A 57,671-nucleotide genomic window follows, 5' to 3' on the forward strand; every position below is an offset into this window, starting at 1 on the left:
GGGTCCGGCCGGGCCGAGCACGACATCGAAGAGCTGGCCGAGGTCGTGCCGGGCGCCGCCCTGGCAAAAACGCGGGGCGCTCTTCGGCACGTGCTGGCCGAGCTCGCCGAGCAGGAAAGGCAAACCGAGGCTCCGCGCGATCGTGAGATCTTTCTCGAGCTTCCACGTCGCGCGGGCGAACGCGGGGTCGTTCCCCGAAGGCGCGACGGTCGTGTACACGTGCGTCGTCCAGACGAGCCGTGCCCGGAGGGAAGCGGGCAGCGCCTCGATCCACGCGCGCTGGAAGGACACGTAGGCTGCCTCGTGCCCGCGCAGGTCCCCGAGCAGGATCGGGTGCGGCAAACGCTCGCCGAGCAGGCGCAGCGCGGGCTGCACGAATTCGCTCACCCACACGCCCGCCTCGGGGCCGTCCCACGTGCCGCGGGCGACGTTCCGGAAGGTGTCGAGCTCGTTGACGAGCTCGAAGGCCAGGATCGCGCGATCTTCCGCGATGGCGGGCCTCGCCGCGAACGCCTCGATACGATCGGCGAGGGACCCGGCGCCTGCTTGTTTCCAGCCGCCTTCGAGATAAAAACGCTTCGCGAAGAAGGGGCTCTTGGGGTCCTGGTCGTCGAGCGAGCGCGTGCTGTCCGGAGCGCCGTAGCCGGCCTGGTGGTTCTGCAGCGTGACGATGAAACGCAACGGCTGCTCGCGGCGCGCGTTTTCGTCGAGCAGGAGCGCGAGCATATCGGCGGCGTGCTTGATCTCGGTCGACGAGCCGGTTTGCTTCAGCGAACCCCACAGGCGCACGACGGGCGCGCCGCTCCGGGCGACCGCGTCGAGCGCGATGCAGGCGACGCGGCGGCGATCGAGCTCGGTCGGCCCTCCCTCGTAGAGGAGTTTGTCGAGAAGATCGAAGAGGTGTGCCCCGACGAACCGCAGCCGAACGGGCCGGCCGGCAAAGTCCTGTTCGAGGTGGCCGAGCGCTCCGGGTTTGGCAGGGACGACCCGCGCGAACCCGTCCGGGCGCGGCCAGATCCCTGGCGTGTCACGCGTATCGGAGCAAGCCGGATGCGGACGCGAAACCGGAGGTGAAGGCAGGTTCGCGTGCAGATTCGAAGGCGAAGGTCGCGTCGGCGTCGGATTCGTGAGCGGCGCGGGGAGAACCGCGTCGGGGCGGGACGGCGCGTCACATGCGGCGACAATGAAAAAGAATGCCAGGAAAAGACGCATGCGGGACCGAGGAGGCCTCGTACGCTCGACGAGGCTCCCATCCCCCGAAATCACGAAAACAAAGTGGGGAGAAACTGCTGCATTTGCTTGGCCTGCGCCTCGGCGCGGGCACGGCAGGCTTCGAGGCGGGCGCGCAGCGGGCCGTCGGCGTCCCGCGCGCCCCGACGAAAGACCTCGGCCGCGCGCTCGTGCGTGAGCTTCAGCAAAGGCGCGAGGCTCTTCTGATCGACGCGCATCGGGGTGTCGAGGAGCACGATGCACGCCTCGGCCGCATCCCGCAGATCCGATGCGTCGAGGGCATCCGCGACCGGGAGCAACTCGACGAGCGACTGCCTGAGTGTGTCTCGCCCACCTATGGGAATCGCGCTGGACATGAGGATGCGGTCCAGGATAGCGGAGGAATTCGTTTCGGCCATCCGGGGCGTTATTTGTCGCGTCGCAGCATGCACGTCGGCCATCCGCCACCCTTCGAAGCGCCAAGATCGTGCCGCAGCAGATGCAACCGGGACGTGCGATTTCGACGAGACCGGCACTCCGAGGGTCCCTGGACCCGGGTGTCCCGACAAACGTAAAACGAGCGAGAGGCGCGATCGGCGCGCCCCTCGCTCGCGAGAGCAGCAGCGTCCCCCCCGAGCCGCTGCCTGCTCTCCTGCCCGATCCTACCCCGCGCCCGCCAAAAATCCCCACGTCCGGAAAGCAATCCCCTGTGGGGATGTCGGTTTTTGGGCAGACGCAAATCGCTAGCTGGAATGGGCCGAGGCGCCCTGGGGCAGATCGAGCTCCGGCACGGTCGGGCGTTCGCTGATGGGCGTGACGCGATCCCCCGGCAACGGCTCAGGGCGAGGCGCAGCGAGCCGGGTCGGCCGCCGCGCCGCAGGGACGAGCACGGCGGCGAGGAGCACGGAGGCCCCGCCGCAGAGCACGGCGGCGCTGTAGCCGAGGCGGAGCGCGAGCAAGGCGCCGCCAAAGAGCGCGCATGCGGCGAAGGATCCGGCGACGGCCATCGAGAGGGGCAGCGCGCGATCGGCGAGCGAAGACGCGATCCGCGCGCCGAGCGCGAGGAGCGCGCCGAGGCCCAAGCCGATCACGCCGAGGATCACGGCCGCGACGCCGAGCCGCGCCGGCAGCGTGAGCCCGAGGGCCAACCCGAGCGCCGCATCGAGCCCCATCGCGAGGGGCGCGAGGACAAACACGAGGGCGAGCGACCAGCGCTGCGCGGCGCCACGCGCGGCCACGTCCCAAGGCCGATGCCCGCGCCCGAAGCCCAGGCCGAGCGCGAGCAAAAAGACGAGCGGCAGCACGAGCGCCACGAGATCGGCCCGCCCCACGACCACGCCGAGCCGCGGAAGGAGCGCCCCGCCGATGAGCGAGACGCCCGCCGCGGAGAAACCGAGCGCGAGCGCCGCGCGCAGGATCGATCCACGCGAAGCGCCGTCGAGCGTCCGCCGCGCCGCGACGAGCGGCCCGAGCAGCGCGACGAGCGCCGCGAGCGCGGTCACCCCGAGGCCGGCGGCGATCGTCAAGAACCCGCGCTGGGTCTCCTTCAGACCGCGCACATCGAGCAGCGTCTTCTTCAGCTCGCCCGGCGCGACCGTGGAGAACCAGAAGGGACGATCGTCCGTCGGCGGCCGGAGATCCGTGCCTTGCCGCGCCGAGAGTTCGGCCGGATCGGCGCCCTCGACGAGCAAACGACGGAGGTTTCCTCTGGGCGCCTCCGCCATGAGCAGCTCGGCGAACTTGTGCCGCCGGCAGTGCGACCGGAGGTTCGTGAGCTCCTCGGCGCCGAGCGGCGTGCGCTTGAGGAGCAGCGTGGTGATCCTGTCCTTCGTGCAGCCGAAGAGGTGCGTCGCGGGCGCCTGGGCCCCCGCTTCACGCAGCGCGCGTGTCGCGAGCGCGACGAGCCGATCCGCCTCCACCTCGGGCCGCGAGAGCGTCACGGTGCCCTCGGGAACGACCGCGAGCAGCAGATCCCGCACGGCCTGCGTCGTGAAGAGCGGGCTCGGCGTGGCCGCGACGGCGCCGACCGGCGAAGGCGCGAAGGCGTCGAAATACCCGACGACGATGCTGCGATAAGGCACGGGCGGGCGCCGGACGTACCCGCGCGGCCCCTCGACCATGAGCCGGATCTCGGGTTTGTCGTAGAGCTCCCCGCTCCACGCGCGCGACTCGCCGCGCATGATCTCGTGCACGAGGGTAGGGTCCGGCTCGACCGCGTAAATTTCCTTCTGGTTCTGCCGGAGCGCGGACCGCAGCTCACGCCCGCCGGCCGATCCCACGACGAGCACGGGCCCCTTGTCCTTGTGCAGGACGTAGCCGAGCTCGTCCGGCGAGGCCGGGGGCATCTGCTTCCCGTCGTAGATCTGCGTGCCCATCGTCCCGTCCGCGCGCAACCACACGGCGCCCGCCGCGGGTTTGTCCACGGTGAGCAGGGCGCGGTTCGTCCAGCGCTGGAAGGAGACCCGCTCGATCTGGATCCACCGGATGGCCGCGAGCTTGAGGTACGGCGCGCCGATCTCGCCCGCGAGCAGCACCGAGCAGCCGAGCACGAACGTCGTGACGATCCCGAGGTGGACCCGCGGCCGTTCCGCTTCGCCGGACGCATCCTCGCCCTCGGGGACCTCACGCCGCGCAGCGACCGCAAAAAGCGCCGCCGCGAGGCTCGCCGCGATGGCCGAGCCGAGCCCCACCCGCGCAGGCCCGAAGCGCAGGACGAACGCCGCCGCGACGACGCCACACGCCGCGCCGAGGAGCCCGCTCTTGCCGACGTCGGCCACGCGCCGCCGCGCCACGCCGAGGGCGCCCGCGAGCGTCACGCCCGCGAGCACGAAGGGCAGGAGCGAGGTGCCGAGGAAGATCGCGAGCTGGCCGAGCGCCGCGCGATCAAACGTGTCGACCGAACGAGCGCGCACCCCAACCACGACCGAGACGGCCATCGCGCCCGCGGAGAGCGCGGCGAAATGCGCGACCGGCGCCACGCTGCGGGGCGGCTTGCCGATGCCCCGCACGACCCCGCCGAACCACGCGCCGACGCCGAGCCCGAGCGGCAGGAGCGCGGTCCACACGAGCTCGAAGTGAGGCCCGAGCAAGGCGGAGAACATCCGCACGAGCGCGATCGAGAGCACCACGAACGCGGCGAGGTAAAGCGCGATTCCCCCGGCGAGGGCCCTCGACTGGCTGACCGACATTGCGAGGGACATCGTCTAGCACGGGTCGAAGCACGTTGACCCGCCGAATCTCTCGCGGCCGGTTGCTCGCTAGGCTCAGCGTTCCTTGCCGAGCGGAGCGAGCGGCCACGGGCGCAAGAGGGGAACGGCCGCCATCGGACCGCTCTGCCGCAGCGCGCGCGCGCACTCGTCGACGAGCAGGCGTCGCGGCCCGAACGCCGTCCCGTTCGCGGCATCGGCGTCCATGAGCCGCGTCGGTGTGTCGCGACCGAAGTCGTCGGGATGGCCGGGATCGTCGAGCAGCACGTGCCCGAGCTCGTGCGCGAGGGCGAAGCTCGCGCGGTCGGCCCGGAGCGCGGCGCGATCCGTGATGAGCACGTTGCGCACCGCGCCGCCGTCGGCGCCGATGAAGCTCTCGCCGATGCGGCCGCTGCCCGCGAAGCTCGGCACCACGATCACCTCGATGGTCGAGGGATCCCCGTCGTCGAGGGCCTTGATGAGCGCGCGCTCCTCGACCGTGCCCGCGATCGCGTCGATGTCGTTGAAATGTTGCAGCCCGTCTTCGAGCTCGACGCGCCCGATGCACGCCGTGAGCAGCGCGTCCGTGCTGACCGGCCCCGATGCAGGCGGCTCGACGAGCGCCGGCTCGCCGCTCTTGCGCCGCACGAGCACGTCGGAGCTGCCGCGCGCGCCTGCCGCGATCGTCGCGTTGTCCGAGACGCGCGCCACGAAGCCCGCCGAGGCGATCGCCGTCGCGAGCACGCGCGCCGCGCCCGCGGGCGTCGTGCCCTTCTCCATCGTCACCGCGATCTCGCGCCCGTCCACGCGCACGCGCACCTTGCCTCCGCCCGCCGCCGGCAAGCCGTGATCACAGCCGAGCGCCACGAGGTGCGGGCGTGGCGGATCCACGATCGTGATCTCCGTCTCCGCGGGCGGCCCGAAGCTCACGCCACACGCGCCCCAGAGCGTGCTCGCCTGCGCCACGTCCGCGCGCGCCAGCACCATCGCGCCCGCGTCGTCCCCGCCCACGGGCGGCGGACCGCCCGGCCGCGGGCGCACCAGAAAGACGCGCAGCGCGCCGCGATATCGCACGAGCGGCCCGAGCGGCGACGCGCGCGGCCCCGCGACGCGCAGGCCTCCAAGCTTGCGCACATCGCTGATCAGCGCGAGCTCCACCGCGCCGCCGAGCTCCGCGCGCACGGATCGATCCCGCACCGTCGGGTGGTTCCGATCGATCTCGTCCGGCACCACGCGGATCGGCGCGGTCGAGGCGCACGCGAGCGACGCGTCCACGCCGTCGGGACATGCCACCGCGCCGAGCATCAAGGGCTCCAGCCGATCGACGATCGCGCCCGACGGCGCGCGGCCCGTCACGCGCACGACCGGCGGCAGATCCTCCCGCGTGGCCACGACGACGAACCGCACCGCGTCGGGGTTCGTGCTCTTCGCATACGGATCCGCGGGCAGCCGCTCGGGCGGCGTGCGCTCGAGCGAGGCGTGCGAGCGCGCCGGATCCACGCGTTGCCCCTGCCCGTCGATCGGAAGCACGTCGATCGCCGCGATCGTACGCGTTCGTCCGAACGCCTTCACCTCCCCACGCCCCGCGCGTACGGCCTGCAACGCGACACGCTTCGCGCCTGCGGGGATCACGCTCCCCGCGAACGGCCGCCCGTCCACGAGCAGGCGCGCCACGTCGCCGCGGACCTCGATCGTTCGATCCTTGCCCTTCGGCAACGTAAGTTCGAAGAGATCCGTGGACGGCGCGACGACGTCCTGCTCCGCGTCGGGACGACCATCGACGTCGTCGTCGTCGCGATCGACGCCGAGCACGATCCGATCGTCGGCCTGCGCGGCAGGCAGGCTCGCCGGGCTCCCCTGCCCCGCGGCGGCGAGGACGACCCCGAGGGCGAGCGCGCGCCCGAAGGGCCGTCCGCGCTCGCCTCGGGCGAGGATCACCGCCCCTCGATCGCCTGCGTGACGATGTGGAACTCGACGCGACGGTTGCGTGCCTGCCCCTCGGGCGTCGCGTTGCTCCCGACCGGCTTGCGCGCGCCAAAACCCTTCGATTCGAGCCGGCTCGCCGCGATGCCGCCCTTGTCGATCAGGTACATGCGTACGGCCGCCGCGCGGTTCGCCGAGAGCTTGTCGTTGTACTCGGGCTTGCCGATGTCGTCGGTGTGCCCTTCGACGCTGACGAGCTTGATCTCGGGGTTTGCCTTGAGCAGACGCACGACCTCGTCGAGGATCGGGTAGCTCTTCGGCAGGATCACGTTGCTGTCGAACTCGAACTCGACCTGCTTCGTGATCTGAATCTCGCTCGATCCGCTGATGCGGCGGACGAACTGCGGGCAACCTTCCTTCTCGGGATCGTCGCCGCGCATGCCCGGCTCCTTCGGGCACTTGTCCTCGGCGTCGGGCACCGTGTCCTGATCGGCATCGTCCTCGGGGCAGCCATCGCGATCGTCGATGCCGTCCTTGTCCTCGGGGTTGGCCGGACACTTGTCGACGTTGTCGGGGATGCCGTCCTTGTCGAGATCGGACATCGTCGGACAGCCGTCGTCGGGGTTCGGCGGCGCCTTGTCTTCCTTGTCGACGGGGCACATGTCGACGAGGTCCGGGAAGCCGTCCTTGTCCGTATCGACGTCGTCGCGGAACTGGTAACGCGCCGCGCCTGCGCCGACCTCGGTGTCCTTGAGCTGGAAGGCGCCGCCGACGACCGCGACGATGCGCAGATCGGGCGCGTAGCCGCCCGTGAGGCGCGAGCCGACCGAGAGGCCCGCCCACGAGAGCTTCCTCGCGTCGAGCGCCATGCGACCCGAGAGCGACCACTCGAGCGGCGCGGAGTCGAGCTCGCCGAGCGTCTCGGGCAGCATGCCCACGGAGCCGAAAATCTCGGCCCCGATGCGCAGGCGATCCTGCATGAGCGGCACGTAGCCGCCGACGCCGTAGGTCAACTCGCGGCCGACCGTGAGCTCGTGCAGCTTCGCGGTGGGCCGGATGGAGAAACCCGCGTTCAGCGTCAAGAAAAATTTCTTCGCGTCGTACTCGGTGGCAAGGCCAACGCTGCCCCACGTTTCCTTGTCACCGCCGAAGGAGAACTCATCGCCGGTCGGCAGAAACACCGCCGCGCGCAGGCCGAGCTTGAAGGACTTGTCCTCCGTCCGGAACACGATGAAGCGGCCGTCGAGCCGCATGTCCATCGGCGCGAAGGCTTGCATGTTGACGTTCTGGTTGAGCCCGGCCGCCGCGTTCCCCGTGGGGTTGCCGCTCTGGTAGAGCGCGAGCGGGAGCGTCACCTGCACGGCGCCGCGCTCGAGGATCTCGGCGCCGGCCGTGATGTACGCCGCGAGCTGGTTCGCGACGGGCGGACCTTTCAGCGTCCCGGCCTTCTCGAGGTTGTCGACGTGGTTGTCGACGCGCAGCGGGTTCAGCGAGAAGCCGAGCCCGAACTGGCCGTAGAGGCGCGTCTGCCCGATGTCGGGGCGCCAGACCGCGAGGCCGTCCCCGGGCGCACCGCCGATCTGCAGCCGGTCGAGGTAAAACGTCTTGTCCTGCGCGTTCGCCGCAAGCGGCACGAGCAAGGTCGCAAGGAGGGTGGCGCCGGGCAGAAGGGTCTTTTGCGCCCGCTTTGCCCATGCGGGTCCCATAGGTCGTCGAACCATCACGCGATGTCCTCTGTATCATTGTCCCGGCCAGACCGGGTGGCCGTCGCGCGCCCCTCCTTCACTTCGCGCGCGGCCACCCGAGTGTCGTGGACGGTCACTTCGGCGTCGGCGGAACGACGATCTCGTTGATGGGCAGGAATCCGGCGCCCGCCGGATAGGCGTACGAAACGCGGAGGGTCTGCTGCGTCGTGCCCCAGCCCCACACGGTGGCGCCGAAGGGCTGCGTGCTCGACATCTCCTGCGGCCCGTTCGTGCAGCCGTCGACGCCCTGGAAGTCGCCCTTCACGAGGTCCACGCGCGTGAACTCGTAGTCGCCGACGGGCTGCCAGCCGTCGAGCTCGCCCTTGCACTTGAGCGTGACGGGGGCAAAGTCGCCGGTCGTCTTCGACTTGACGCGCACCACGACGAGGCTCGTCTCCGGGTACGTCGGGTCCGTGAAGAGGACATAACGCTTCAAGAACTGCTGCGGCGGCACCACGTTGACCCAGTCCGGATCGCCGACATTCGCGAACGGCGCGCCGCCCGTCATGTAGGCGCCGAAATAGAACGGGTGCTGCGCGTCCTGGCTGCGCACGACGAAGGGCCCCGGATCCTCGAACTCGAGCACCTGCCCCTGGCCGATCATCGCGGGCGCGCCCGCGGGCTTCGTGGGCGTCCAGGTGAGGACCGTCCCGTCGACCGCGCCGACGAGCCGCCACCGCGACGACTCCTCCACCGCCGAACGGCTCTTGTACCGCACGGCCACGTATTCGCTGCCGAGCGCGCGCACCGGCGCGAGCTGCTGCTGGCCCGAATCACAGTCGTCCTGCATCGACGGCACGTTCATGCACTTCGACGCGCCGAACACGGCGACCGGCTTGTCCGAGCCGATGGGGCTGCCCGTGAGCTCCTCGGGCTGCGTGATCTGCAGGAACTGGCCCGCGCTCAGCATGTACTCGACGGGCTTGTTCACCTCGGACGCGGGGATGCCACCGCCGCCGACGACCGCCACGTTCGGCAGGAGCGTGACCTTCGTGTTGTCCTGGTGCGCGAGGATCGCGAGGGAAGGCCAAGCGTCGGGGAAGACCTCGCTCGCCTTGTACGCGTTGATGGCGAGATAGTTGGTGTCCCAAGCGCTCGTCGGGAGCAGCAGCGTGGCCGAACTGACGTACGCCTGACCGCCGCCGTACGGCGAGATCTGGTAGGCCACGACGGGGTAGTCCGTGGTGATGTGGAAGGCGTCGCCCTTGCCCGTATCGATCACGCCGGTGTCGAGGTTCAGCGCCGCGGGCTTCGGGCAGTCGACGACGCTCGCGCCCGCCGACTTGCGCGACAGGAACAGGATCGCCACCTGCCCCACGTCGATGCCCGTCGCCTCGTTGTAGGCGGCGTACTGGATCGTGCCGTTCGCGCCGATGCTCGGGATGTACGCGAACGTCGCCGGATCGAGCGACGAACCCTTCCGCGAGACCTGGAGGTGCACCGGCTTCGACCAGGTATTCGCCACGAATGCGGCGAAACACGCGCCGTCGGCCTGCGGCCGGAGCGCCGTCTTGAGCGCCCAGTAATCGCAGCCGTACGAGCTCTTCGACTCCTCCGCGGCCTGGCAGGGGTCGTTGATGCACTTCGCATTGGCGCAGCCCTGGTCCGGCGTGCATTGCACCTTGACCTCGCCATAACAATCGACGACCGCCGTGAGGTCGTTCGAGCACGTGTCATCGCAGCCGACACCGCTGTCGGTATCGATGATGACGCCGCCGGAGCCGCCGTCGCCCCCCGTGCCACCCGGCCCTCCCGGCCCCGTGCCGGCGCCCGACGCCTCCGGGTCCTGGTACGAGTCGGTGCACGCGGCATACGCCGTGGCAGCGAGGAGCGCCGAGATCGCGAGCGAGAAGCTCGAAGCCCAGCTGGACTTTTTCACGCAAACCTCCCTTTCCGGCAATCGGTCACGAGGGTACCACGATCAGCAGGCTTCGGTACGGGGACAAACCCCGACTTCTTCCGCGTCTTCCCGGACGAATGCCCTCGCGGAGCGAGAGCCACGCGGAACACGCGCAGCGAGGCCGGATCGATTACGTCCATTCGAATGCGCCCGTTCCTTTCCGTATCACAACCCACGCTTTGGGTTGCTCGCCCGCTCGACGAACGGACGGTCTCGACCAGCCTTCGTCGGCGGCACCGACGATCCGCGTCGGTGGTGTGTCCTCAATAACCTTTGGATGGTAAGAAACAGGCCGATCCTAGCCGACGCCGAAAAGGCACGTCAAGGTCCGCCTCGCTGCGATCTTGCCACCCACGCACGAAGGCGTGGACCTGGCGCCCAGGGCGCGCGGACCGACCGGCGACGTTATGACGGTTCAATCGGCCATCGGCTCGAAATCGGCCTTCGTCGCTCCGCATTCGGGGCAATACCAGTCGTCTTGGATGTCCTCGAACGCCGTGCCCGGCGCGACGCCGTTGTCCGGATCGCCGAGCGCCGGATCGTAGACGTGGGCGCACACGAGGCAGCGGTATTTTTTATTCTTCATCGGCATCGTCCCTCGGGAACGGGGGGCCCTTATATCCTCGACCCGTCGCGAAGGGTAGCCTCGTGAAAGCCGAGGCTTTGCCACGAGCAGAGCGAGAGGCGCGCGCCTCGGCCTGCACCTCGCCGACAGGCTGCTCGGCGTGTTCCGACGCCGAACGACCTTCAGCCCGGAAACACCTCGCGCAGCGACGCGTCGAGCGCCGCGCACACCTCGTCGACCTGCGCGTCGGTCATGCGCGGGTAGAGCGGCAGCGTGAGCTCGCGCGGGGCGAGCACGTCCGTGCGGTCGAGGTTGTCCCGACGCACGCGCTCGCTGGTGCCGTGGAACGAGAAGGCGTGGATCGGCAGGTAATGCACGCTCGTCTGGATCCCGCGCGCCTTCATCGCGGCCATCACGGCCTCGCGCGGCGCGCCCTCGGGCAGGAGCACGGGCATGATGTGGTAGGCGCTTTCCCCCACCCCGCGCACCTCGAAGTCGCGGAACGGGACGTGCACGCGGTCGAGCGCGCCGAGGCGCTCGCGGTACCGCGTGACGACGGCGCGGCGCATGCGGTTGCCCTCCGCGAGGCGGCCGAGCTGCACGAGCCCGATCGCGCTGCGGATCTCGTCGATGCGGTAGTTCTGCCCCGCGAGGACCACGTCGTAGGAAAACGCGTGCCCCTTGTGGCGCTCGAGCGTGAGCGTGGTCATCCCGTGCGATCGCAGGAGCTTGCAGCGCTGGCGAAGCTCCTCGGTCCGCGCGGCGACCGCGCCTCCCTCCCCGGTCGAGAGGTTCTTGTTCGAGAAGAAGCTGTAGCAGCCGACGTCGCCGATCGTCCCGAGGGCGCGGCCCTTCCAGGTCGCGAGCGGCGCGTGCGCCGCGTCCTCGATCACCGCGATGCCGTGCCGCTCGGCGATCGCGAGGATCGCGTCCATGTCGCACGGGTAGCCGGCGTAATGCACGACCGTGATCGCCTTCGTGCGCTTCGTGATCTTCCGCTCGACGTCCGCGGGATCGATCGTGAGATCGTCCGGCCCGACGATGTCGGCGAGCACGACGTCCGCGCCCGTCGTCAGCGCGGCGTTCGCCGTCGCCACGAACGTGAGGCTCGGGCAGATCACCTCGTCGCCGGGCCCGACGCCCACGGCGAGGTAGGCGAGGTGCAGCGCCGCCGTGCAGTTCGTCATGGCGAGCACGCCCGTCGTGCCGAACGCCTCGCCGAGCGCGCGCTCGAAGGCCTGCGTGCGCTCGCCCATCGTGAGCCAGCCGGAGGCCACGACGTCGGCCGCGGCTTGGGCCTCTTCAGGGCCGAAATGAAGGTCGCAGAGGGGAATCTTCCACATGCTCGGATCCGATCAGATCGCGTACTCGTCCGGCCGATAGTCGGCGATGCGCTCGAGGACGTAGACCCACGTCTTCTGGAGCCCTTCTTCGAGGGTCACGCGTGGCTCGTATCCGACGAGCTCCTTGGCCTTGCGTCCATCGGCGAGCAGGAGCTCGACCTCGCTCGCGTCGGGCCGCACGCGCGCGTCGTCCGTCTCGAGGCGCGCCGGTTTGCCCGAGATCACGAAGATGAGCTCGGCGAGCTCGCCCATGGAGATCGTGCGGCCGCTGCCCACGTTGATCACCTGCCCGAGGGCCCGATCACTCGCGCCGACCGCGAGGAACCCCGCCACGGTGTCCTCGACGAAGTTGAGGTCGCGCTTCGGCCGCGTGCTGCCCACGCGCACGACGTCGCGGCCGGCCGCGAGCTGCTTCATCACGCTCGGGATGAACGCGCGCGACGACTGGCGCGGGCCGTACGTGTTGAAGGGGCGGATCGTGGCGACGGGCGTGCCGAACGAGAGGAAATAACTCTCGGCGAGCTTGTCCGCGGCGATCTTCGTCGCCGAGTAGGGCGACTGCCCCGTGAGCGGGTGGGCCTCGTCGATCGGCGCATACCGCGCCGATCCGTACGTCTCGCTCGTCGACGTGTGCACCATGCGGGCGCCGTGCTCGCGCACCGCTTCGAGCACGTTCAACGTGCCCGACACGTTCGTCGCGACGTACTGATGCGGAGCCACGTACGAGTAGGGGATCCCGATCAGCGCGGCGAGGTGGAAGACCACGTCCGCGCCCCGCACGAGCTTGCGCACGCAGGCGGCGTCCTCGACGTTGCCGAGGACGACCTCCACCTGCCCGAGCACGCTCGCGGGGACGCGATCCAGGTGGCCGCGCTGCGAGCTCGACGTGTAGCGGACGAGCGCGCGCACGTTCGCGCCCTCGCGCACGAGGGCCTCGACGAGGTGGCTGCCGATGAAGCCCCCCGCGCCGGTCACGACCACGCGCTTGCCTGCGTAAAACGAGCCCGCTTCCATCACGAGATCCTCGTCGTCACTTGACGATGATGTCGCCGGCCGGCGCGCCCGCGCCCTCGGTCATGCCCTTTTCGCGGTGCACGCAGAGGCCCTGCTTGCAGTAGCTCTCGGGCGTCGGCGAGGCGCACTTGAGCTCGGGCTCCTCGCACTGGCCCTTCTTGTAGTTCTCGGCCATCGGCTTGATCGTGTCGAGCGTCTGCCCGTTCACGGGCTTCGCACAGCCGGGCCACGCGCTCTGCTTGCAGTCGGCGTCGACGTTGCAGTGCTGCGCCTTGTTGAGGAGGTCGAACGCCTCCCCCCGGATCTTATCGCACTCCTTCGGCTCCATCTTGCTGGAACACCCGAGCGACGAGAAAAGGGCCAAGCAAACCAGGGCTCCCAGGGTCACGACGCGCTTCATCGCCTCCGTCCTTTCCGTTTCGAGCCTTGCTACCACGGCTCGACGCGCACGTCTCGGTCGGCCACGGAGGCCGCGCCCGCGCGCGCGTTCGGGAGACCGAAAAAATTACGCCGCGCGACGCCCCCTCGGCCGCTCGCCTGAGCCTCCATCGTGACGTAGCCCGGAAGGAGCATGGAACGGCTGCGCGTCCTCACCCTCAACATCTGGAACAAAAAGGGCCCCTGGGAGCGACGGCTCGAGCTCATCCGCGAAGGGATCCGCCGCCTTTCGCCGGACGTCATCGGGCTGCAAGAGGTCATCCTCTACAACGACCGCACGCAGGCCGACGAGATCCGCGAGGGCCTCGGCTACGACGCCGCCTTCGGCATGGCCCACGATCTCGGCGACGGCATGCACTTCGGCAACGCCGTGCTCTCGCGCTTCCCGATCGAGAAGCGCGCGGTGCTGCCCCTGCCCACGGCCGGCGACGAGGAGCGACGGGCGCTCCTCCACGCGCGCATCCGCACGCCCGCGGGGTCCCTCCCGTTTTTTGTGACGCACCTCAACTGGAAGTTCCACGACGGCGTGGCGCGCGAGGCCCAGGTCGTCTCCATCGCCGAGCACGTGATGCACGAAGCCCCGGTCGGCGCGGATCTTCCCGCGGTGCTCGTCGGCGACTTCAACGCCGTGTCGCACTCCGCGGAGATGCGATTTCTGCTCGGGCTCCAGTCGCTCGGGGGCAAGAGCGTGCACTTCACCGATTGCTTCGAGCACCTCGGCGCGCCCCCGGGCTACACGTTCGATTCGGAGAACAACCCGTACGCCGCGCTGACGCACGAGTTCCCGCGCCGCATCGATTACATCCTCGTGCGCGGGCCCGAGCTCGGCACGGGCCGCGGCAAGCCGCTCTCGGCACAGGTCGTGATGACCGAGAACCAGGACGACGTCGCGCCCTCCGATCACTACGGCGTGTTCGCGGAGATCAACGTCCGCGAGCTCGGCCCGCGCCTGCACTAGCGCATGAAGGGGACGCCCCGCCACGCGGGGCTCCGATCACTTGCCCTGGAACGAAGGCTCGCGCTTCTCCATCCAGGCGAGCACGCCCTCCATGCAGTCGGCCGACTGCAGGAGCTTCACCTGCCCGGCCTTCTCGCGATCGAGCGCCTCGTCGATCGTGCTGCCGAGGCTCTTGCGGACGGCGCTCTTGATCTCGGCGTACGCGAGCGGCGGGCCCTTCGCGAGGCGCGCGGCGAGCTTCATCGTCTCGCCGCGGAGCTCGGCCGACGGAAGGACGTGGTTCGCGAGGCCGAGCGAGACGGCGTGATCGGCCGTGATGCGATCGCCCGTCATCATGATCTCCATCGCGCGCCCGAGGCCGACGAGGCGCGGGAGCCAGAACGAACCGCCGCCGTCCGGCATGAGCCCGATCTTCACGAAGCGCTCCTCCAGGTAGGCATCTTGGCCGAGCATCCGGAGATCACACGCGAGCGCGAGATCACAGCCGAAGCCGACGGCCGGGCCCTCGACCATCGCGACGAACGGCTTCGGCGCGTTCACGATCGCGCGAATGATCCCGTGGTAGCGATCCATGATCGCGTCGAGACCCCCCGCGGCCTGCAGGCTGCCCATCGCGTTCTTGAGATCGGCGCCCGCGCAGAACGCGCCGCCCGCGCCCGTCAGCACCACCGCGCGCACCGACGCGTCTGCGCCGAGCCGCGGCAACGTCTCGAGGAGCGCGCCGAGGAGCTCCGTGTCGAGCGCGTTTTTCGCCCGGGGCCTGTTCATTGTGACGACGGCGACGGGGCCTTCGTGCTCGACCAAGAGGACCTGTTCGGACATGCGCTTTACCTACCCGATTTCTTGGACTCCTCCCAGTAGACGTCGAGCTCCTGCAACGTGAGGTGATCCTCCCCGCCCGGCTCGGGCCATCCGCCGTGGCGCTCGCGGACGCGGGCTTCGACGTGATCGAAGCGGCGCGTGAACTTGTCGATCGTGCGGCGCAGCGCGCTCTCGGCGTCCACGTTCACGTGCCGCGCGAGGTTCACCAGCGCGAAGAGCGCGTCGCCGAGCTCCGCCTCGATCTCCCCGGCGTCGCCGGTCGCGATCGCCTCGTCGAGCTCGCGGATCTCCTCGGCCACCTTGGCCCGTGATCCCGCGACGTCCGGCCAATCGAAGCCCACGCGCGCGACCTTCTCCCCGATGCGCTGCGCCCGCACGAGCGCCGGCAAGCTGCGCGGCACACCCGAGAGGATCCCCTGCTTGGGCTTATCCGCGCGCTCCTTCGCCTTGATGAGCTCCCAGTTGCGCAAGACCTCGTCCGCGTCCTCGACCGTCGTGTCCGCGAAGACGTGCGGATGCCGCCGCACGAGCTTCTCGCAGATCGCAGCGACCACGTCGTCCGGACCAAACGCCCCCTCCGCGCGCCCGAGCTCCGCCTGGAAGACGACCTGCAGGAGCAGATCCCCGAGCTCGCCACGCAGCTCGCCGCGATCCCCCGCGTCGATCGCGTCGATCACCTCGCACGCCTCTTCGAGCACGTACTTGCGCAGCGTCTCGAACGATTGCTTTCGGTCCCACGGGCAGCCGTCCGGCGCGAGCAGGCGTTGCATGAGCTCGACGAGGCGGGGGAAGGTCTGACCACGCTGCTCGGCGAGCGGGGGGACGACGACGGGATCAAAAGGCCTGGCCATGACGAACCCGTAGCACGCGGGGCCCACACCGGCCGTCCTCCTTCCCTCGCCCGCCCCGGCCCGAGGCCGGGTTAGCATGCCGCACGTGAACGCCTTGAAACGATCCTCGCCCGCGCCGGCACGCCCGTGGCGCTGGGTTGTCCTCCTCGGCTTGATCGCCCAGGCCGCGTTCCTCTTCTACCGATCGGGCCAGGAGGAGGCACGCGTCTGGGACCCGTCGAGAATGACCAACCCGGCCTCCCCTTCACCACCGGGGATCCAGGATCAGGGCATGCTCGGCACGCGCGCGCAGGCGCAGCCCGGGGATCTCGTGATCTCGCAAGGCAAGGGCCTCGTCGCGGGCCTCGCGACCGACGGGAAACGTGTCTACTTCAGCGAATTTCTGCTTGGGCAGCGGATCCTCTCGGTCCCCGTGGCGGGCGGCGCGGAGACCCAGCTCGGATCGGGGCGTATGCCGCTCGACGTCGCGCTCGCGAAGGACGTGCTCGTCGTCATGGACGGGGGCGCTCTCTCGGTCGACGGGCAAGGTACGATCACGGCTTTCCCGCTCGACGGATCGGGCGAGCCGCGCGTGCTCGCCTCGAGGATCGTGAACCCGGCCGCGATGGCGATCTCTGCGACCCACGTGTACTGGCTCGACGGGGGCAACGTGGATCGCGACTACGTCGACGGCTTCGTGGCGAGCGCGCCGCTCGCGGGTGGAGCGCACAAGGTGCTCGCGGCGGGCGAGCGCCAGCCGCGCGGGCTCGCCGTCGACGCGACGCACGTGTACTGGGCGCGGCGCGACGTGTACCAGCAGGGCGAGGTCGTGCGGATGCCGATCGCGGGGGGCCCGATCGAGGTCGTTTCCCCCGGCCAGGATTGGGTCAAACGCATCACGATCGTCGGCACGGACGTGTACTGGATCTCCGCGAAGGATCTCGAAGGGACACGCGGCACCGTGCGAAAGGCGCCCGTCAAAGGCGGCCCTGCGCTCGACGTGGCGCTCGCCGACACCAGCATGTGCGGGATGGCGATCGACGGCGACGCGATCTACTGGACGGATCCGGGCAACGTCGATGGAGCGGGCGCGCGCACGGGCGGGCGTATCCTGAAGCAGCGCCTCACGGGCGGCGGCGATCCGATCGTCCTCGCGAGTGGGCAGGATCGGCCGTGTTACATCGCGGTCGACGCGACGCACGTCTACTTCAGCACGCGGAGCCTGGAGCGGGTGAAACGGGCGCCGAAGGACATTGCCTCGGTGCCCTGAGCCGCCCCTCCCCCGCGCGGGAGAGGGGCCGGGGGGTGAGGGCGCTACAGCGTCTTGGCGAGCTCGGCGGCGTGCCCGACGGCCGCGTCGAGCGCCTCTTTCGCGACCTTCGGGCCCATGAGGCCCATCGGCTCGGCGATGATCTCGTGGAACGGGCCGAGGCCCATGAGCCCGAGGATCGTCTTCAGGTAGGGGACCTGAAAGTCCCAGGACGCGAACGGCGATCCCGGCGGATAGGCGCCGTCGCGCGAGACGAGCAGGACGACGGGGCGCCCGCCGAGCAGGCCCTTGAACTCGCCCTTCTGGACCTCGAACGTCAGGCGCGCCTGCACGACCGCGTCGATCCAGCGCTTGAGCTGCCACGGGATCGAGAGGTTCCACATGGGCGTGGAGAGCACGATCAGGTTCGCCTGGTGGAGCTGATCGGTCCACCGGCTGAGCGCGTTCCAGCGCGTGGCCATCTCCTCGTCGAGGTTGCCCTCGCCGTACAGCATCTCGAACTTGGTCTGGACGTCCCACTCGTCCCAGGCCGGCAGCTTCTCCGCGTCCTTCACGAGGTCGACCTCGACGCGGTGCGCGTCGGGGTTCTTCTCCAGGTATGCGCTGAAAAACGCATTACGAAGCTTGCGCGTCCGCGAGCGCTCGGCCCGCGGAAGCGCGAACAAGTCCAGCACGATCCCCATGACGTTTTTCTCTTCCCCTTGTTCGCGAGATTCGCGAGGCGAGCCCGACGGTCAGGCGACGGCCGCCCAATCGACGTCGAACTCGAGCTGCGATCCTTGCGTGCCGGAGGTGCTCCGGAGCCCTCGCGCGAGGTTGCGGACGCCCGCGAGCAGCGGCTCGTTCGACGTGGAGAGCCACGCGCCGCCGATCGCGACCTGCCCGTCGATGTGCACGCGGAAGCTCACCTTCTCGCGCGCCGCCGAGATCTCGAATGTGCCGGCGCCGCGCGTGAGCGCGAAGCGGGCCAGGTCCGAGACGGCCGACTGCAGGAGCATGCCTCGGTTCCACTCCATCCCGAGGTAGACGCAGAGGTACCGGACGTAGTTGCGCAGCGTGATGACCGAAATGTCGTCCTTCACGACGACCGTCTTCATCGGCTTCGGCACCGCGCCCATCTCGCGGAGCAGCTTGCGCTCGAGCTCGGTGGCCTCTTCCACGCTGAGCTCGCGGAGGTTGCGCACGAGGAAGCTGATCAGGCTCGCCTTGCCTTCGGAATCCAGCGCGTCGACGTCCTTGTCGGCACGCGCTCCCAGTACCTCCACAGCGGCGTCGAGAGACGAAGCATCGACGTACTTCGTCGCCACTCGCCGCGCTGCCTGGGAAAAGCTGACACCCATGGTGTACTCCCTAGGTCCGTTCTATTTCGGGATTCAACGAGGCTACGACAGATCCCCTCCCCGGTAAAGCAAACGGGCTCGTGTATCCGTCCCGGCCGTTTCGACGACGGTCCCGTTCCGTAAGGCGACCCTGTCCTCGCGGCAACTCTTGTTCGCTCCCTTGCCGCTCCGTCTCGCGCGCACTAACCACGACGCCATCGTGAAGCCCGCCGCCCCCCTCCATCCCATCGCGCGTCTCCCCGAAGAATGGCGCGACGCGCTCGCCCAGCGCGGCGAGCGGGCCTTCGCGGCCAAGCAGATCTTCAACTGGATTCACCGCCACGGCGTCGTCGACCCCGCCGCGATGACCAACGTGTCCGCGCGCCTGCGTGCCGCCCTCGCCGAAGAAGGGCTCGGATCGATCGCCGAGATCGTGCACGTCCATCGTTCGGCCGACGGCACACGTAAGCTCGTCGTGCGCTTGAAGGACGGCGCCACGATCGAGACCGTCCTCCTGCCCGCCGTGAGTGGTCCGGGTGCGCGTCCGGAGCCCGAGATCGACGCCGACGCGGATGCCGCATACGACGACGAGGACGAAGAGGACGAGCCGACCACGGAGGAGGCCTTCCGCGGGAAAACCCGCGTGACCCAGTGCATCTCCACGCAGGTCGGCTGCGCCATGGGGTGCGTGTTCTGCGCGAGCGGCGTGGCCGGATGGAAGCGTCACCTCGGGCCGGAGGAGATCGTCGCGCAGATCCTGCTCGGGCGCGCGCTGCTCGACGAGGGCGAGGCGCTGCGGAACGTCGTGTTCATGGGCATGGGCGAGCCGCTGCACAATTACGACAGCACGGCCCGCGCGCTGCGGCTGCTCACGCATCCCGACGGGATCGCGCTCTCCACGCGCCGCGTGACCGTCTCGACCTCGGGCCTCGTCCCGGAGATCGCGCGGCTCGGGCGTGATTTCAACGGGCAGATCGCGCTCGCGATCTCGCTGCACGCGGCCGACGACGAGAGCCGCTCGGCGCTGATGCCCATCAACAAGAAGTACCCGCTCGCGGAGCTGCTCGCGGCGCTCAAGGCCTACCCGATGCAGCGGCGAAGGCGCATCACGATCGAGTACACGCTCGTCTCCGGGAAAAACGACGACGTGGCCGAGGCGCAGAAGCTCGCGCGGCTGCTCCGGGGCATGCCGGTGAAGATCAATTTGATCCCGATGAACCCGATCGAGGCATCGACGCTCGGGCCACCCGACATGGCGCGCGTCTTCGCGTTTCAGAAGGCCCTCGTGGGCTCGGGTTACTCGTGCTTCATCCGGCGCCGACGCGGGGACGATGTCTCGGCCGCATGCGGGCAGCTCGTGCTGCTCGGGGCGAAGCCGAAGGTCAAGGCATTCAGGAACTCGGCGTCGTCGTAGATCAACCGCGCTTGACGTCCCGCGGTCCCACGCGCACATCGCTGGGACCGTGTTCGAAAAGATCCTCATCGCCAACCGCGGCGAGATTGCCTGCCGCGTCGCCCGCACCTGCAAACGCCTCGGGATTGCTGTCGTCGCCGTCTATTCGGACGCCGACGCGAACGCCCCGCACGTCCGCATGGCCGACGAGGCCGTGCGGATCGGACCGCCGCCCGTCAAGGACAGCTACCTCTCGATGGACGCGGTCATCGCCGCGGCCAAGCAGACCGGCGCGCGCGCGATCCACCCCGGCTACGGCCTGCTCAGCGAGAAAGAGGCCTTCTGCCGCGCCGTGAACGACGCCGGCATCGTCTTCATCGGCCCGCGCCCCGAGGCGCTCGACGCGTTCGGCGACAAGATCAAGGCGCGCGAGGTGGCCAAGCGCGTGGGTGTCTCGCCGCCGCCGGGCACGGACGGGCCGATCAACGCCGAGGACGTCGAGTTCGCCACGCGCGAGGCCGAGCGCATCGGCCTGCCGATCCTGGTCAAGGCCGCGGGCGGCGGCGGCGGCATCGGGATGCAGATCGTCGAGGACCTCGGAAAACTCCCGCGCGCCCTCACGGCTTGCTCGGATCGTGGCAAGAGCGCGTTTGGCGACGCGCGTGTCTACCTCGAGCGGTACATGCGCGCGCCCAAGCACATCGAGGTGCAGATCCTGGCCGACACGCACGGCAACGTGGTCGCGCTCGGCGAGCGCGAGTGCAGCGTGCAGCGCCGGCACCAGAAGATCGTGGAGGAGAGCCCCTCGCCGGCCCCGTTTTTCCAGGGCGAGGCGGGCGAGGCCAAGCGGAAGGATCTCTTCGAGCAGGCCAAGCGGATCGTGCGCAGCGTGGGGTACGTCGGCGCTGGCACGGTCGAGTTCGTCGCGTCGGGCGACGGCGAAATTTTCTTCCTGGAGGTCAACGCGCGGCTCCAGGTCGAGCACTGCGTGACCGAGATGGTCTGGGGGATCGACCTCGTCGAGCAGCAGATCCGCGTGGCCGCCGGGGAGCGCCTCGCGCCCGAGGTGCTCGCGGCCGAGGCGCGCGGGCATTCGATCGAGGCGCGCGTGTACGCCGAGGATCCTGCGAAAAAGTTCGCCCCGCAGCCCGGGCGTATCGCCAAGCTCGTGTGGGCGCCGGCGGGCGGTGATTTGCGGATCGAGACCGGGGTCGAGGAGGGCTCGGAGGTCACGCCCTTCTACGATCCGATGATCGCCAAGATCGTCGCGTCCGGCCCGAGCCGCGCCGCGGCGATCGCCCGGCTCGACGAGGCGCTCGCCCTGACGACGCTCGAGCTCGTGGGGCCTGCGGGGCCGGCGGCGACGAACCTGCCCTTCCTCCGCCAGGTGCTCGCGTCGGAGGCGTTCGTGGGCGGCCGGTACGACACGCTCTTCGCGGAGGCGCTCGCGAAAGAGAAGCGGTGATACAACTGTCGGCACGATGACCGACCTCCTCCTGCGCGCCCAACGCTGGCTCGAAGCCGACCCCGATCCTGACACCCGCGCCGAGCTCGCCCGCCTGACGGAGCTTGCCTCTTCTGCCGAAGATCCGGCGCAGAAGGCGAGCGCGCTGCGGGAGCTCGGCGAGCGCTTTGCGGGCCCGCTCGAATTCGGCACGGCGGGGCTTCGAGGCGTCATCGGCGCGGGCGAGACGCGCATGAACCGCGCGGTCGTGCTCCGGACGTCGGCCGGGCTCGCGCGGTATCTCCTCGCGGCGGACGAGGCTACGGCGCGCGCGCGGGGGATCGTGATCGGGTACGACGGCCGGCGGATGAGCCGCGAGTTCGCCGAGGACACCGCGTGCACCCTCGCTGCGGCCGGCGTCCCGGCGATCCTCTCGCCGATCCCCTGCCCCACGCCCGTCACGGCGTATGCGGCGACCGAACTCGGGGCCGTGGCGGGCGTCATGATCACGGCCAGCCATAACCCGCCCGAGTACAACGGCTACAAGGTCTACTGGGGCAACGGCGCGCAGATCATCCCGCCGCACGACAAGGGCATCGCGGCCGCGATCGATGCCTCCCCGGCGGCGAAGGACGTGCCGCGGATGGACCTCGACGAGGCCCGCGCGAAGGGGCTCGTTCGTTCGTTCCCGAACGACCTCGACGATCGGTATCTCGCAGCGATCGCCGCGCTCTCGGTGCGGGGCGACGGGGATCGTTCCCTTTCGATCGTGTACACGCCGCTGCACGGCGTGGGGAATCGGCTCGTGCGGGCGGCGCTCGAGGCAGCAGGGTTTTCCCGGGTCACGACCGTGCCCGAGCAGGCGGAGCCGGACGGCGCGTTCCCGACTGTCGCGTTCCCGAACCCCGAGGAGAAGGGCGCGATGGATCTCTCCTTCGCGCTCGCGGCGCGTGAGGGCGCGACGCTCATCCTGGCGAACGATCCCGACGTCGATCGCCTCGCCGTCGCCGTGCGCCGCCCCGAGGGCGGATACACGCAGCTCACGGGCAACCAGGTCGGCACGTTGCTCGGCCATTACCTGCTCACGCGTACGCCGGCTTGTTTGTCGGACGATGCCCCTGTCGAGGATGCTCCGAAGAAGCTCGTGATCGCGTCGATCGTCTCGTCGCCCATGCTCGGCGCGATCGCGCGCGCGCATGGGGTCCGGTACGAGGAGACGTTGACCGGCTTCAAGTGGATCGCGAATCGCGCGATGGATCTCGAACGTGCGGAGGGCGCGGCGTTCGTCTTCGGGTACGAGGAGGCGCTCGGGTACACGGTGGGCACGCTCGTGCGTGACAAGGATGGCATCGGCGCGGCGCTCCTCTTTGCCGAGCTTGCGAGCGTGATCCAGGCCGGTGGCAAGAGCGTGCTCGACGAGCTCGAAGCCCTCTCGCGCCGGTATGGCCTCTACGCGAGCGGGCAGCGCTCGGTGACCTTGCCGGGCACCGAGGGCATCACGCAGATTCAGGCTGCGATGGATCGGCTGCGTGCGTCGAAGCCCTCGCGCGTGGGTGCGCTCGCTGTGCTTGCGCTCTCGGATTTCCAGGCGCAGGTCCGCACGCTCCCGGATGGGCGGACCGAGCCGCTCACGCTCCCGAAGAGCAACATGATCGCGCTGGATCTCGAGGGGGGCAGTCGCATCATCGCGCGGCCGAGCGGGACCGAGCCCAAGATCAAATTCTACTTCGACATCCGTGAGCCCATCACGCCGGGCGAGGCGCTCTCTGCGGCCGAAGGGCGCGCGAAGACGCGCATGAGCGAACTCGAAACGGCGCTCTCCGCGATCGTCGGCATCTGAGGGGTGTTGGCGCATCGATCACCTCGTGGTCGATGCGCACGAGCCCTCGCGTGGTCCGGGACAAGACCCGGCGCGGCGGCCCGCATGCAGATCCATGCTCGGGCAAGCGGCGGAGCGAGCGGGCGAGATCTGGACGCCGGCCGGACATGTGCCCTCTGCCGCCTTCGGTGCTTGTTCGGCAGCGCAACCGATGCTTCCGCTGGGCGACGGTCCGAGGGACGTTGCCCGTACCCCTGACGTCGACCTGGAGCCTTTCGGGTCATCCTCCGTGACAAGGCCCGTCGAGGGCTGACGCGCGATGCCTGGCGGCTCGACAAGGCCCCTCGGCCGCCTCCGGCCCTTGTCTCGCGGCTCGACCTTCCACGGGGAACACGCCTCGCCATGTGTCTGGCGGCGAGACGCTTGCCCTTCTGCGCGGACGAACCTTGTCCGACTTCGTGACCGATGCCCTGTGGCGCAGCCGTGGCTTGTCGCGGCGCAGAACAGACGAGCACGAGGACCGATGTCGCCTGCCGACAACGCGCAGAAGCAACGGCTCGGTGAGAACCTATCGAAGCCGAGCGCCTCGCTGACCTCGCCGTCTCCCCCCGGGCCTCGGTCCGCGCCGCGGCCTTCGCTGGCAGACCCGTCACCCACCTTGTCCGCGCCGCGACCTTGGCTGGCAGACCCGTCCCCCACCTTGTCCGCGCCCGTTCGATGAACTGCGCATCGCGCAGTTCATCGAACCCGGGTCCAGCCCCTGGCTGGTCCGGGTCCAGGGGTGGACAACCCCTGGTCGGGGTCCGGGGTGAAACCCCGGCGCTACGCTGCCCCTCACCTCATCGCTTCGGCGTCGGCCCGAAGAAGCTCACGCCGCGTAGGTTCTCGTCGATGCGGAGCGGGTGCTGCATCGGTGGGAAGACGCGTTGCTCGCAGTCGTGGTGCTCGCAGAGCCTGCAGGTTACGCCGACGGGGACGAGGGCTTCGTGGCTCTCCACGTCGACGCCGTCGGAGTAGACGAGTTCTTTGGCGAACCTTGCTTCGCAGCCGATGCTTACGGAGAGCATCGAGTGGGGGGCGTGGTAGCCGCCTCGATCGTTGCGTACGGTCCTTGCGATGCAGAAGTACCTTGTCCCGTCGGTCATGCGGGAGAGCTGCACCCGGATCATGCCTGGGGTCAGGAAGGCTGTGTGGACGGCCCAGCGGGGGCAGGCTCCGTTGAAGCGGGCGAAGCGGATGCCTGAGCCGCTGAAGCGTTTGGAGATGTTGCCGGCGATGTCGATGCGTAGGAAGTGGAAGGGCACGCCTTCTGCGCTTGGGCGGCGCAGGGTGGTCAGCCGGTGGCAGACTTGCTCGAAGCTCGTGCCGAAGCGGTGGGCCAGGAGCTCGATGTCGTATCGCTCGGCGCGCGCGGCCTCGTGGAACGGCACGTAGGGCATGAGCAGCGCGGCGGCGAAGTAGTTGGCGAGGGCGACGCGGGCGAGGGCGCGGGATTCGGGGTTGGAGAGACCGCTCTCGCTTTCGAGCAGCTTGTCGATGGTGTCGCTTGCGGCGAGCAGACCGATCTGGTGTGCGAGCTGGAAGCGCCGGCTGCGCGGCGGCAGGAGCTCGGACAGGCTGAGGCGCCTTGCTTCGCGATCGTAGCGGCGCATGGCTTTGCGCTCGTCGGCGACGTGTAGCAGGCGGACTTCGACGCCGTGCTCTTGATCGAGGTGACGTACGAGGGAACGGTAGACGTCGTCGGATTCGAGCCGGCTGCGGGCGCGGACTTCGTCGGCGGCGTCTTCGAGCGTGGGGAAGTGGTTCATGTGCCGCTGGATCAGGTCGTTGACCTCTTCCGTGGGCAATCGCGTGGGCTCCATGCCGGCCACGCCCTCGCCGCCTTCGAGCCGCTCGGAGAGGGTTTCGGCGGATTCTCGGGTATCGCGATAGGCGCGATAGAGGGAGATCACGGCTTTTGCGAGGGCGGGTGAGCTTCCTGCGAGCTCCTTCAGATCGCTCGTCGTCACGTTGTGGTTGTCGAAGAGCGGATCGCCGAAGGCTTCGCGCAGGTCGGAGACGATCGAGGCGTCTCCGCTTGTCCCGAACGTGGACAGGTCGAGTTCGAAGAGCTGCGCCAGCTTGATGAGCATGGGCGCTGTGAGGGGGCGCCGGTTGTTCTCGATCAGGTTGAGGTAGCTCGGGGAGATCCCCAGCCGGTCGGCGAGTTGGCCTTGCGTCATGTTTTCGCGTCGACGCAGTGCCCTCACCTTTCCGCCCAGCATCGTATTTTCGGCCATAGCGCAAAGCGGCGGAGCTCTTGCGGTTTGCTCGGTGACCGCCAAGGGGAGTTTACAATCTTTACAAGCGTGACCGCAAGTCAAACGTTGGAACCATACATACGTAACATCATGAATTTGTTTCGTTCATTGACGACAGAAGGCAAACGCCAAATAGTTCTTATGTCACGACGCGCAGCGTTGGACGCGGAGCGTTGAGTCATGCACGGAACCTCCTCGCAGGTCGCCACCCTCGGTCCGAAAACCCCCTCCCAGGGCGATGTGCTCACGCCCGAGGCGCTTCGCTTCGTGGCCGATCTCACGCGCACCTTTCGCGGGCGCATCGACGCGCTCCTCGCCCGGCGAGCCGAGCGGCGCGCGCGTTTCCTCGCCGGCGAGCGCCCCGATTTCCTCGAAGAGACGGCCGAGCTCCGCGCCGCCCCCTGGTCCGTCGCGGCCATCCCCGACGACATCCAGGATCGCCGCGTCGAGATCACCGGCCCCGTCGATCGGAAGATGATCATCAATGCCCTGAACTCCGGCGCGAACGTGTTCATGGCCGACTTCGAAGACGCGACGTCGCCGACATTCGCGAACCTCGTCGAAGGGCAAAAAAATCTCGCCGACGCCGTGCGGGGCTCGATTGGCTACGTCGATCCCACGTCGGGCAAGTCGTACACGCTCGGCGAGCGAACGGCCGTCCTCTTCGTTCGACCGCGTGGGCTGCATCTGCCGGAGAAACACGTGCTCGTGGACGGTCTGCCCGTGCCCGGGTCGCTCTTCGATTTCGGCGTGTACTTCTTTCACAACGCCTGCGCCCTCGTGGAGCGCGGCAAGCGCCCCTATTTCTACCTGCCGAAGCTCGAGAGCCACCTCGAGGCGCGCCTCTGGAACGACGTCTTTTTGCGCGCGCAGGCCGAGATGGATCTGCCGCCCGGCACCCTTCGCGCCACCGTGCTCATCGAGACGCTGCCCGCTGCGTTCGAGATGGACGAGATCCTCTACGAGCTGCGCGAGCACTCGGCCGGGCTGAACTGCGGCCGCTGGGACTACATTTTCAGCTTCATCAAGAAGCTCGGAGCGGACCCGGCATTCATCCTGCCAGACCGTGGCCTCATCACGATGGATCGTCCGTTCCTGAAGGCCTACACGGACCTCGTCGTCAAGACGTGCCACCGCCGCGGCGCCCACGCGATGGGCGGAATGGCCGCGCAGATCCCGATCAAAGGCGACGAGGCGCGTGGACGCGCCGCCCTGGACAAGGTCCGAGCGGACAAACTCCGCGAGGTGCACGCGGGACACGACGGGACGTGGGTCGCGCACCCGGGGCTCGTGCCGATCGCGCGGCAGATCTTCGACGCGCACATGGACGGACCCAACCAGCTCGACGTGAAGCGCGAAGACGTGCGGGTCCTCGCGGAGGATCTGCTGCGTGTCCCCGACGGTCCGCGCACGGAGGCGGGGCTGCGGCACAACATCAAGGTCGGCATCCTCTACATCGAGGCATGGCTACGCGGCGTGGGATGCGTGCCGCTCTACGACCTGATGGAGGACGCCGCGACGGCCGAGATCTGCCGCGCGCAGGTCTGGCAGTGGCACCACCACGGCGTGTCCGTCGAGGGCACGCCGCTCGATCACGCGCGGCTCATCCGGACGATCGACGAGACGATGGAAGAGCTCGCGAAGGAGCGCGGCGCCGAGGCCTTCGCCCACGGTCGCTTCGAGGAAGCCCGCGAGCTCTTCACGACGCTGAGCACCTCGGACGAGCTCGAGGAGTTCCTCACGCTGCCCGCGTACGAACGTCTCCTCGCCCTGTCTTCCAGGTTGGCGGGGGAAACCGACACGTCGCCCGTCGCTGCATGAACCGCTGAAGGAGAGAGACCCATGTCCGTCGCGTACCCGCTGCCCGTTCGATCGTCCGCCGTCCCCAGCAATGGCCTCGTGCCGAACCGCTGGGAGGGCATCGCCCGTCCGTACACGGAGGCCGACGTCGAGCGGCTACGCGGCTCGTTCCACATCGAGCACACGATCGCGAAGCTCGGCGCGCAGCGGCTCTGGGAGCTCCTGCACACCGAGGACTACGTGGCAGCGCTCGGCGCCCTGACGGGCAACCAGGCCATGCAGCAGGTGCGCGCCGGGCTGAAGGCGATCTACCTGAGCGGCTGGCAGGTCGCAGCGGACGCAAACCTCTCCGGCGAGATGTACCCGGATCAGAGTCTCTACCCGGCGAACAGCGTCCCGAGCGTGGTGCGCCGGATCAACCAAGCCCTGCTCCGCGCCGACCAGATCGAGCACGCCGAGGGCAAACGCGAGCGGCACTGGCTCGCGCCGATCGTGGCCGACGCAGAGGCCGGCTTCGGCGGTCCGCTGAACGCCTTCGAGCTGATGAAGGGGATGATCGAGGCCGGCGCCGCCGGTGTACATTTCGAGGACCAGCTCGCCTCGGAGAAGAAGTGCGGCCACATGGGCGGCAAGGTGCTGGTGCCGACGAGCCAGTTCGTCCGGACGCTGGTGGCCGCGCGGCTCGCGTCGGACGTGATGGGCGTGCCGACGCTCCTCGTGGCCCGCACGGACGCCGACAGCGCGAAGCTGCTGACGAGCGACGTGGATCCGCGGGATCGCCCGTTCCTGACGGGGCAGCGCACGCCCGAGGGGTTCTTCCAGTTCAAGGGCGGGCTCGACGCCGCGATCGCGCGCGCGCTCGCCTATGCGCCCTACGCGGACATGATCTGGTGCGAGACGAGCACGCCGGACCTCGACGAAGCGCGCAAGTTCGCCGAGGGCGTGCACGAAAAGTTCCCGGGCAAGCTGCTCGCCTACAACTGCTCGCCGTCGTTCAACTGGAAGAAGAACCTCGACGATCTGACGATCGCGAAGTTCCAGCGCGAGCTCGGCGCCATGGGCTACAAGTTCCAGTTCGTCACGCTGGCCGGCTTCCACGCGCTGAACCACGGGATGTACGAGCTCGCCCGCGAGTACAAAGTGCGCGGCATGAGCGCCTACTCGGAGCTGCAACAAGCCGAGTTCGCCGCCGAGAAGGCCGGCTACACAGCCACGCGCCACCAGCGCGAGGTGGGCACGGGTTATTTCGATCAGGTCGCGCAGGTCGTCTCGGGCGGCCTCGCCTCGACCCTCGCGCTGAACGAGTCGACGGAGGCCCACCAGTTCTAGAGCGGTGCGACGGGGTTTCACCCCGGACCCCGACCAGGGGTTGTCCACCCCTGGACCCGGACCAGGCACGGCCTGGACCGAGGGTGCAAAGGCCGCGATGCGGCCTTTGCAACGGGCGGTCAGAGATCGATCTGGTGCACGTCGCCGAGCGGCTCGCCCAGGAATCGCTCGGCGACCGTGGAGAAGCTCTTCGGGAGGTCCGTCACGAAGAGCTCGAGCTTGCCCCGCGAAGTCCGCGACGTGTGTTGTCCGCGCTCGGCGAGGAACGCCGAGACGTCGTCCGCCGTCGCCGACGCGCTGTCCACAATCGGAATCGGCTTGCCCGCAAGCAAAGCCGCCTCCGCCTCGATCACGTGCTGGAGCAGGGGGAAATGCGTGCATCCAAGGACCACGCAGCGCGCCCCCGCGCGCACGAGTGGTTCGAGGTAACGCTGCGAGACGAGCCGCGGCACCTCCCCTTCGAGCCACCCCTCCTCCGCCAGCGAGACGAGCAGCGGCGCAGGCTGGCCAAACACCTCGGTCCGCGTGGAGAGCGAAGCCACCGCACGCGGATACGCGCCCGAGGTGATCGTGCCGGTCGTGCCGAGCACCCCCACCGCCCCGCCCTCCGCCGCCGCCACCGCCGCCCGCGCGCCCGGCACGATCACGCCGAGCACGGGCCTGTCGAGCTCGACGCGCAACATGTCGAGCGCAACGGCGCTCACGGTGTTGCACGCGACCACGATCGCCTTCACGCCGCGATTCACGAGGACCCGCGCGCAGCCGAGCGCATACCGCACGACCGTCTCCGCCGATCGCGTGCCGTAAGGCACACGCGCCGTGTCGCCGAGGTAAACGATGTCCTCCGCGGGGCAGCGCGCACGAAGCGCGCGCACGACGGTCAACCCACCGAGGCCGGAGTCGAAGACGCCAAGCGGCGCATCGGGATCCAGGTGCGAGGTCGTCACGAGACCTCGATGCGATACAGACGCGGCGGCGCGGCGAAGAGGCCCTCCGCGCGCATCCGTTCGAGCGCAGCCGTCACGTTCCCTTCCCGCGCCACGTGGGTGAGGACCACGATGTCCACAGGATCACCCGGCGTCACAGGGCGCTCCGGCTGCACCATCTGCTCCAGGCTCACGCCAAGCTCCCCGAGCCCGCCCGCAATCCGCGCCATGAGCCCCGGCCGCTCCGGCGCCGAGAGGCGCAGGTAATACCGCGTCTCGACGTCTTCCTGAGGCTTGAGCGGGCGCGGCTCCATCGCAATGCCCCGCGTGAGCAGCCCCGACGCGCCCGCCACGATCGAGCGCGCGACGTCGAGGATGTCGCTCACCACGCTCACGGCCGTCGGCAGATCGCCGGCGCCGCGGCCATAAAGCATGCACGGGCCAAGCGCGCGGCCTTCGAGCAGGATCGCGTTCAAGACGCCCGACACGTTCGCGAGCACGCTCGTCTTCGGGATGAGCGTCGGGTGGACACGGAGCTCGATCACGTCGCCGAAATCACGGCCGATCGCGAGGTGCTTGATCACGTAGCCGAAGCGCTCGGCATACCGATGATCCCGCTCCTCGATCCCCTCGATCCCCTCGACGTGGAGCGCGCTCGCCGGGACACGCGCGCCGAAGGCCAGCATCGCCAGCACGCAGAGCTTGTGCGCGGCGTCGTGGCCGCCCGTGTCGAGCGAGGGATCGGCCTCGGCATACCCCTTCGCCTGGGCCTCGCGCACCGCCGCGTCGAGGCCGAGCCCGCCCTCGCGCATGCGCCCGAGCACGTAGTTGCAGGTGCCGTTGACGATGCCCACGAGCCGCTCGACCCAGTCGCTCGCGAACGCCTCGCGCAAGGTGCGGATGATGGGGATGCCGCCGCCGACGGCGCCCTCGAACGCGAGATCGGTCCCGCGCGCGATCGCGAGGTCGACGAGGCGCGGCCCATGCTTGGCCAGGAGCAGCTTGTTCGCCGTGACGACGCCTTTCCCCGCCGAGATCGCGCGCTCCACGAGCTCGAGCGCGGCCCCCTCGCCGCCCATGACCTCGACGACGACGTCGATCTCCGGGTCGTCGACGACGTCCTCGGGGCGCGTGGTGATCCAGCGCGGATCACAAGCGGCGACGCGCTCTTTCCCGGGATCACGGACGAGCACCCGGCGCACTTCGAGCGGCGCGCCGACCCGGCCTTCGAGCCACCGCGCGTTCGCCGCGCAAAGCTCGAGCACGCCGCCTCCCACCGTGCCACACCCGAGCAGGCCGAGTCGGATCGATCCACGCCGCGGAGACGTCGTCGAGGGGTCCTCGGCGTTCGCAGGGCCACGCATGGGCGCGGAGCTTAGCAGGGCCCGGCCCGCGTCAAAGAAAGCCGCAGAGCCGTGATTCAGGCCCCGCGATTGCCGCTTCTCCCGCGCGCGCTCCCCCCCTACACTTCGCAGCCATGGCCGCCGAAACGAAGGGCTTCATGAAGGGTGGGATGAACTTCAACGTGGGCGAAGAGAGCCCCGAGCAAATGGAGCAGGTCGAGGGGCCGCTCCTGCCGCTCCGCGTGCTCGTCGTCGCGGATCTCTTGCCGCGCGACGAGCACAACGCCGGCGCCAGCGCGCCCGAGCTCGCGGTGCGGGTCGATCCGCTCGCGTTCGACGACCTCTTCACGCGCCTGCGCCCGCGCGTCGCCCTCGAGGTGCCGAGCGTGCTCGCCGAGGGCAACCGCGCGCGCGTCGATCTCGCGCCGACGAGCCTCAAGAGCTTCCGGCCCGATGGACTGCTCGCCGAGGTCCCGCTCCTCCGCTCGCTGCTCGACGGCAAGCTGACGCTGGAGAAGCTCCGCGACGGCACCATCGATCGTGATCAAGCCCGCGTCGAGCTCGACCGGATCTGGAACGGTTCGCCCTTCGTGCGCGACGTCCTCCGCCTCGTCTCGGAAGCCGGCAGCGCGCCCCGCGCCGCCGCGTTCTCCGCGCCCGCGCAGAGCACGACCGACGCGTCGGTGGCCTCGATCCTCGACATGGTCGAGACCGGTCCGAGCCGCGCCGAGTCGGCGCCCGCGCCCGTCGTGCCCACGCGGCCGCAGGCCCCCGCCGCCGACGCCCGCTTCGGCGCGCTCATCTCGGCCGTCGCGAACGCCGGCAAGTCGAGCTCGGCCCGCTTCAGCCCGCAAGAGGCCATCCAGCGCGTCGAGAAGGCCATCGGCGCGCAGCTCGGCGCGATCCTCCAGCACCCCGAGGTGCGCCGCCTGGAGGAGGCCTGGCGTGGCCTCCAGCTCTTCGCCGATCGCTCGAAGGGGACGAAGGGCCTCAAGATCGACGTCGTCTGCGCGCGGCCCGAGCTCGCGGCGATGGCGCTCGAACGCGCGGTCCGCCACAACGCCGGCGGCGAGCCCCCGGTCTCCTGCGCGATCGTGGACATCACGATCACCGGCACCTCCGCAACGCTCGCCCAGCTCGAAGAGATCGCCCGCGTCGCCGAATCGCAGACCGTGCCCGTCGTGCTGAACGCGTCGCACGCGCTCCTCGGCCTGGATCAGCTCGGCGATCTCGAACGGCTCGACAACAAGATCGCCCTCTTCTCCACGCCGGATCAGGTGCGCTGGCAATCGACGGCGCAGAAGCCCGCGATGCGCTGGGTGACGATGGCGATGAACGGCATCCTCGCGCGCGCCGCCTACGACAAGTCGACCTCGCGCGTGCGCGAGGCCGTCATCAAGGAAGAGCCCGCAGACGAGGGCGCGATGGTCTGGATCGCGCCGGCCTACGGCGTGGGCGCGCTCGTCACGCAGAGCTTCCGCGAGACGCGCTGGCCATGCCGGGTCGTGGGCGCCAGGAGCGGCGGCACGCTCGAAAACCTCACGATCCACGAGGTGCGGGGGCACGTCGACGACGCCGAGGTCGTCGCGATCCCGACGCAAGCATTCGTCTCGACAGACTCGCAACGCGAGCTCTCCAAGGCAGGCGTGCTCCTCCTCGCGTCGGCCCCGAACAGCGACGCGGTCTATGTGCTCGCAGCCCCGACGTCCTACGTCCCGCCGCCCAAGCGCACGTACGACAGCGCCTCGACGGAGCCCGAAGCGCGGCTCGAACGGGTCTCCTTGGTCGATCAGCTCTTCGTGGCCCGGATCGTCCAGTTCCTGCGTGTCATCGCCGGCCGTTTGCCCGCGAACGTCGCGCCCTCCGAGGCAAAATCGCTCGTGGATCGCTCGCTCTGGGCGCTCTTCGAGGACGCCAAGCCCGGCAGCTTGGAGATCGTGGTGAACGCGCACGCGACCTCGGACGGCACCGCGGTCGCCGTCACGATCCGCCCGCGCCGCTTCCTCGGCGTCGCCCTGGAAGAGTTTTCCCTCGAGTTCCTCGTCGGCTGATCGATCACGGGGGCCGGCGCGCGCCGGTCCCCCGCCCTCGCCCACGCGAATCACAAAAACACGAAGGCCGGCTCTTTCGAGCCGGCCTTTCGCGTTTGTCGGAATCAGCCGAAGCGGCTCATTCCTTGTCGAGCTTGCCGACGAGGCTCAACGTGAAGAATGCGCCCATGTACTTGAAGTGCGGGCGCACCTGCATGTCGACCTTGTACCAACCGGCGTTGCCCTCGACCTCGGTCACGATGATACGCGCCTTGCGGAGGGGGCGACGGCCGCGGATGCTCGCCGAGACGACGTCCTGATCGGCGACGAACTGCGAGATCCAGTCGTTGAGCTCCTTCTCGAGATCGGCGCGCTCCTTCCACGTACCGATCTGCTCGCGCTGCAGCACCTTCAGGTAGTGCGCGATGCGGGCCATGATGAACATGTACGGGAGCTGCGTGCCGAGGCGATAGTTGAGCTCGGCGGCGCGGCCCTCCTCGCTCTGGCCGAAGTACTTCGGCTTCTGCACGCTGTTCGCCGAGAAGAAGCACGCGTTGTCCGAGTCCTTGCGGTAGGTGAGGCCGATGAAGCCCTCCTCCGAAAGCTCGTACTCGCGGCGCTCCGTGAGCATGATCTCGGTGGGGATCTTCGTCTGGATCTCGCCCATCGCTTCGTACTGGTGGAGCGGCAGGTTCTCGACCGAGCCGCCCGCCTGCGGGCCGATGATGTTCGGGCACCAGCGGTACTTGGCGAAGCTGTCCGCCAGGCGCGTCGCGAACGCGAAGACGGCGTTGCCCCAGCAGTACGAATCGTGCTGGCCGATGACGTTCTCCTCGTAGTTGAACTCCTTCACGGGCACGGTGTTCGCGCCGTAGGGGAGGCGGAGGAGGAAACGCGGCATCACGAGGCCGACGTAGCGGGAGTCCTCGGTCTCGCGGAAGGCGTTGTACTTCGTGTACTGCGGGCCTTCGAAGAGCGCCTTGAGGTCCTTCAGGTTCGGCAGGTTCAGGTAGTCCTTCAGGCCGAAGAACTGCGGGCCGGCCGCGGCGATGAAGGGCGCGTGCGACATCGTCGCGACGGAGGCGCACTTCTGCAGGAGGCTGATGTCCTGCGGGCCAGGGCCGAACTCGTAGTTCGCGATGATCGCGCCGTAGGGACGGCCGCCGAACTGGCCGAACTCCGCCGAGTAGACGAGCTTGTAAAGGCCGCTCTTGGGCACCTCGGGGGCGTCCTCGAAATCGGCGAGCAGGTCTTCCTTCGAGCAGTTCAAAAGCTCGACCTTGACGTTCTCGCGGAAGTCCGTGCGGTCCACGACGAACTTGAGGCCACGCCACGCCGACTCCAGCTTCTGGAACGTCGGGTGGTGGAGGATCTCGTCGATCTGGCGCGAGAGCTTCGCGTCGATCTCCGCGATCAGCGCATCGACGAGGGCCTTGTCGACCTTCTCGCCCTCGCGCTTCGGCGCGATGAGCTCGGCGATGAAGGCCTGGACGCCGCGCTTGGCGACCTCGTAGCCCTCGTCGCCCGGAGCCATCTTGGTCTCCGAGAGGATGTCGTCGAGAAGGCTGCCACCTTCGAGCGTCTGTACGCCCGCGCCGCCTTGCGCCTGATGCTCGGAAGCCATCGGTTACTCCTCCCCCTGCTTCAGGCCGAGCTCGTTGATGAGCCGGTTGCGCTGGGCCGGATCGTTCAAGATCGTCTGAATCTTGTTGCGGAACGCCTTCTCGTTTCCGAGCGGCCCCTTCAGCGCGGTGAGCGCGGCGCGGAGCTCGAGCAGCTTCTTCAGCTCGGGCACCTGGTTGGCGATCGCCGCAGGCTCCATGTCCGACAAACGCCGGAACTTGAGGTTGACGTTGAGCTCGTTGTCCTCGTTCTCCGACAGGCGATCCTTGACCGCCATGTTGAGCGAGAGCTTCTGCTCCGCCATCACCTTCTGGAAGTTGTCCTTGTCGACGTTGATGGGCTTCCGATCCTCGAGCGGCGTCGGGTCGGGGCGCATGGTGTAGTCGCCAAGCATGAGGAGCTTCAGCGGGAGCTCGACCTCTTCCTTCGCGTTCCCCGTCGCTGGCTTGTACGTGATGTTCACGCGTTCTTTCGGCGCGACTGATCCTTCTTTCATCGCGGAAGGCTCCTTTCCCCTACGCTTGGGAGCTACATGCTCCGAGCGGCCTTTCCGAGCCGCCCTACGTTGAATACGTGATTGCCGTCAGGTCGGGGCCCACCTCGACTGGCGGCCCGAGAATACCGCAAACTACCCCGACCTCGTCCATCGTTATCTTTCCGAACGAGTTCCCTCGTTTCACTACGCGGGCGCTCAGGTGATCGAGATGCGGAAGGCCGCCGCGGCGTCCAGCTCGCAGAGACGCTCGAACGCCTCGTTCTCGCGCTTACGCGCTTCCTCGCTCACCTCGTATCCCTGGTTCAACCCGCGGAGCGCCGTGTAGAGCGCCCCATAAAGCTCCGCGCAGAGCTCCGGATCCCACTCGTCGAGTTTGTGCTGCTTCGCCATGCGCTCGAGCCCGTCGAGCTGCGCGCGCGCGATCGCGAGCTGCCCGAGCTGCAGACAAACCTGCGCGATCGCGAGCTTGCCGCGGAACTTGTCGACCGGCGTGACCGCCTGCCCCGCGACCTTCGCCACGGCCTGGATGGCCCCGAGCGGATCGCCATTCTCGATGAGGTTCCGCGCCTCGCCGATCGCCTTGTCGAGCGCGCGGAACCCCTTGCCTCCCGGCGCGCCGCCCGCCGCCGCGCCACCACCGCCCCCACCACCGCCCGATCCGAGGACCGGACGAACCTCGGCGTCGATCCAGGCCTTCGTGAGATCGTCGGCGAGCGGGACGCCGTCGTTGAACGTGAACTCCACGAGCGTCGGCGCGCGCTGCAAGAGGAGCGCGACCTCGCGCAAATGCGTGAGCTTCGCGTCCGTATACCCGAGCTCTCCGAGCGCATTCGAGACGTGCCGGTGCGGATCGAGCCAGAGCCGATGCTCCGATACGACCTCGTCGACCGACGCGAGGATCCCATCCCAGTTGCTCGCCTCGGCCATGCCGTCGAACGCGCCGCGCACGTGATCCGGCGGCGAAGGCAGGTAGGTTTGTCCGCCCTCGGCTGGCGGATCCTGCTGCATGAAGAGCCAGAGCCCGGTGCGGCTCATGCGATACGCGAACGCGCTCGAAGGATCGGCGGCGCGCAGCGCATCACCCGCGCGCATGAGCAAGGTGCTCACCTGATCGAGCACCACGTTCGCCGAGTCCGCGTCCGTGATGGCCGTTCCATCCGGCACTTCGACCGGCGCCGTCTCCACGGCCGGCGCGGAATACGCAGGCGGAGGCGGCGCCGGGCGCGCGACGGCCGTCGGCGGAGGCGGCGCAGCACGCTCGACGGGCGGAGGAGGCGGCGGCGGCGGCGGCGGCGGTGGCGGCGGAGGAGGCGGCGGCGGCGGCGGTGGCGGTGGCGGAGCTTCCTTCGGGACACTCGCGAGCATGCGCCGCGACGACTCGCGCAAGGACCCCATGCCCGGGTACGCGTCGCCGAGTTTGTCCCGGAGCTCTCCGTCGAGCTGGCGGGTCTGTTGCTCGAGCGCGCCGACGAGGTCCGCGTCCTTCGCGGTCGGGCTGAAGGTCCCGACCGCGGCCGCGACCTGATCGCCGTACCAGCTCATCAAGTTGCCGCGCGTGCGCGGGCGCTTGATCGGCGGATACATCTTGTCCCAGAACGCCGTGTTCAGCTCGTTGATGACCACGAGCCCATCGACCGCGCCCTGGACCCCGTCCGTGTGCGCCTTCGCCGCCGCGTAATACACCGCGAGGCGAAAGTCCTTCGACTTCTCGCTGAGCAGCTCCTCGGCGTTCGTCACGATCTTCGCCCAGTCGATCTTGCCGCCCTCGAGGGACTGCGCCTTGTCGACCTCGGCCTTGATCGCCTCGAAGAGCTCGTCGTACGAGACGTCCTGCCCAACTCCCCCCGAGATCGGCTCGATCAACGCCGACACTCGGTTCTTTGCCGCTTCCACCGCGTCACTCGCCGCCATGGACGGCATCATACCCGCGGGTCGCGCAGGTTCGCACCACGTGTGCGCGCCTCGAACGAAACGCGCGTCGTTCGGGCGCGGGGCGCGTTATTGCGAGAGGCCGTCGAGGAAGCCCGAGATCGTGAGCTCAGAGCGCGCCACGAGGGCGTCGAGCTGCACGCCAAGGGCACGGCGCGAGGTGGGCTCGTCGACCGTCGGAGGACGGCAGAGCTCCACCACGTGATCGGCATAACCCGTCGGCGCGATGAGCTCACGGAACGAGGCCACGTGCGGCGGACCGAGGTGGAGGAGCATCGTCTGCTGCGGAACCCAGAAGGCATTGAGCAGCGTGTTCTTCCAGCGCGAGAGGCGGAGCGTCATGTCCATCCACACCGCCGCCGCGTACGCGTCGCCCGCGCCGAGCGGGAGGCGAATGCAGAGCCCCGTCTTCGGGTTCTCCTGACCGATGAACGGCTCGACCGACGCGAAGACGTTCTGCAAGACCCAGAAGCGGCCCGCATCCGTGCCGAAGCCCGTCTCCCACAGCGCCTTCATCGACTGCGTGGTGAGCCACGAGCGATACCCGGCGCCCGCGGCGTCCGCGTCGTCGAGCGAAGGAGGGACGATGCGCGAGACGCGATCGACGAACGCGTCGACCGGGAGCGTTCGCCCGCTCGTGGCGACCTCGTACGACGAGGCGAGCAGCGACCAGAGCGCGATCGGGAGCGACGCGCCAGCCGACACGAGCTGGCCGTAATCGTACGAAGCAAAAACGACCATCGGGTACGTACGACCCGCGTTGTCGCCGCTCGCGGCCCAGGCGCCGACCATGCCGCGCGTGGGAGGTTCGTCGCCTTTGCCTTCACCGTGAAAGATGAAGAGCCCGACGGAAGGCTGGTACGCCGCGTCGAACGAGGAGCCGAGCGCGCGATGCGCGAAATCGAGGCCCCCGCCGAGCCAGCGATCGAACGCCGCGAGCTCGTCTCCGCCGGCATTGAAGCGGATGAAATCACCCGTCGCAGGCAGCTTGCCGAAGCAGCCAATCTGCGGGGGACTCGAAGGACCCTTCTTCTTTCGCCAGAACATCACCGGCCCGGCTCACAAATACACGAGCCCCCTGTTTTTACAAGGGGGCGTGCTGCCGCGGGCGAACCCTGGGAGGGCATTCCACAGGCTGCTACGCGGCGCCTGTGGAACACCATCTCAAGAACCCTTCTTGCCGCCGAAGCTGTCGCCAATGCTGGGGGGGCAGTTGGTCGCGCGGAAGAAGCTGTTGACGAATGGATGATTGGCGCGGGTGGGGCGCACTTCCATCGTCACCGTCACGGGAGGCGCGGTCATCTGCCACGTCACCGTGAACACGCTGTCCTTGTCCTTCTCGGCCGTCGTCGTGCCCGCCTCGAACAAGCGGAAGATGCCCCAGGGGCCTTCCCGCACGAGCTCCTCGTCGAGCCCGCCCGCGCCACGCACGCGCAGGCGCGCGCCGGTCTGCTTCTCGCCCGGCCAGGTGAACGTGTGCCAGAACTCCTTCTCGTTCCGGTACTGGCGCTTCTGGCCGTCGATCTCGAAGAGCACCTCGCTGACGATCGGGCTCACCGTCTTCAGGTTGACGTGGAACGTCACCTGCGGTTTGTCGCCGCCGCCGCTCGGCCACAGGGCCTCGGTGATCTCGTGCGCCTTGTGCAGGCAGGGATAAAGCATCGCGTTGAAGGGCGTGAACGGCTTCGCCGGCTTCGGACGACCTTCGAGGCCGCCCTTCGGAATGAAGTCGTGGCCCACGCGGATGTGGAAGTCGTTGAGGTGCTGCTCGTAGAAGCCCCAGAGGATGCCCTCCTTCGGCTTCAAGAAGGCGATCACGTCCTCGAACGAAGCGTCACGCGACGCCGCGAGATCAAACGGATACCGATCCTTGATGTTCTCGCGGAAGGGCGGCCAAACGACGACCTCCCAAAGCCCGCTCGCCGACCCGCCGGCGCTGCGCATGACGGCCTTGTAGGCCTGGCGGAGCGGGTTCATGAGCAGCGGCGTCATGAGCTCCTGGCCCGTCTCGTCCATCTTGAGCAGGAGCTTTTCGGTCTCGCGCACGGCCTCGCCGAATTTTTCACGCGCGCCCTGCGTGCTCGCGCCAGGCGGAGCGTCCTCGATGCCGCCCATCTCGGCTGCGAGCTGCTCGAGGTGACCGATGTACTTCGAGAGCTCGGCCGGCTTCGGAGGCGGCGGAGCCACGCCCTCCGCGGTCTGCTTGGGCTGCTCGGGCACGCCGAAGCGCACCATCGAGCGGAACTTGTCCGGGATCGGATCGTAGATGCCCGGCGCGCCGCCGCCGCCGAAGTTCACGAGCTGCGAGAGGCGGCCGCTCGTGCCGGTGCGCGTGCTGAACGACGAGTCGATCCGGCGCTTCACGCGCTCCTTGACCTGATCGAGCACGCCGCCGTCCGCCATGACCTGCTGCTCGGCCTGGTTCTCGAGGACGTCGAACTGCGTGTTGTCCTCGAGCGCGCGGAGCAGGCGCTGGTAGGGCCAGTCCGGCGTGGAGAGAACACGGAACTCCTCGATCGCCTCTTTGTTGTTCGGCGGGATCTCGACGAGGATGTCCCGGAAGAACTCGAGCCACTCGCGGATGTACTGCGCGTCGTAGTCCTGCCGCACACGCGCGAGGGCCTGCGCGATCTTGTCGCCCTGGCGCTCTTCTTCCTGCGTTAGTGGCACGACCCAGCGCTCGCGATCGAGGACCTTGATGCCCTCTTCGAGGCTCGCGACGACCTGCGCGTGGCCCTTCGCCGTGTACGGACCACGGACGACGAACCACTTGCTCGTGCGCTCCTTCTGCGCGCTCCGCACCTTGCTCAGCACCTCGGGGCGATCCGAGAAGAGATCGTCGAGCGAGAGGGGCGGGTACTTCAGGTTCTCGCGCGTGTTCGGGCCGTTCTCGTCGTACTTCTCGTCGATGAGCGCGGTGACGAACCGGTCGTAGTAACGCTGCGTGGGGCCGACGCGGGCGAGGATGTCGCGCGTGCGCTCCACGGTGCGCTTGTCGAGCTCCTCGCCCCGGATCGCGCCGCGGCGGAGGAGGTCGACGTAGTACTTCACGTGCGGCGCGAGCTTCGCCTTGAGGTCCGCCTCGGGGATGTCCGTCGTCGGGCGGAGGATGTCGGTCCAGAGCTGCAGGAGCTTGCCCGTCTCCCACGCCGTCTCGGACTCGGGGAGCAGGTGGATCCGGTGCTCGTCGGCGAGCAGGAGGTACGTCTTGAGGTCGTTGTACTCCTCGAGGTACTTGCCGCCGGTCGCCGCGTTGAGGCGCTCTTCGAGGCGCGCGCGCACAGGCTTGACGAAGCCCTCGCGCAAGGACGCGATGTACTGGTCCTTCGTCGGCTCGAAGAGTTTGTCGCCCTGATACATACCCCAGCGGTAGCTCACGGGCGCGCCCTCCTCGCGGTACTGATCGAGGAGCTGGGCGTGCGCGCGGAGGTTGTCGAGCTTGTCGACCTTCTCCAGCGGCGAGCTGCCGTCGGTCCACTTCACGCCCGCCGCCTCGCCCGAGATCCGCGAGGTCTCGGCCACGAGCGCGCGGTTGTTCGCGAACGACATCACGGACGGGATGAGCAGGACGACCGCGAGCGCCGCCGCCGCGAACGCCGCCGCGAAGCGCTGGAACCGCTGCCTCCGGACCTCGGCCGCGGTGCGCGCCGCGATGTCCTGGTCCGGGAAGATGACGTTCATGAAGACGTCGCGGAGGAAGTAGCTCTTCGCCTCCGTGGCGCCCGCCGTCGACGACTCGTCCGCGATCGCCGGACGCAGGCCGAACGCGCTCATCATCGTGCCGAGGACGCGATCGAGGGGTTTGCCCTCCTGCACGCCGCTCGTCATGTAGAAACCGCGCATGATCGGCGTCGCCAAACCCGCCGTCTTCGAGGGCTGGAACGCGACGTTCAGGAAGTGCGAGAGGTTGCTCTTGATCGCCGCGAACTCGAGCGGGAACTGGAAGACCTTCTCCTTCGTCCCACGGTTGCGCTCGGTGACCATGCGGCGGAGCGCGCGGTCATGCATGCGCTCGACGAGCGTGTCGAACTCGGCGTCGAAGAGCTTGCCGGGCTCGCTCTTGTTCGCGTCGAGCTTGACGGTCGCGCCGAAGCCCTGGCCGCGCTCGCTCTTCTTGAGGTCGCCGAAGAACTCGACGAACCCGGAGATGAGGTCCACCTTCGTGAACATCACGTAGACGGGCAGGACCATCTTGAGCGTCGACTGCATCTCGTCGATGCGCGCGCGGACCTTCTTCGCGATCGACTCGACCTGCTCCTCCGTCGCGTCGACGAGCTCCGAGATGCTCACCGCGCAGACGACGCCGTTCACGGGCTTGTCCGGGCGATACTTGAGGAGCTGCTCGAGGAACGCCATCCACTCGTCGTGGTCGTCGGCCTCGGTCGTGTAACGGCCGGCGGTGTCGAGGAGGATCGCCTCGTTCGTGAACCACCAGTCGCAGTTGCGCGTGCCGCCGACGCCGCGGACACCACCGCCCGCGGGATCGAGGTACGGGAACACGAGGCCCGAGTGGCGCAGCGCGGTCGTCTTGCCCGCGCCGGGCGGGCCGACCATCACGTACCAGGGCAACGAGTACAGCGCGTTCGTGCCGCCCCCGAGCTTCGAGGACTTGAGCGCGTTGATGCCCTCCTGGAGCTGGCGATGCAGCTCCTGGATCTCGGCACGCCGCTCGGGCTTCGCGTTGAGCGCTTGCTCCTGGGCCTGCTGCGCGATCGCCTTCTCCAGCGCGCGCGCCGCACGCGCCGCGCGGATCCGTCGATACACGACGAGACCCACGAGCCCGAGGACCACGACGGCCGTGATGGCGATCGGGATCCACGTCGGGAACACTTCGGCGCTCGGCCCAGGCCCTGTGGGTCTCAGGATGAACCACACGCCCCAGACCAGGGCGAGGAACAGGGCGCTCAGGATCCACAGCCACATGGAACGTCTCCCTCGGTCCGGAGCTTCTTCCCCGGGACTCTACTTGCCGCCGCCGAGCAGCCGCTTGATGGCTTCAGCAGTCGAGTCGGCGTTCGAGCCGATGATGAGCCAGAGGATGAAGATCACGATCAGCGCCAGGATGAGGAACCCGATCGCGATGAAGAGATACGGCAGCTCGCGACGAACGGCGCCACCGCCGCCGTCCTTGCGCTCCGCGTTCGGCGAGAGCTGATCTCCCCCGCCCTCCGCCAGCGCCACGTAGTTGCCGAGTCCCTCCACCACCGCCTGGAGCCCCTCCTGGTGTCGCAGACGATATTTCCCCTGAAAGCCAAGGGCCAAACAGAGGAAGTAGATTTGTGCGACGTGCGAGCGGTTGCGCTGGCCGTGCAGGTTGTCCAGGTTCACGAAGAACTGGTCGCCGGCCGTGTTGAGCTGGAAGAACTGGAGCTGCAGTGGGTTACTGAGCCACTGCGTCTTGCCCGGCCAGCTCGAGTGGTAGATGACCTCGTCGGCGAAGGCCGCGAGCGCGAACTTCGCGTCGATCATGTCCTGCTCGGGGATCCGAGCCTCGCGGCCGTTCTGCATCATCGTGTCGAAGAGCTGCAGGACGCGGCGCTGAAGGATGTCCGGCGCAGGCAAATCTCGAGAGTTCCTGAGCTGCAAGATCAGCGACAGGACATCCGAGCAGACCCAATACATCGACTGCGACAGGCTCATGCGCTCCCCATGATCTCAAAAGCCGCGCGCTTCATTCACTTGCCGCCCTGGACCGCGATCAGCCGCAGATCGACCTTCTGCGGGTCGATCGGCTGGTAGATGGCGATCGTGCCAGAGCCGAGGATATCGTTCCAGTAATCGCCAGCCTGGTCGACGCGGAGGTAGATGACGCCCGGCTTGACCGGGATCGCGCCCGGGGGCCGGTACTCGACCGCGACACGAACGCCCGGCATGGCTGCGTTCAGGATGTAACCGATCTGCGTCCACGACCCCATCTTGAGGAGCCGCGGCAGACGCTCGCGCAACGTCGCTTCGTCCGCGCCCTTCGCTTCGAGGAAGAGCTCGTGCGTGCGCGGGAGCTTCGGATCCTCGAACTTGCCGAGGTACATGCCGTCCTCGCGCTTCTCGAGCGGCACGACGGTGTAGTTCTCCGCGAGCACGCTCGCGACGAGCGTGAGCGCGCGATCGAAGACCGGCTCGAACACGCCCTCGAGATCGAGGTAGTTGAACTTCGGGATCGACGTCGGGTCGCCGTCCGCCGCGAACGTGCAGAGCTCGCCGATCAGCGACGCGATGAGGACGTAGCAATCCTCGGGGTGCGCGTTGCCGTGATCGACCATGTGCGAGACGGCGGGGATGAACGCGTTCAGCGTGTGGAGCATCCAGAACTTCGCCGTGTCGGAGAACTGGAAGTCGACCGACGCCGCCGTGCGAAGCCTGCGCCCCTCGGCGAGCGACTTCTGCTTGCCCACCATCGCCGAGAGAATGCGCCGCATCCCCGACATGATGTGGTCGGAGCTGCCGATGTGCGGGATCGGCGGGATGAAGCTCTTCTTGAGGACGATCGCGCCCGTCCGATCCCGCACGAGCTGTCCGATCCGCACGGTCTGGTACGCGTCGCGCGGCTCGGTGCCGAAGAGGATACGGAGGTTGTAACGCGCCCACACGACCGAGGTGTCGTTGCGGCCCGTCGTCAAATCAGGGACCGTCGTCGACGACGCGACGAACCGGATCGCCGGGTTCGCCTTCGCCGGATCGAGCGCGACGTTCGGGTGCGTATCGCGCACGTTCGGGATCGCCACGAAGACGTCGAGCGCCTCGAGCGCCGCCGGGAACACGCCCTCGAGCGGCCGCGCCTCGACCACGTCCTCGCCGCGATCCCCAACGAAGAACGGCGTGCCGTCGGGGAAGAAGCCGTGACACTTGACGAGCTTGAGTTGTCCCGCGGCGAGGGCGCGCTCGTCGAACTGCACGCCCATCACGCCCCACGGATAACTCAAAAGCGCGTTGGTCCGCGCTTGGAGCAGCGCCTCGTGGTACTGGTCCCCTTGCTGAAGATGCTGAGGGGTCATGAAGAGCCCCTCGGTCCAGACGGGCTTGCGCGGGTGGATCATATCGCCCGGTCAGTCTTATCAGAACTCGCCGCGCGGCCCTAGGGGGCCGGGGCGGCGGCCTTCGGCGGAGCGTTGCCGCCCGACGCCTTGGGGAGGTTGACCCTGCGGACCGATGTCGCGTTCGGGAACATCGATTCGTCGAATTCGCTGCCGTTGTCGATCTTCGTGGACTCGACGAAGAAGGCAGTCTTGGGGTCGGCCTGCGCACCGGCGTCGCTCTCGCGGCCGCCGCACTGGGCCTCGCCTGGCATCAAAGGAAACGCGTAGAACGTCTTCCAGCTCTGCCCCTTGGGGCTGTGGAAGAGCGCGACGCCTCCGAGCGTGCTCGCCTCCTTCGCACGCTCGAACTTCACCTCTACGAGATCGTTCGGGAAAACGCTGACTTCGTCCATCTTGACGATGTCGTCCGCGAGGACCTCCTTGTCGGAGAGGAGGACCTCGTCGTACGTCGCGTTCTGCATCCGCATCTCGTCCTTGAGCTGATACAGCCGGATGACGACGGGGCGCGGGTTCTGGTTCTCGTTCGGGTTGATGTTGTCCGCGGCGTAGATGCGAAGCGTGACGATCTGAACGTCACACGGCTTCGGCGCGGCGGGTGGCGGCGCGGATCCGCAGCCGATCGCAAACGAGGAGAGCGCGCCGAGCCCGAGCCCGAGGAAGGAGAGAGAGGCAAGGGCCAGGGCCGCGCGCTTGCGTTTCCAGGAGGTGGTGGACGCTGAGGCCGCCATGGCCCTCCTTTTTATCGGAAGGTGTGACGAGTGGCCTAGCTTTTTGCCGAAAGCGTCGGCCCAAAAACCAAAAGGCCCCCCTCGCCAAGCGCGAGAGGGGCCTTGACCCCGAGCGGGTCTTCCCCGGTCACTCCGGGAACGTCGCCGTGAAGTTCTTCTGATCGTCGATGTCGATGACGAGCTTCTTCGGCATCACGCCCTCGGCCATCCTCGTGAGGATCTCCTGCGACAACATCGGCAGGAGCGTCGCGCGCAGGATGTGGTCGATATTGCGGGCGCCCGTGTCGACCTCGGTGCACCGGCTCGCGATGAGATCGACCATGCGGTCCGTGTATGTCGCCTCGATGCGCTGGCTCTTTTTCAAGCGATCGACGAGCGCGTTCAGCTTGAGGCGCGTGATCTCGCCGAGGGCCGAGGGCGAGATCGGCACGTACGGCACGACGGTCATACGCGCGAGCAGCGCGGGCTTGAAGTGCGCGGACAGGGTCGGCTTGATCTCCTCGTAGATCTCGCGGATCACCGGCTCGCGTTTCTCTTCCCACGCGCTGACCACGTGGTTCGTGATCTTGTCCGTGGCGAGGTTGCTCGTCATGATGATGACCGTGTTCTTGAAGTCGACGAGCAGGCCCGTACCGTCCGTGAGCGCGCCCTTGTCGAACACCTGGTAGAACAGGTTCATCACGTCCGGATCCGCCTTCTCGCACTCGTCGAGGAGGACGACCGTGTACGGCCTCTGGCGCACGCCCTCGGTCAGCATGCCGCCCTCGCCGTAGCCGACGTAGCCGGGCGGCGAGCCGATGAGCCGGGAGGTCGTGTGTTTCTCCTGGAACTCGGACATGTTGATCGTGACCATCATGCGCTCGCCGCCGAAGAGCATGTCCGCGAGCGCGAGCGCCGTCTCCGTCTTGCCGACGCCGGACGGGCCGACGAAGAGGAAGACGCCCATCGGCGTGCTTTGCGGCTTGAGACCCGCGCGCGCGGCTCGGAGCTCCTTCGCCACCGTCTCGAGGGCGTAGCCCTGGCCCTTGATGCGCGCGTTGAGGCGCGACTCCATCTCGACGAGCGCCCGGACGCTGTCCCCGACCATCTTGCCGACGGGGATGCCCGTCCAGGCGCTGACGACGGCCGCGACCATCGCCTCGTCGACGTCGGGCCGGATCAGCGGCACCTCGCCCTGGCTCTTGTGCAGCTCGTCGATGGCCGCCACGACCTCCTTGCGGATGGCGTCACGTTCCTCGTCCGACTTCGCCTCGTTCATGCGCTTGCGCGCCTCGAGCACCTTCTTCGCGCCCGCGGACTCGTTGTCGTAGGCGACGCGCGTGTTCTCGAGCTCCACCTTCGACTTCGCGATTTTCTCCGTGAGCTGCTCGATCCGCTCCTCCTCCTGGAGGCGGATGCCGGCGGCGCGATCACGCGTCAGCGCGGCGAGCTCCGACGAAAGCGTCTCGATGCGGACCTCGATGTCCTCGACCTGCGCGGGCTTCTGCTGGAGCGCAATCTTCACGCGCGCCGAACACGTATCGAGGAGATCGACCGCCTTGTCCGGCAGCAGGCGGCCCGAAATGTAGCGGGCCGAGAGCTTCACGGCCGCCACGACCGCCTCGTCCGAGACGATGACGTTGTGCGCCTCCTCGAACTTGGGGCGCAGGCCGCGGAGCATCGTGATCGCCACGGCCTCGCTCGGCTCGTCCACCTTCACGGGCTGGAAACGCCGCGCGAGCGCCGCGTCCTTCTCGAAGTATTTCTTGTACTCGGCCCAGGTCGTGGCCGCGATCGTGCGCAGCTCGCCGCGCGCGAGGGCGGGCTTCAAGAGGTTCGCCGCGTCGCCCGCGCCCTGCTGGTTGCCGGCGCCGATGATCGTGTGCGCCTCGTCGATGAAGAGGATGATCGGCTTCGCCGAGCCCTTGATCTCCGAGATGACCTGCTTCATCCGGTTCTCGAACTCGCCCTTCACGCCCGCGCCGGCCTGGAGGAGGCCGAGATCGAGGCCCATGATCTCGACGCCCTGCATGAGCGGCGGAACCTGGTTGTTCACGATCATGAGCGCCATGCCCTCGACGAGGGCCGTCTTGCCGACGCCGCTGTCGCCGACGATGATCGGGTTGTTCTTCCGGCGACGACCGAGGATGTCGATCATCTGCCGGATCTCGCCCTCACGGCCGAAGATCGGGTCGATCTGGCCAGCACGCGCGCGGCCCGTGTAGTCCACGCAGTACTTCGCCAGCGCCGAATCCGCCGACGCGCTCGCCGCGCCCTGCGGCAGCCCGCCGGGGCCCGCCGCGCCGCCCGTTGCACCCGCGCCGCCGCCCGGGGCCGTCTCCGCGTCTTCCTTCGAACCCGAGATGATCTTGGGGAGGTTGTTCTTGACGTCCTCGCGGGAGATGCCTTCGAGCAGCGAGCCGATGCCGCTCATCGAGTAGCGCGTCGGCTGGTTGACGAGCCGCGCGAAGAGCGCGCCGCTGCGCACCTTCGTGTAGCCGTACTCCATCGACCCGACGACGAACGCGTCCTGCATCCACTCGAGCATCGTCGGGGAGAAGACGGGCTTGCCGGCGTTGCCCGTGCGCAAATCCGAGAGGCTCCTCTGCAGGGCCTGCCGCAAGCGCGCGGGATCCAGGTCGTAGTGCATCACGATGAACGCGATGTCGGAGTTCGCGTCGTCGAGGAGCGAGAGCAGCAAGTGCTCGACCGTCACCTCGTAATGCCTGGCATTGACGCATTGGACGACCGCCGCCTCGAGCGCAGCGGTGCAGACTTTGGTGAGCCGCTTGATGATGGATTTGGCTTCGACGAGCATCATGGCCCGGGCATCCTACAAGGACCCCGGGCCCGACGTCACCCGCGCGATCGGCTCCGGGAGCCTTTCTTTCCTTCGCTGCGACCCTTTTGCGCGTCCGTCTTCTCGGTACCGCGCGCTGCGTCGGAAGGACCCTTGTCCTTATCTTTGGTCGCGCTCGCGTTCGCGTGGGTCCCGGGATCGATGATGCGACGCTGCACCTCCTCGGCCTTGGCGCCCGCCTCACCTCCCTCGGCTGCGCCGAGATCGAGCGCGCCGAGCACGCCGGGCTTGACGCGGAGCCTCAAAATGGATCCTGCGCGGAGTTTGTCCTCTTCGCCGAGGCGGTTTTCCCGCGCCACGTCTTCCACATCCATCGCGAATTGGCGCGCGACGCCGATGAGCGTGTCGCCCGGACCGACCTTGTAAAGCAACGTCTTGCGACCCTCGCGCTTCTTGCGCGGCCGGAACGGCTCCTCGTCGCCCTCGTCGTCGTCCGCCGCGGAGCCGACGCCCGCCTGCGCCGCCAGCTCCTCGACCGGATCCCGCAGCGCGCGCCGCTTCTTGTACGAAGGCAGGAGCGAGAGCAGGCTGTCGTTGTCGCGCGTCGCCGCGCGACGCCGCACGAAATCGCGGCCGCCGATGAGATCGACCGGATCGAGCACGGCCGCGTCCTCGGTCACGATGGGCTCGGTCTGCAGGAGGATGGGCAGCATCGTGTGCGCGCGCGACAGCGACTCGGGCGGCACGTTCACGAGGAAATCGCCCCGCCCCGGCGGCAGCCTGTCGCCGAGCAGATCCGGATTGAGCTGCCGCACCGTCTTCAGCGGCACGCCCGCGGCCTTCGCCAGGGTCTTGAGCGACAAACCGGGCGGCGCCGCGATCTCGGCGGCGTCGACGGGACGCACGAGCTCGACTTGATCGAACCCGAACCGCTCGAGGTTGTTCGCGACGAGCGCCGCCGCGGCGATCTTCGGGACGTACGACGCCGTCTCACTCGGCAACGCTTCCTGCCGCGCGAGCTCGTTGAAGTCGGCCGTGCCGTACCGATCGATCCGATCGAGGAGCTGCTCGTAGCCCATGTTGTAGGCCGCGAGCGCGAGATCCCAGTTGCCGAAGCGCATGTAGAGGTCGCGCAGGTGGTGCGCGGCCGCGCGCGTCGCGAGCCTCGGGTTTTTCCTCTGGTCGACGTGCTTGTTCTGCTCGAGCCCGTACACCGCGCCCGTCGCCGGCATGAACTGCCAGAGACCCATCGCGCCCGCCGGCGACTTCACCCGCGCGTCGAACCCGCTCTCGATCATCGCGACCCAGATCAGATCCTCGGGCAAACGCCACTCGCGGAGCTCGCCCTGGATGAGGTCCTGATACCGGCCGCTGCGCTTCAGCCAGGTCTCGAACATCCCGCGGCCGCGATCGGTCCGCGTGAAGAAGCGGACGTACTTCAACGTGCGCCGCGTGATCGCCACCTTCAGATCCGGAAGCTGCATCCGCGACAGCGCTTCGGTGCCCGCCATGTCGAGATCGTCGACCTCGGCCCCCTCCCCTGCCGCCACGTCCGAGTTGAGCCGCGGCGGCCGCGAGTACATCGGCCGATCGAACGAGGACTGCTCGCCTCGCATCGCCTCCCGCATCTCGACCTCGCGCAACCTGCCGAGCTGCGAAGATTCCGGCCCGCCCATCCGCGCCGCCGTGACGCCGCCCCGCAGAGGCTCCCCTCGCAGAGGCGCCCGCGAAGGATCCACGAGGAGCGGCACCGGTGCGGCCTCGAAACGAGGCGCCCCCGACGTCGGCGCGACCGCCACCACGGCGGCCTGGACCGGCGCGAGCGCCGCGTCCGGCGCGCTCATCCCCACGCCGTACCCAAACGCAAGGGCCGAAACGAGGGGCGGAATCTTGTGGAGGAGACTCATGTCGGTCAGGGTCGCATGATGTAGGCAAAGGTGTCAAAAAACCGGTTCGCCGCGCCCAGAGGCCCGCGAACGGCGCGACGCACCCGGCGGAGAGGACGCCTGCGGGATCGGAAGAGGCTTCGTGGGATCGTCGCCCGCTACTTCTGGTCCCGGGACACTGTCTGCTAGTCTCGCACCCATGCCGCTGGCGCTCGTGGCCCGGGTCATCGATACCCAGGCCAATCAAAGCTTCGACGTTACATTCGAGCGCTTCCCCATCCGCATCGGCAGAAACCAGCTCAACGACCTGCACATCGATCGGCCGTACGTCTCGCAGTTCCACCTGGCCATCGACGTCCGCGACCGGCAGATCATCGTCAAGGATCTCGGCTCGACGAACGGCACCGTCTTCGCGGGCCGGCGCCTCACGCGCGACACGCCGACGGACGTCACGGGCACGCCGGAGCTGACGATCGGCCCGATCGTGATGCGGATGCAGCTCATCGACGCGGCGCCGAAGAAACGTGAAGCCCCGAAAGACGGGACCGTCCTCGACTTCGCCCAGGAGCAATCCGGCAACGCCGCCGCGTCGTGGAGGCAGCAGCAGAAGCCGATCACGCCCGGCGCCGAGGATGGCTACGTGCGGCAGGTCCAGCCCTACGTGGAGGCCTACCGCGCGGCTTGGGGCGGCGTCTACCGCGTGATCTACGATCACCTGCCGCGGCTCTCGCCCGAGGTGCGCCAGAACTACCTGAAGCGCATCGCGATGGAGCAGCCGACGATCGCGGCCGAACAGGACTTCCAGAAGCTCTCGCAGTACTACGGTGTCGATCCGCGCATGCTCGGCGAGCCGAGCCCCGCGCAGGCCGCGCACGCCGCGATGATCGAGCTCTCGCGCACGCTCGCGCCGGGTTCGAAGCCGATCGAGGACGTCGAGAGCGTGCTGACGTTCGGCCGCAAGCTCCGCGACGCGATGGAGGTCTTCCTCAAGTGCTTCGTGAGCCTGCGGAACGGCTACCAGGAGTTCGAGGCCGAGATGCTCGCGCGCGAGGTCACGCCGGACGAGAACGACCGCGTGGCCTCCGCGAAGGACGAGAAGGAGCTCGGCAACGTGCTGCTCGGCCCGCAGAGCGGCCCGGACGCGCCGCGGCAGCTCCAGGACATCTTCGTCGACGTGATGAGCCACCAGGTCGCGCTCATCAACGGCGTGATGGAAGGCGTGCGCTCGCTCCTCACGAAGCTCTCCCCGAAGACGATCGAGGAGGAGCTCGAGCGGCGCGGCAAGAGGGGCGGGTTATTCTCGAACAAATTCGAAGCTCTCTGGAAGCTCTACGAGGTCGTCCACGGCGACTACGCTGGAGAACAGAAAGAGACCTTCCTGATTATTTTTGGCCCGCAGTTCTCGCGCGCGTACGCTGCGACCGCCGGGGATGACGAGAAAACCACCGGTGACGCGGGTGCGAAGAACCGTAGCCGCTTCACCCTCTCGGCGAACCAGATCAAACGATGAGCCGCGCCCGCCACGGGCGGCGCGCGGATGACGGAAGGCTCATCCGAATGCGTATCAGGGAGATCGTTCTGGCCACGTTGGGCCTCGTCTCAGCCTCCTTCGCCTACTCCACGGAGGCATCCGCCCAGACCGTCCCGGCCATCGCCCCTCGCGATGAGACGTGGGGCACGGTGAGCCACGTCATGCTTGGCGTCGGCGCTGGCACGGTCTTTCTCATGCCGCGCGTGTACTACAGCGACCCGGAGTCGACGGTCGGCTGGAAGGGACGCTGGCACTTCTCGATGTTTGCCCCGGCGATGACGATGGCCGCCGCGACGTTCCTCGTCGACGGCCCCATCCGCAACGCCCTCCAGTATCCGCGCCCCGGGTGCACCGTGGATCAGACGCTCGTCGCGAACACGGACTCGGGCTGCGAGACGTTCGGCGGGCCCTCGACGCACGCCTTCGCCTCGTGGGGCGCGACGGGCGTGGGCACGGGCATCTTCCTCGTGGACACGATCAAGTTCTCGAAGGGCCGCTTCAACGCGGGCTCGTTCATCGGGAACATCGGCGTCCCGCTCGTGGCCTCGATCCTCACCTCGGTCGGCCGCGGCGTCGAGTCGCCCGCCGTCGACGAGTTCGGCACGCAGACCCTGCCGTACGAGACCTCGAACCAGATCATCGCCGGCACGTTCGCGGGCTTCTTCACCGGCCTGCTCGTTGGCGGCGCGTACGCGCTCCTCCAGCGCCCCTCCTGCGGCTACGGCAACGCGATCTTCTGCTGGTGAAATGACAAACGCCCCGTTTCGGCGGGGCGTTTTCATCACTTCCTGAACCGTTGGTGCTCCGAAGTTCGGAGCATCAACGGTTTTTCTTTCCAGAACCTCAGTCCTGACCGACGACGCGCTCCCAGAGCGGATCGTTCGAGGAGAAGAGCGCGTCGCGCTCCACCTTGAGGAAGCGCGAGAACTCGACCTTGCGGAGCGCGCGGTCGCTGTCCCGGTTCGGATCCTCGTAGTGGATGATGCTCACCTTCACCTGCTCGAGGAGCTGGATCCCGTTCGGCTTGTAGCTGACGTCCGTTCGAAGCTGATACCGCGCGTAGAGACCGCGCTCGGTGACCGACGGGAGCACCTGCACGCGCTCGATGTCGACCTTCGCCGCCTCGATCAAACGACCGCGGCGCGCGAGGAACATGTGCGCCTGTTTGCGACAGTCGTCCGGATCGGGGCAACGCTTCGCCTCCGCCACGACGAGGTTGTCGTCGCCGAGACGAACCGGCGTGATCTGCGACTTCGCCGGCCCGCGGAAGCTGCCGATCGCGTAGATCTCGGCGCGATCGTCGACCGCGCGCGCGAGGAGGATCGGTCCGCCTTCGTCGCCGTTTTCGAACTTGAGCACGCGGTACCAGAGCGTGCGCAGGCCGTTCGGGCCGGAGCGGACGTCGACCTCCTCCACGTCGAGCTTGCGCGGCCAGCCCTTCTCCGAGATGCCCCCGCGGAGCGACTCGTTCGCGAAGGCGTAGTGGCCCGTGCAGTCGACGTCCGTCGGGTTCAACCCCTTGTCCGCGTTGAACCCGGGGAACGCGATCTCGGCCCACTGATCGGGCTCGAGCGTGCGCACCACGGCCTTGCCGCGGCCCCCGCGCAGCGGAGAGAGCTTCTGCGTGCAAACCGCGATCGGCGTCTGCTCGCGGGTCCTGGCCTCGAGGTGCGGCTGCTCGGGCGCGGCGCCGCAGCCCATCGTGGAGGCGAGACCCATCACCAGGGCGGCGAGGCTCCCGCGACGTGCCGTTTTCGCTTGGTTCCGGCGGTCTTGAAGAGACGGCTTCACGCCTCATTTCGTATCACGCAAGGCGCCTGCCACGAAAATTCCCTGTGGCCCTCCCTCGCACGATCCGTCGCCCCGAACTCCGACAACGCCCCCGCATGCGGACGACGGGTGACCTTTGATACAATACGGGCGATCCCCTGCGAGACGGGAGAGCGCGGCCGGGGTTTGGGGGCTTCTGGTCGAGCGGGGCGAGGGGTAGAATGCTCCCATGGCTGCCTCCCTGCTCACGCGCATCGCCCATGCGGCCAACCCGCACTCGATGGAGAGGCATACGTGGAAGGATCAGGATCTCGAGCAGGCGGTGATCACGCACCTCGCGCGGATGCTGAACACCCGGCAGGGCAGCTCGCTCACCTGCCCCGATTATGGGCTGATCGAGGTGTCGGAGATGCTGCACGATTTCCCCGACGCGGTCGGGATTGTGCAGCGCGCCATCAAGAACAGCATTCAGCAGTACGAGCCGCGCCTGAAGAACGTGCAGGTCCGGCACATCAAGAACGAGGTCATGGGGACCATGTACCTCGAGTTCGAGATCACGGGGCAGCTCCATTACCCGGACGGACGCCGTTCGGGGCTGCGGTTCAGCACCTCGGTGGATCAGAGCGGCAACGTCAAGGTCGGTTGATCGGTTCGCGGAAGCGCGGACCTCTTCACGATCGTTGACACTGCCTCTCTGGAACGGTCGACTGTTCGGCGTCGGGCCTCATGTTCAACAAGTACTACCAGGACGAGCTTTCCTACCTGCGCGAGCTCGGGCGCGAGTTCGCGCAGGCGTACCCCGCGATCGCGCCGATGCTCGCGGAGCGCGGGGCAGATCCGGACGTCGAGCGGCTGCTCGAAGGCGTCGCGTTCCTCACGGGGAAGATCCGGCAAAAGCTCGATGATGAGCTGCCCGAGGTCATCCACTCGGTCGCGTCGCTGCTCTTCCCGCACTACCTGCGGCAGATCCCGGCGACGTCGATCGTGGAGTTCACGCCGCTGCCGAACGTGGTGCGCGAGAAGCTCATCGTCGCGCGGCACGCCGAGGTCGGCTCGGTGCCCGTCGACGGCGTTTCGTGCCGGTTCCGCACCACGCAAGACGTGGAGCTCTTGCCGCTCACGGTGGAGGACGTGCGTGTCGAGACGGGCGCGCAGCTCGCGCAGTCGCTCCGGATCGAGGTGAAGGTGACGGGAGGCGCGGCGCTCGCGGCGCTCGCGCTCTCGAAGATCCGCTTCTACATCCACGGCGAGCGGAGGCTCCAGGACGACGTCCGCGTCTGGCTCGGCGCGCACGTCGACTCCATCGCGCTCTGCGCGGTCGACGGCGCGGGCCGCGACACGACGCTCGCGACCTTGCCCGCGCGCAACGTAAAACTCGTCGGGTTCGAAGAGGACGAGGCGCTGATCCCCTACCCGCCCACGGTCTACGGGGGCTTCCGGCTCTTGCAGGAGTACTTCACGCTCCCGCAGAAGTTCGCGTTCTTCGAGATCCAGGGACTCGAAGCGATGCCGGCGGACAAACTCTCCGACCGGTTCGCGATCCTGATCCAGTTCAAGGACGGGTTGCCCGCGGGGACACGCCTCTCGAAAGAGAACTTCCGGCTCTTCTGCTCGCCGGTCGTGAACCTCTTCGAGCACTCGAGTGATCCCATCAAGCCCGATCCGAGCAAGTACGAGTACCTCGCGCGCCCCGCCGGCTCGACGCCCGTCGCGTACGAGCTCTACAGCATCGAGAGCGTGATCGGCATCGCGCGGCGCACGAGCCAGCGCGTGAAGATCCCGCCGTTCTTCTCGTTCGAGCACGAGCTCGATCCGGAAGCATCGGCGCGCGGCGTCTTCTACCAGACGCACATCAAGCCCGCGTCGATCGGCGACGGCGTCGACATCTACGTCTCGTTCGGCTCGGCGCAGGATGGCGCGTCGATCCCGGAGTTCGACGTCATCAGCATCGAGGCGACGTGCACGAACCGGCGTTTGCCCGCGCAGCTCAAGGTCGGCGATCTGCGCGTGCCGACGGCGACGTCGCCCGCGGTCGCGAGCTTCACGAACGTCACGGGCGTGACCGCGCCCTTGCCTCCGCCGATGGGCCGCGAGCTGCAGTGGCGCGTGCTCTCGCACATGGCGATGAGTTATCGATCGATCACGGAGCTCGACGTGTTGCGATCGGTCCTCGAAATCTACAACTTCCCCGCGCTCATCGATCGTCAGGCGGCGCGGGCGAACCAGCTCCGCATGCAGGCGATCAAGTCGATCCGCGTCCGCCCCACGGATCGGCTTTACCGCGGCGCGCCCGTGCGCGGCGTGGCGACGGAGGTCGAGCTCGACGAAGGGGGCTTCGCGGGTGAAGGCGAGATGTATCTCTTCGCGAGCATCCTGAACGAGATGCTCGCGGCGTACGTCTCGCTCAACTCCTTCACGCAGCTCAGCGTCACCGGCACCAATACGCGCGTGGTTTATCGATGGGAGCCGAAGAGCGGCAGCCTCAACCTGATCTGAGCGGCGGGCCGAACCCCGACGCCGCGTTCGCGCCGTCGCTCGATCCCGAGCGGCAGGCGAAGGCGATGATCTCGGCCAAGATGGCCGAACTCGAGCACAGCGCGCGGCGCTACTCGTTTTTCCGGCTCGTCTACATCCTCGAGCGCCTCTTCCCGGGCAGCGCGCCCGTCGGCCAGCTCGGGCCCGTGGCGACGGAGCGCATCCGCCTGCGCGGGGACACGAGCCTGATCTTCGCTTCGACGGACGTGAGCGAGCTCAAGTCCACGAAGTACCCCGACGAGATCGATCGCGCGCGCATCACGGCGGGCTTCATGGGCCTCTACGGCTCGGTCTCGCCGCTGCCGACGTACTACGTCGAAGAGCTCGCGCAGGACGACTACCAAGGCGGTCCGCAGCCGAAGCGCGAGTTCCTCGACGTCTTCAACCATCGCCTGCTCTCGCTGTTTTACCGGTCGTTCACGAAGTACCGGCACTCGGTCGGCTACCGGAAGAAGGGCGACGATCCGTTCACGCGACGCCTGCTCTGCGCGGCGGGCATCGATGGATTCCGCGAGCACAAGAGCCCGCTGCACCGGTTCCTCTACCTGCGTTACGCGCCCCTGCTCGCGACGAAGTCCCGAAGCGCGCGCGGGCTCGAGGTCGTGCTGAAGGACATCTTCGGCAGCATGGGCGTGGACATCGAGCAGTTTGTCGGGCACTGGACGCTGCTCGAGAAGCCGCTGCGCAACAAGATGGGCGTGGCGAACCATCAGCTCGGCGAGAGCCTGACGATCGGCCGATGGGTCTACGACGGGACGGGGCGCTTCAAGATCAAGCTCGGGCCGCTGAAGTACGACGAGTACATCTCGTTCTTGCCGGGCGGTTCGAACCGCGCGGTGCTCAGGGCGGCAGTCGACACGCTGACGCGCGGTGCGTGTGACGCGATGCTGGAGCTGCACGTGGCGACGGAGGACGCGCCGCGCTTCCAGCTCGCGTCACCGCGCGCATCCACGCTCGCGCGCACGACGTGGCTCGGCGGCCCCGTGGGGCAGAACTTCGTGATCGAAGTCCCCCTCAACGACAAACCGCAGCGCACGGGCCAGGGAGACGAAGAAGAAGAAGAGCGTCTCGACCCGCCCCCGCTTCCCTACTGACGGTGGGGGGCTCCGGTCGGACTGCGTTGCAGTCCTTCCTCTGCCCCCCACACCCCCCGCTGGGTTCGGGCTGAAAGCTCTTCGGGATCTCGGCGCTCTTGCCCCCTCTCCCGCGAGGGAACGCGGAAAGCTTCGAGCGCTCTGCTCTTGCCCCCTCTCCCGCGAGGGAGAGGGGGATGGGGGTGAGGGCGTCTCTCAGTACACGAGCATGCTGCGCAGCGCGGTCGCCATCTCGTCGGCGACCGACTCGATGTTCTCGCCGTGAACGACCTGCACGAGCAGGAGGCGGTTGCCGCTGCGGATCAAAACTTCGTGCGCGTACGAATGGTACGCCGGCTTCGCGGGCACCTTCGTCTTCACGATGTAGCTTCGTGCTTGCGCGTTCGCCGTCGCCACCGGCATGCGGCCGGCGAGGATCTGCGCGCCTTGGTCCTCGCAGTCGCGCTCGTAGCGCTTCATCACGTCGGGCCAGGTGTCCTCGGGATGATCGATCCGCTCGTAGATCGAGAAGAGGAACTGCCGCGGCGATTGGTACGAGATGAAGCGCTGACCCGGCGAGTAGTCCGCGTCGCGCACGTACCAGTCGATCGGGCGTGCGAGCCGCACGTCCCCGTCGAGCACGCCGACGCCGACACGGCGCGGGAGGCGCTCGTTCTCGTCGGCGTTGAGCTTCGGGAAGTAGACTTCGTAGCTCTGGTTCTTGTCGATGACCCCGCTGCCGTGCAGGTAGAACACGTCGTCTCGCTGGGGCGCTGTGGGCGAGCCACCGCAGCCGAGCGAGACGATAGGCAGCGTCATCGCGCCCAGCACGAAGGCCAGGCGGCGAACAGAGCGGAGGGCGGGCAAAGAGAGGTCGACGGGCCTCATCACGGTTAACTTAGGATACCCTGGTCGCGGGGCCAAATGATCGCTCATGAGTTTGGCCTTCTCGCCGAGACCGTTGAATGATCGGGGCGGCTGTGGACAATGAGATGCCAGGTCCGACGTCGCTCGCGCGACGCCTGGGGAGTGCACCGTGACGTATCTCGCAGAACGTAGCGTCCTTCTATCCCTCGCCCTCGCGCTCGGCGGCTTCGGCTGCGTCGGGCTCGAGGCTGGCATCGACTATCCGAGCGATTTGCCGTCGCCGGACGACCATCTGACGACGCCGGAGGGCGAGGCGGACCCGAGCGTTTCGCTGAACGGCTTCGTCATCAAGGACGAGGTCTGCAAGGAAGTCGACACCCACCCGGTCACGCAGCGGCTCGGGCCGGAGGACTTCGCGCGGTTCCTGGAGACCCAGGGCCTCAAGATCGAGCCCAAGAAGGCGCGCGACAACCTCTACTGGTTCGACTTCCCCACGGGCGAGAAGAAGGAGGGGG

General features: G+C 68.3%; 43 protein-coding genes (2 of these 43 cut by a window edge). 14 read left to right on the plus strand and 29 right to left on the minus strand.

Features of this window, described 5'->3' with window-relative positions:
- From QHF89_RS28955 to QHF89_RS29000, 10 genes are all read right to left on the minus strand, one after another.
- Nucleotides 1–1,212, minus strand: partial view of a hypothetical protein gene (locus QHF89_RS28955; RefSeq protein ID WP_136968875.1) — the 5' portion only. The gene continues 189 nt to the left of window position 1, outside the view; only the first 1,212 of its 1,401 coding nucleotides appear in the window; it begins with the start codon at nt 1,210–1,212; its stop codon lies off the left edge, out of view.
- Nucleotides 1,213–1,262: 50 nt separating this feature from the next.
- Nucleotides 1,263–1,586: a hypothetical protein gene (locus tag QHF89_RS28960; RefSeq protein ID WP_136927901.1), complete on the minus strand. Its 324-nt coding sequence runs from the start codon at nt 1,584–1,586 to the stop codon at nt 1,263–1,265.
- A gap of 366 nt (nt 1,587–1,952) precedes the next feature.
- Nucleotides 1,953–4,409 carry a hypothetical protein gene (locus tag QHF89_RS28965; RefSeq protein ID WP_136968877.1) on the minus strand — a complete coding sequence of 819 codons (2,457 nt, stop codon included), beginning with the start codon at nt 4,407–4,409 and terminating at the stop codon, nt 1,953–1,955.
- A 63-nt stretch (nt 4,410–4,472) separates the two neighbouring features.
- The gene (locus QHF89_RS28970) at nt 4,473–6,332 is read right to left on the minus strand and encodes a hypothetical protein (RefSeq protein WP_136968878.1); all 1,860 of its coding nucleotides are present in this window, start codon (nt 6,330–6,332) and stop codon (nt 4,473–4,475) included.
- Nucleotides 6,329–8,038, minus strand: a complete 1,710-nt coding sequence (locus QHF89_RS28975; protein ID WP_136968879.1) for an OmpA family protein — start codon at nt 8,036–8,038, stop codon at nt 6,329–6,331. The genes QHF89_RS28970 and QHF89_RS28975 overlap by 4 nt, the downstream gene beginning before the upstream one ends.
- Before the next feature lie 97 nt (nt 8,039–8,135).
- Entirely contained in the window at nt 8,136–9,941 is a 1,806-nt protein-coding gene (locus QHF89_RS28980) for an IgGFc-binding protein (RefSeq protein WP_136968880.1), read from the minus strand.
- Between the two features lie 436 nt (nt 9,942–10,377).
- The gene (rd, locus tag QHF89_RS28985; protein ID WP_136968881.1) at nt 10,378–10,548 is read right to left on the minus strand and encodes a rubredoxin; all 171 of its coding nucleotides are present in this window, start codon (nt 10,546–10,548) and stop codon (nt 10,378–10,380) included.
- Nucleotides 10,549–10,709: 161 nt separating this feature from the next.
- Complete coding sequence (locus QHF89_RS28990; protein ID WP_136968882.1) at nt 10,710–11,870, minus strand: DegT/DnrJ/EryC1/StrS family aminotransferase; 1,161 nt, start codon at nt 11,868–11,870, stop codon at nt 10,710–10,712.
- Nucleotides 11,871–11,882: 12 nt separating this feature from the next.
- Nucleotides 11,883–12,884 carry an SDR family NAD(P)-dependent oxidoreductase gene (locus QHF89_RS28995; RefSeq protein WP_136927908.1) on the minus strand — a complete coding sequence of 334 codons (1,002 nt, stop codon included), beginning with the start codon at nt 12,882–12,884 and terminating at the stop codon, nt 11,883–11,885.
- Between the two features lie 16 nt (nt 12,885–12,900).
- Nucleotides 12,901–13,284 carry a hypothetical protein gene (locus tag QHF89_RS29000; RefSeq protein ID WP_136968883.1) on the minus strand — a complete coding sequence of 128 codons (384 nt, stop codon included), beginning with the start codon at nt 13,282–13,284 and terminating at the stop codon, nt 12,901–12,903.
- Between the two features lie 171 nt (nt 13,285–13,455).
- Between QHF89_RS29000 and QHF89_RS29005 the strand changes: the two genes are divergently transcribed.
- Nucleotides 13,456–14,280, plus strand: a complete 825-nt coding sequence (locus QHF89_RS29005; RefSeq protein ID WP_136968884.1) for an endonuclease/exonuclease/phosphatase family protein — start codon at nt 13,456–13,458, stop codon at nt 14,278–14,280.
- A 36-nt stretch (nt 14,281–14,316) separates the two neighbouring features.
- Here QHF89_RS29005 and QHF89_RS29010 read toward each other — a convergent pair whose 3' ends face one another.
- On the minus strand, nt 14,317–15,102 hold the full coding sequence (locus QHF89_RS29010) for an enoyl-CoA hydratase (protein WP_136968885.1): 786 nt from the start codon (nt 15,100–15,102) through the stop codon (nt 14,317–14,319).
- A gap of 5 nt (nt 15,103–15,107) precedes the next feature.
- Entirely contained in the window at nt 15,108–15,953 is an 846-nt protein-coding gene (gene mazG, locus QHF89_RS29015; protein ID WP_136968886.1) for a nucleoside triphosphate pyrophosphohydrolase, read from the minus strand.
- Nucleotides 15,954–16,038: 85 nt separating this feature from the next.
- Here mazG and QHF89_RS29020 point away from each other — a divergent pair, with 85 nt between their 5' ends.
- Entirely contained in the window at nt 16,039–17,202 is a 1,164-nt protein-coding gene (locus tag QHF89_RS29020; protein WP_136968887.1) for a hypothetical protein, read from the plus strand.
- Between the two features lie 44 nt (nt 17,203–17,246).
- Here the strand turns inward: QHF89_RS29020 and QHF89_RS29025 are convergent, their stop codons facing one another.
- Entirely contained in the window at nt 17,247–17,885 is a 639-nt protein-coding gene (locus tag QHF89_RS29025; protein ID WP_136968888.1) for an FMN-dependent NADH-azoreductase, read from the minus strand.
- A gap of 51 nt (nt 17,886–17,936) precedes the next feature.
- Nucleotides 17,937–18,542 (minus strand): hypothetical protein, encoded by a 606-nt coding sequence (locus QHF89_RS29030; RefSeq protein WP_136968889.1) that lies wholly within the window; start codon nt 18,540–18,542, stop codon nt 17,937–17,939.
- 199 nt (nt 18,543–18,741) lie between these two features.
- Between QHF89_RS29030 and rlmN the strand changes: the two genes are divergently transcribed.
- From rlmN to QHF89_RS29045, 3 genes are read left to right on the plus strand one after another with little or no spacing between them, the layout of a single operon-like run.
- Nucleotides 18,742–19,935 (plus strand): dual-specificity RNA methyltransferase RlmN, encoded by a 1,194-nt coding sequence (rlmN, locus tag QHF89_RS29035; RefSeq protein WP_136968890.1) that lies wholly within the window; start codon nt 18,742–18,744, stop codon nt 19,933–19,935.
- A 49-nt stretch (nt 19,936–19,984) separates the two neighbouring features.
- Entirely contained in the window at nt 19,985–21,379 is a 1,395-nt protein-coding gene (locus QHF89_RS29040; RefSeq protein ID WP_136968891.1) for an acetyl-CoA carboxylase biotin carboxylase subunit, read from the plus strand.
- Nucleotides 21,380–21,395: 16 nt separating this feature from the next.
- Entirely contained in the window at nt 21,396–23,198 is a 1,803-nt protein-coding gene (locus tag QHF89_RS29045; protein ID WP_136968892.1) for a phospho-sugar mutase, read from the plus strand.
- Nucleotides 23,199–24,016: 818 nt separating this feature from the next.
- Here QHF89_RS29045 and QHF89_RS29050 read toward each other — a convergent pair.
- Entirely contained in the window at nt 24,017–25,456 is a 1,440-nt protein-coding gene (locus QHF89_RS29050; RefSeq protein WP_136968893.1) for a helix-turn-helix domain-containing protein, read from the minus strand.
- Between the two features lie 201 nt (nt 25,457–25,657).
- On the opposite strand from QHF89_RS29050, the gene aceB reads away from it, so the two are divergent.
- Nucleotides 25,658–27,298, plus strand: a complete 1,641-nt coding sequence (gene aceB, locus QHF89_RS29055; protein ID WP_136968894.1) for a malate synthase A — start codon at nt 25,658–25,660, stop codon at nt 27,296–27,298.
- A gap of 21 nt (nt 27,299–27,319) precedes the next feature.
- Nucleotides 27,320–28,606, plus strand: a complete 1,287-nt coding sequence (gene aceA / locus QHF89_RS29060; RefSeq protein ID WP_136968895.1) for an isocitrate lyase — start codon at nt 27,320–27,322, stop codon at nt 28,604–28,606.
- A gap of 119 nt (nt 28,607–28,725) precedes the next feature.
- Here the strand turns inward: aceA and murI are convergent, their stop codons facing one another.
- Together murI and QHF89_RS29070 are read right to left on the minus strand one after the other, a co-directional pair.
- Nucleotides 28,726–29,553 (minus strand): glutamate racemase, encoded by an 828-nt coding sequence (gene murI / locus QHF89_RS29065; RefSeq protein ID WP_284721063.1) that lies wholly within the window; start codon nt 29,551–29,553, stop codon nt 28,726–28,728.
- Complete coding sequence (locus QHF89_RS29070) at nt 29,550–30,896, minus strand: homoserine dehydrogenase (protein ID WP_136968896.1); 1,347 nt, start codon at nt 30,894–30,896, stop codon at nt 29,550–29,552. The genes murI and QHF89_RS29070 overlap by 4 nt, the downstream gene beginning before the upstream one ends.
- Before the next feature lie 113 nt (nt 30,897–31,009).
- Here QHF89_RS29070 and QHF89_RS29075 point away from each other — a divergent pair, with 113 nt between their 5' ends.
- A complete protein-coding gene (locus QHF89_RS29075; RefSeq protein WP_284721064.1) occupies nt 31,010–32,926 on the plus strand; it encodes a type VI secretion system contractile sheath domain-containing protein in 1,917 nt (638 codons plus the stop codon).
- Between the two features lie 118 nt (nt 32,927–33,044).
- Here QHF89_RS29075 and tssC read toward each other — a convergent pair whose 3' ends face one another.
- The 10 genes from tssC to QHF89_RS29125 all read right to left on the minus strand — a co-directional run bounded on the left by tssC (nt 33,045) and on the right by QHF89_RS29125 (nt 49,401).
- Complete coding sequence (gene tssC, locus QHF89_RS29080) at nt 33,045–34,529, minus strand: type VI secretion system contractile sheath large subunit (protein ID WP_136927923.1); 1,485 nt, start codon at nt 34,527–34,529, stop codon at nt 33,045–33,047.
- A gap of 3 nt (nt 34,530–34,532) precedes the next feature.
- Nucleotides 34,533–35,024 carry a type VI secretion system contractile sheath small subunit gene (gene tssB, locus QHF89_RS29085; RefSeq protein WP_136927924.1) on the minus strand — a complete coding sequence of 164 codons (492 nt, stop codon included), beginning with the start codon at nt 35,022–35,024 and terminating at the stop codon, nt 34,533–34,535.
- A gap of 195 nt (nt 35,025–35,219) precedes the next feature.
- Complete coding sequence (gene tssA, locus QHF89_RS29090) at nt 35,220–36,935, minus strand: type VI secretion system protein TssA (protein ID WP_136968897.1); 1,716 nt, start codon at nt 36,933–36,935, stop codon at nt 35,220–35,222.
- Between the two features lie 87 nt (nt 36,936–37,022).
- Entirely contained in the window at nt 37,023–38,000 is a 978-nt protein-coding gene (gene tagF / locus QHF89_RS29095) for a type VI secretion system-associated protein TagF (RefSeq protein ID WP_136928013.1), read from the minus strand.
- A 117-nt stretch (nt 38,001–38,117) separates the two neighbouring features.
- Nucleotides 38,118–41,876: a type VI secretion system membrane subunit TssM gene (gene tssM / locus QHF89_RS29100; protein ID WP_136968898.1), complete on the minus strand. Its 3,759-nt coding sequence runs from the start codon at nt 41,874–41,876 to the stop codon at nt 38,118–38,120.
- Between the two features lie 39 nt (nt 41,877–41,915).
- A complete protein-coding gene (locus tag QHF89_RS29105; RefSeq protein ID WP_136927927.1) occupies nt 41,916–42,593 on the minus strand; it encodes a DotU family type IV/VI secretion system protein in 678 nt (225 codons plus the stop codon).
- Nucleotides 42,594–42,628: 35 nt separating this feature from the next.
- Complete coding sequence (gene tssK, locus QHF89_RS29110) at nt 42,629–43,987, minus strand: type VI secretion system baseplate subunit TssK (RefSeq protein ID WP_136927928.1); 1,359 nt, start codon at nt 43,985–43,987, stop codon at nt 42,629–42,631.
- Between the two features lie 38 nt (nt 43,988–44,025).
- Complete coding sequence (gene tssJ / locus QHF89_RS29115) at nt 44,026–44,715, minus strand: type VI secretion system lipoprotein TssJ (protein WP_136968899.1); 690 nt, start codon at nt 44,713–44,715, stop codon at nt 44,026–44,028.
- 127 nt (nt 44,716–44,842) lie between these two features.
- On the minus strand, nt 44,843–47,515 hold the full coding sequence (gene tssH / locus QHF89_RS29120) for a type VI secretion system ATPase TssH (protein WP_136968900.1): 2,673 nt from the start codon (nt 47,513–47,515) through the stop codon (nt 44,843–44,845).
- Between the two features lie 35 nt (nt 47,516–47,550).
- On the minus strand, nt 47,551–49,401 hold the full coding sequence (locus tag QHF89_RS29125) for a lytic transglycosylase domain-containing protein (protein WP_136968901.1): 1,851 nt from the start codon (nt 49,399–49,401) through the stop codon (nt 47,551–47,553).
- Between the two features lie 178 nt (nt 49,402–49,579).
- On the opposite strand from QHF89_RS29125, the gene QHF89_RS29130 reads away from it, so the two are divergent.
- A complete protein-coding gene (locus tag QHF89_RS29130) occupies nt 49,580–50,890 on the plus strand; it encodes a type VI secretion system-associated FHA domain protein (RefSeq protein WP_136968902.1) in 1,311 nt (436 codons plus the stop codon).
- Nucleotides 50,891–51,060: 170 nt separating this feature from the next.
- Complete coding sequence (locus QHF89_RS29135) at nt 51,061–51,657, plus strand: hypothetical protein (RefSeq protein WP_232379397.1); 597 nt, start codon at nt 51,061–51,063, stop codon at nt 51,655–51,657.
- Between the two features lie 97 nt (nt 51,658–51,754).
- On the opposite strand, the gene QHF89_RS29140 is transcribed toward QHF89_RS29135, so the two are convergent.
- The gene (locus QHF89_RS29140) at nt 51,755–52,702 is read right to left on the minus strand and encodes a hypothetical protein (protein ID WP_284721065.1); all 948 of its coding nucleotides are present in this window, start codon (nt 52,700–52,702) and stop codon (nt 51,755–51,757) included.
- 208 nt (nt 52,703–52,910) lie between these two features.
- Between QHF89_RS29140 and tssE the strand changes: the two genes are divergently transcribed.
- The 3 genes from tssE (at nt 52,911) to tssG (ending at nt 56,310) form a co-directional block, all read left to right on the plus strand.
- Nucleotides 52,911–53,327 carry a type VI secretion system baseplate subunit TssE gene (tssE, locus tag QHF89_RS29145; RefSeq protein ID WP_136927934.1) on the plus strand — a complete coding sequence of 139 codons (417 nt, stop codon included), beginning with the start codon at nt 52,911–52,913 and terminating at the stop codon, nt 53,325–53,327.
- Nucleotides 53,328–53,407: 80 nt separating this feature from the next.
- Entirely contained in the window at nt 53,408–55,177 is a 1,770-nt protein-coding gene (gene tssF / locus QHF89_RS29150) for a type VI secretion system baseplate subunit TssF (RefSeq protein ID WP_136927935.1), read from the plus strand.
- On the plus strand, nt 55,141–56,310 hold the full coding sequence (gene tssG, locus QHF89_RS29155; protein WP_136968903.1) for a type VI secretion system baseplate subunit TssG: 1,170 nt from the start codon (nt 55,141–55,143) through the stop codon (nt 56,308–56,310). The genes tssF and tssG overlap by 37 nt, the downstream gene beginning before the upstream one ends.
- 195 nt (nt 56,311–56,505) lie before the next feature.
- On the opposite strand, the gene QHF89_RS29160 is transcribed toward tssG, so the two are convergent.
- Nucleotides 56,506–57,177, minus strand: a complete 672-nt coding sequence (locus tag QHF89_RS29160) for a hypothetical protein (RefSeq protein WP_136968904.1) — start codon at nt 57,175–57,177, stop codon at nt 56,506–56,508.
- Nucleotides 57,178–57,325: 148 nt separating this feature from the next.
- On the opposite strand from QHF89_RS29160, the gene QHF89_RS29165 reads away from it, so the two are divergent.
- Nucleotides 57,326–57,671 carry the 5' portion of a hypothetical protein gene (locus QHF89_RS29165; RefSeq protein ID WP_136968905.1) on the plus strand. 263 nt of this gene lie beyond the right edge of the window, so 346 of the gene's 609 nt are visible here — the first part of the coding sequence; the start codon lies at nt 57,326–57,328; the stop codon falls past the right edge of the window.

The sequence above is a fragment of the Polyangium sorediatum genome (assembly GCF_029946465.1).
Taxonomy (GTDB): Bacteria; Myxococcota_A; Polyangia; order Polyangiales; family Polyangiaceae; genus Polyangium; species Polyangium fumosum.

Coding starts and splice junctions, on each gene's coding strand:
- QHF89_RS28960 (WP_136927901.1), bottom strand. CDS start 1,586: ATGTCCAGCGCGATTCCCATAGGTGGGCGAGACACACTCAGGCAGTCG.
- QHF89_RS28965 (WP_136968877.1), bottom strand. CDS start 4,409: ATGTCCCTCGCAATGTCGGTCAGCCAGTCGAGGGCCCTCGCCGGGGGA.
- QHF89_RS28975 (WP_136968879.1), bottom strand. CDS start 8,038: ATGGTTCGACGACCTATGGGACCCGCATGGGCAAAGCGGGCGCAAAAG.
- rd (WP_136968881.1), bottom strand. CDS start 10,548: ATGAAGAATAAAAAATACCGCTGCCTCGTGTGCGCCCACGTCTACGAT.
- QHF89_RS28990 (WP_136968882.1), bottom strand. CDS start 11,870: ATGTGGAAGATTCCCCTCTGCGACCTTCATTTCGGCCCTGAAGAGGCC.
- QHF89_RS28995 (WP_136927908.1), bottom strand. CDS start 12,884: ATGGAAGCGGGCTCGTTTTACGCAGGCAAGCGCGTGGTCGTGACCGGC.
- QHF89_RS29000 (WP_136968883.1), bottom strand. CDS start 13,284: ATGAAGCGCGTCGTGACCCTGGGAGCCCTGGTTTGCTTGGCCCTTTTC.
- QHF89_RS29005 (WP_136968884.1), top strand. CDS start 13,456: ATGGAACGGCTGCGCGTCCTCACCCTCAACATCTGGAACAAAAAGGGC.
- QHF89_RS29010 (WP_136968885.1), bottom strand. CDS start 15,102: ATGTCCGAACAGGTCCTCTTGGTCGAGCACGAAGGCCCCGTCGCCGTC.
- mazG (WP_136968886.1), bottom strand. CDS start 15,953: ATGGCCAGGCCTTTTGATCCCGTCGTCGTCCCCCCGCTCGCCGAGCAG.
- QHF89_RS29025 (WP_136968888.1), bottom strand. CDS start 17,885: ATGGGGATCGTGCTGGACTTGTTCGCGCTTCCGCGGGCCGAGCGCTCG.
- QHF89_RS29030 (WP_136968889.1), bottom strand. CDS start 18,542: ATGGGTGTCAGCTTTTCCCAGGCAGCGCGGCGAGTGGCGACGAAGTAC.
- QHF89_RS29045 (WP_136968892.1), top strand. CDS start 21,396: ATGACCGACCTCCTCCTGCGCGCCCAACGCTGGCTCGAAGCCGACCCC.
- QHF89_RS29050 (WP_136968893.1), bottom strand. CDS start 25,456: ATGGCCGAAAATACGATGCTGGGCGGAAAGGTGAGGGCACTGCGTCGA.
- aceB (WP_136968894.1), top strand. CDS start 25,658: ATGCACGGAACCTCCTCGCAGGTCGCCACCCTCGGTCCGAAAACCCCC.
- aceA (WP_136968895.1), top strand. CDS start 27,320: ATGTCCGTCGCGTACCCGCTGCCCGTTCGATCGTCCGCCGTCCCCAGC.
- QHF89_RS29070 (WP_136968896.1), bottom strand. CDS start 30,896: ATGCGTGGCCCTGCGAACGCCGAGGACCCCTCGACGACGTCTCCGCGG.
- QHF89_RS29075 (WP_284721064.1), top strand. CDS start 31,010: ATGGCCGCCGAAACGAAGGGCTTCATGAAGGGTGGGATGAACTTCAAC.
- tssC (WP_136927923.1), bottom strand. CDS start 34,529: ATGGCTTCCGAGCATCAGGCGCAAGGCGGCGCGGGCGTACAGACGCTC.
- tssB (WP_136927924.1), bottom strand. CDS start 35,024: ATGAAAGAAGGATCAGTCGCGCCGAAAGAACGCGTGAACATCACGTAC.
- tssA (WP_136968897.1), bottom strand. CDS start 36,935: ATGGCGGCGAGTGACGCGGTGGAAGCGGCAAAGAACCGAGTGTCGGCG.
- tagF (WP_136928013.1), bottom strand. CDS start 38,000: ATGTTCTGGCGAAAGAAGAAGGGTCCTTCGAGTCCCCCGCAGATTGGC.
- tssM (WP_136968898.1), bottom strand. CDS start 41,876: ATGTGGCTGTGGATCCTGAGCGCCCTGTTCCTCGCCCTGGTCTGGGGC.
- QHF89_RS29105 (WP_136927927.1), bottom strand. CDS start 42,593: ATGAGCCTGTCGCAGTCGATGTATTGGGTCTGCTCGGATGTCCTGTCG.
- tssK (WP_136927928.1), bottom strand. CDS start 43,987: ATGATCCACCCGCGCAAGCCCGTCTGGACCGAGGGGCTCTTCATGACC.
- tssJ (WP_136968899.1), bottom strand. CDS start 44,715: ATGGCGGCCTCAGCGTCCACCACCTCCTGGAAACGCAAGCGCGCGGCC.
- tssH (WP_136968900.1), bottom strand. CDS start 47,515: ATGATGCTCGTCGAAGCCAAATCCATCATCAAGCGGCTCACCAAAGTC.
- QHF89_RS29125 (WP_136968901.1), bottom strand. CDS start 49,401: ATGAGTCTCCTCCACAAGATTCCGCCCCTCGTTTCGGCCCTTGCGTTT.
- QHF89_RS29130 (WP_136968902.1), top strand. CDS start 49,580: ATGCCGCTGGCGCTCGTGGCCCGGGTCATCGATACCCAGGCCAATCAA.
- tssE (WP_136927934.1), top strand. CDS start 52,911: ATGGCTGCCTCCCTGCTCACGCGCATCGCCCATGCGGCCAACCCGCAC.
- tssF (WP_136927935.1), top strand. CDS start 53,408: ATGTTCAACAAGTACTACCAGGACGAGCTTTCCTACCTGCGCGAGCTC.
- tssG (WP_136968903.1), top strand. CDS start 55,141: ATGGGAGCCGAAGAGCGGCAGCCTCAACCTGATCTGAGCGGCGGGCCG.
- QHF89_RS29160 (WP_136968904.1), bottom strand. CDS start 57,177: ATGAGGCCCGTCGACCTCTCTTTGCCCGCCCTCCGCTCTGTTCGCCGC.